Annotated in this window: 53 protein-coding genes (2 of these 53 running past the window's edge); 20 read left to right on the forward strand and 33 right to left on the reverse strand. The window is 65.2% G+C overall.

The features are described from left to right. Positions 1-110, forward strand: partial view of an IS256 family transposase gene (locus WS96_RS31165; protein WP_059837716.1) — the 3' portion only. Its footprint begins 1,150 nt before the window's first position; the window shows 110 of its 1,260 coding nt (coding positions 1,151-1,260); its start codon lies off the left edge, out of view; it ends in the stop codon at positions 108-110. 356 nt (positions 111-466) lie between these two features. Here WS96_RS31165 and WS96_RS33415 read toward each other — a convergent pair whose 3' ends face one another. From WS96_RS33415 to WS96_RS31205, 8 genes are all read right to left on the reverse strand, one after another. Further along, positions 467-2,581: an NACHT domain-containing protein gene (locus tag WS96_RS33415; protein WP_179949994.1), complete on the reverse strand. Its 2,115-nt coding sequence runs from the start codon at positions 2,579-2,581 to the stop codon at positions 467-469. Then, positions 2,542-3,687 carry a 5'-methylthioadenosine/S-adenosylhomocysteine nucleosidase family protein gene (locus tag WS96_RS33420; RefSeq protein WP_179949995.1) on the reverse strand — a complete coding sequence of 382 codons (1,146 nt, stop codon included), beginning with the start codon at positions 3,685-3,687 and terminating at the stop codon, positions 2,542-2,544. The genes WS96_RS33415 and WS96_RS33420 overlap by 40 nt, the downstream gene beginning before the upstream one ends. Before the next feature lie 707 nt (positions 3,688-4,394). Then, positions 4,395-4,736 carry a hypothetical protein gene (locus WS96_RS31180; protein ID WP_059837722.1) on the reverse strand — a complete coding sequence of 114 codons (342 nt, stop codon included), beginning with the start codon at positions 4,734-4,736 and terminating at the stop codon, positions 4,395-4,397. A 145-nt stretch (positions 4,737-4,881) separates the two neighbouring features. Next, positions 4,882-6,744 (reverse strand): methyl-accepting chemotaxis protein, encoded by a 1,863-nt coding sequence (locus WS96_RS31185; protein WP_059837724.1) that lies wholly within the window; start codon positions 6,742-6,744, stop codon positions 4,882-4,884. A 171-nt stretch (positions 6,745-6,915) separates the two neighbouring features. Further along, positions 6,916-7,584, reverse strand: coding sequence for an OmpA/MotB family protein (locus WS96_RS31190; protein ID WP_059837726.1), 669 nt, complete (start codon positions 7,582-7,584; stop codon positions 6,916-6,918). Between the two features lie 68 nt (positions 7,585-7,652). After that, entirely contained in the window at positions 7,653-8,417 is a 765-nt protein-coding gene (locus WS96_RS31195; RefSeq protein ID WP_006484340.1) for a flagellar motor protein, read from the reverse strand. 13 nt (positions 8,418-8,430) lie between these two features. Then, positions 8,431-9,678: a cyclic nucleotide-binding domain-containing protein gene (locus WS96_RS31200; RefSeq protein WP_059837728.1), complete on the reverse strand. Its 1,248-nt coding sequence runs from the start codon at positions 9,676-9,678 to the stop codon at positions 8,431-8,433. Positions 9,679-9,919: 241 nt separating this feature from the next. Next, positions 9,920-10,582 carry a glutathione S-transferase family protein gene (locus WS96_RS31205; RefSeq protein ID WP_059823983.1) on the reverse strand — a complete coding sequence of 221 codons (663 nt, stop codon included), beginning with the start codon at positions 10,580-10,582 and terminating at the stop codon, positions 9,920-9,922. A gap of 286 nt (positions 10,583-10,868) precedes the next feature. On the opposite strand from WS96_RS31205, the gene WS96_RS31210 reads away from it, so the two are divergent. Then, entirely contained in the window at positions 10,869-12,224 is a 1,356-nt protein-coding gene (locus WS96_RS31210) for a polyhydroxyalkanoate depolymerase (RefSeq protein WP_059837730.1), read from the forward strand. Between the two features lie 105 nt (positions 12,225-12,329). Here WS96_RS31210 and WS96_RS31215 read toward each other — a convergent pair whose 3' ends face one another. The 8 genes from WS96_RS31215 to WS96_RS31245 all read right to left on the reverse strand — a co-directional run bounded on the left by WS96_RS31215 (position 12,330) and on the right by WS96_RS31245 (position 19,506). Beyond that, the gene (locus tag WS96_RS31215) at positions 12,330-12,791 is read right to left on the reverse strand and encodes a DUF3761 domain-containing protein (RefSeq protein WP_059837732.1); all 462 of its coding nucleotides are present in this window, start codon (positions 12,789-12,791) and stop codon (positions 12,330-12,332) included. A gap of 62 nt (positions 12,792-12,853) precedes the next feature. Beyond that, positions 12,854-12,991: an HHHH-motif protein gene (locus WS96_RS34195; protein ID WP_175883728.1), complete on the reverse strand. Its 138-nt coding sequence runs from the start codon at positions 12,989-12,991 to the stop codon at positions 12,854-12,856. A 290-nt stretch (positions 12,992-13,281) separates the two neighbouring features. Continuing rightward, complete coding sequence (locus tag WS96_RS31220; RefSeq protein ID WP_059837734.1) at positions 13,282-13,716, reverse strand: cupin domain-containing protein; 435 nt, start codon at positions 13,714-13,716, stop codon at positions 13,282-13,284. Positions 13,717-13,795: 79 nt separating this feature from the next. Beyond that, the gene (locus tag WS96_RS31225) at positions 13,796-14,791 is read right to left on the reverse strand and encodes an ABC transporter permease (protein ID WP_059837736.1); all 996 of its coding nucleotides are present in this window, start codon (positions 14,789-14,791) and stop codon (positions 13,796-13,798) included. Position 14,792: 1 nt separating this feature from the next. Then, positions 14,793-15,770, reverse strand: a complete 978-nt coding sequence (locus WS96_RS31230) for an ABC transporter permease (RefSeq protein ID WP_082720404.1) — start codon at positions 15,768-15,770, stop codon at positions 14,793-14,795. 33 nt (positions 15,771-15,803) lie between these two features. Then, positions 15,804-17,360 (reverse strand): sugar ABC transporter ATP-binding protein, encoded by a 1,557-nt coding sequence (locus WS96_RS31235; RefSeq protein ID WP_059837738.1) that lies wholly within the window; start codon positions 17,358-17,360, stop codon positions 15,804-15,806. Between the two features lie 66 nt (positions 17,361-17,426). Beyond that, positions 17,427-18,455, reverse strand: a complete 1,029-nt coding sequence (locus WS96_RS31240; protein WP_080681277.1) for an ABC transporter substrate-binding protein — start codon at positions 18,453-18,455, stop codon at positions 17,427-17,429. A gap of 133 nt (positions 18,456-18,588) precedes the next feature. Continuing rightward, positions 18,589-19,506, reverse strand: a complete 918-nt coding sequence (locus WS96_RS31245) for an aldose 1-epimerase (RefSeq protein WP_059837740.1) — start codon at positions 19,504-19,506, stop codon at positions 18,589-18,591. A gap of 314 nt (positions 19,507-19,820) precedes the next feature. Between WS96_RS31245 and WS96_RS31250 the strand changes: the two genes are divergently transcribed. Beyond that, positions 19,821-20,861 carry a LacI family DNA-binding transcriptional regulator gene (locus tag WS96_RS31250; protein ID WP_034205356.1) on the forward strand — a complete coding sequence of 347 codons (1,041 nt, stop codon included), beginning with the start codon at positions 19,821-19,823 and terminating at the stop codon, positions 20,859-20,861. Between the two features lie 381 nt (positions 20,862-21,242). Then, entirely contained in the window at positions 21,243-23,561 is a 2,319-nt protein-coding gene (locus tag WS96_RS31255) for a PA14 domain-containing protein (protein WP_059837742.1), read from the forward strand. Positions 23,562-23,710: 149 nt separating this feature from the next. Here WS96_RS31255 and WS96_RS31260 read toward each other — a convergent pair whose 3' ends face one another. Together WS96_RS31260 and WS96_RS31265 are read right to left on the reverse strand one after the other, a co-directional pair. Then, positions 23,711-24,610, reverse strand: coding sequence for a glycine betaine ABC transporter substrate-binding protein (locus WS96_RS31260; RefSeq protein WP_257128087.1), 900 nt, complete (start codon positions 24,608-24,610; stop codon positions 23,711-23,713). Between the two features lie 250 nt (positions 24,611-24,860). Further along, a complete protein-coding gene (locus WS96_RS31265; RefSeq protein ID WP_059837747.1) occupies positions 24,861-25,778 on the reverse strand; it encodes a LysR substrate-binding domain-containing protein in 918 nt (305 codons plus the stop codon). A 218-nt stretch (positions 25,779-25,996) separates the two neighbouring features. On the opposite strand from WS96_RS31265, the gene WS96_RS31270 reads away from it, so the two are divergent. Both WS96_RS31270 and WS96_RS31275 read left to right on the forward strand, forming a co-directional pair. Continuing rightward, positions 25,997-26,785 (forward strand): HalD/BesD family halogenase, encoded by a 789-nt coding sequence (locus WS96_RS31270; protein WP_218920994.1) that lies wholly within the window; start codon positions 25,997-25,999, stop codon positions 26,783-26,785. 75 nt (positions 26,786-26,860) lie between these two features. After that, positions 26,861-28,087, forward strand: a complete 1,227-nt coding sequence (locus tag WS96_RS31275; protein WP_059837751.1) for a M24 family metallopeptidase — start codon at positions 26,861-26,863, stop codon at positions 28,085-28,087. 43 nt (positions 28,088-28,130) lie between these two features. Here WS96_RS31275 and WS96_RS31280 read toward each other — a convergent pair whose 3' ends face one another. The 5 genes from WS96_RS31280 to WS96_RS33950 form a co-directional block, all read right to left on the reverse strand. Beyond that, on the reverse strand, positions 28,131-28,898 hold the full coding sequence (locus WS96_RS31280) for an ABC transporter ATP-binding protein (RefSeq protein ID WP_059837753.1): 768 nt from the start codon (positions 28,896-28,898) through the stop codon (positions 28,131-28,133). Positions 28,899-28,931: 33 nt separating this feature from the next. After that, on the reverse strand, positions 28,932-29,645 hold the full coding sequence (locus WS96_RS31285; RefSeq protein WP_059789322.1) for an ABC transporter permease: 714 nt from the start codon (positions 29,643-29,645) through the stop codon (positions 28,932-28,934). Continuing rightward, complete coding sequence (locus WS96_RS31290) at positions 29,642-30,331, reverse strand: ABC transporter permease (RefSeq protein ID WP_059837755.1); 690 nt, start codon at positions 30,329-30,331, stop codon at positions 29,642-29,644. The genes WS96_RS31285 and WS96_RS31290 overlap by 4 nt, the downstream gene beginning before the upstream one ends. Positions 30,332-30,504: 173 nt before the next feature. Beyond that, positions 30,505-31,278 (reverse strand): ABC transporter substrate-binding protein, encoded by a 774-nt coding sequence (locus WS96_RS31295; RefSeq protein WP_059837757.1) that lies wholly within the window; start codon positions 31,276-31,278, stop codon positions 30,505-30,507. Positions 31,279-31,466: 188 nt separating this feature from the next. After that, positions 31,467-31,880 carry a hypothetical protein gene (locus WS96_RS33950; protein WP_156443716.1) on the reverse strand — a complete coding sequence of 138 codons (414 nt, stop codon included), beginning with the start codon at positions 31,878-31,880 and terminating at the stop codon, positions 31,467-31,469. Positions 31,881-32,079: 199 nt separating this feature from the next. Here WS96_RS33950 and hutC point away from each other — a divergent pair, with 199 nt between their 5' ends. Then, positions 32,080-32,775: a histidine utilization repressor gene (gene hutC / locus WS96_RS31300; protein WP_034205366.1), complete on the forward strand. Its 696-nt coding sequence runs from the start codon at positions 32,080-32,082 to the stop codon at positions 32,773-32,775. 15 nt (positions 32,776-32,790) lie between these two features. Here the strand turns inward: hutC and WS96_RS31305 are convergent, their stop codons facing one another. After that, positions 32,791-34,032, reverse strand: coding sequence for a glycosyltransferase (locus WS96_RS31305; RefSeq protein ID WP_059837759.1), 1,242 nt, complete (start codon positions 34,030-34,032; stop codon positions 32,791-32,793). A gap of 94 nt (positions 34,033-34,126) precedes the next feature. On the opposite strand from WS96_RS31305, the gene WS96_RS31310 reads away from it, so the two are divergent. Next, positions 34,127-34,747, forward strand: coding sequence for a TetR/AcrR family transcriptional regulator (locus WS96_RS31310; protein ID WP_059837762.1), 621 nt, complete (start codon positions 34,127-34,129; stop codon positions 34,745-34,747). 114 nt (positions 34,748-34,861) lie between these two features. On the opposite strand, the gene WS96_RS31315 is transcribed toward WS96_RS31310, so the two are convergent. After that, a complete protein-coding gene (locus WS96_RS31315; RefSeq protein ID WP_059823957.1) occupies positions 34,862-35,476 on the reverse strand; it encodes a TetR family transcriptional regulator in 615 nt (204 codons plus the stop codon). A gap of 388 nt (positions 35,477-35,864) precedes the next feature. Between WS96_RS31315 and WS96_RS31320 the strand changes: the two genes are divergently transcribed. The 3 genes from WS96_RS31320 (at position 35,865) to WS96_RS31330 (ending at position 38,685) form a co-directional block, all read left to right on the forward strand. Continuing rightward, positions 35,865-36,527: a DUF3313 domain-containing protein gene (locus WS96_RS31320; protein ID WP_059837764.1), complete on the forward strand. Its 663-nt coding sequence runs from the start codon at positions 35,865-35,867 to the stop codon at positions 36,525-36,527. Beyond that, positions 36,502-38,154, forward strand: a complete 1,653-nt coding sequence (locus WS96_RS31325; protein ID WP_082720405.1) for a PqiB family protein — start codon at positions 36,502-36,504, stop codon at positions 38,152-38,154. The genes WS96_RS31320 and WS96_RS31325 overlap by 26 nt, the downstream gene beginning before the upstream one ends. Positions 38,155-38,331: 177 nt before the next feature. Further along, positions 38,332-38,685, forward strand: coding sequence for a hypothetical protein (locus WS96_RS31330; protein WP_059504137.1), 354 nt, complete (start codon positions 38,332-38,334; stop codon positions 38,683-38,685). A gap of 40 nt (positions 38,686-38,725) precedes the next feature. On the opposite strand, the gene WS96_RS31335 is transcribed toward WS96_RS31330, so the two are convergent. From WS96_RS31335 to WS96_RS31350, 4 genes are all read right to left on the reverse strand, one after another. Then, positions 38,726-39,529, reverse strand: coding sequence for an alpha/beta fold hydrolase (locus WS96_RS31335; protein ID WP_059837765.1), 804 nt, complete (start codon positions 39,527-39,529; stop codon positions 38,726-38,728). Positions 39,530-39,638: 109 nt separating this feature from the next. Further along, positions 39,639-40,556, reverse strand: coding sequence for a LysR family transcriptional regulator (locus tag WS96_RS31340; protein ID WP_059837767.1), 918 nt, complete (start codon positions 40,554-40,556; stop codon positions 39,639-39,641). A gap of 167 nt (positions 40,557-40,723) precedes the next feature. After that, positions 40,724-40,969 carry a DUF3717 domain-containing protein gene (locus WS96_RS31345; protein ID WP_034205373.1) on the reverse strand — a complete coding sequence of 82 codons (246 nt, stop codon included), beginning with the start codon at positions 40,967-40,969 and terminating at the stop codon, positions 40,724-40,726. Between the two features lie 261 nt (positions 40,970-41,230). Then, positions 41,231-42,766 (reverse strand): amino acid permease, encoded by a 1,536-nt coding sequence (locus WS96_RS31350; protein WP_059837770.1) that lies wholly within the window; start codon positions 42,764-42,766, stop codon positions 41,231-41,233. 587 nt (positions 42,767-43,353) lie between these two features. Between WS96_RS31350 and WS96_RS31355 the strand changes: the two genes are divergently transcribed. The 4 genes from WS96_RS31355 to WS96_RS31370 all read left to right on the forward strand — a co-directional run bounded on the left by WS96_RS31355 (position 43,354) and on the right by WS96_RS31370 (position 48,562). Next, positions 43,354-44,886, forward strand: a complete 1,533-nt coding sequence (locus WS96_RS31355; protein ID WP_059837772.1) for a sensor domain-containing diguanylate cyclase — start codon at positions 43,354-43,356, stop codon at positions 44,884-44,886. Between the two features lie 193 nt (positions 44,887-45,079). Then, positions 45,080-46,150 (forward strand): FUSC family protein, encoded by a 1,071-nt coding sequence (locus WS96_RS31360; RefSeq protein WP_059837774.1) that lies wholly within the window; start codon positions 45,080-45,082, stop codon positions 46,148-46,150. A gap of 319 nt (positions 46,151-46,469) precedes the next feature. Continuing rightward, positions 46,470-47,807 carry an argininosuccinate synthase gene (gene argG / locus WS96_RS31365; protein WP_006496064.1) on the forward strand — a complete coding sequence of 446 codons (1,338 nt, stop codon included), beginning with the start codon at positions 46,470-46,472 and terminating at the stop codon, positions 47,805-47,807. Positions 47,808-48,025: 218 nt separating this feature from the next. Next, the gene (locus tag WS96_RS31370) at positions 48,026-48,562 is read left to right on the forward strand and encodes a hypothetical protein (protein WP_059837776.1); all 537 of its coding nucleotides are present in this window, start codon (positions 48,026-48,028) and stop codon (positions 48,560-48,562) included. 431 nt (positions 48,563-48,993) lie between these two features. Here WS96_RS31370 and WS96_RS31375 read toward each other — a convergent pair whose 3' ends face one another. The 3 genes from WS96_RS31375 to WS96_RS31385 form a co-directional block, all read right to left on the reverse strand. Next, entirely contained in the window at positions 48,994-49,986 is a 993-nt protein-coding gene (locus WS96_RS31375; protein ID WP_059837777.1) for a LysR family transcriptional regulator, read from the reverse strand. Positions 49,987-50,088: 102 nt separating this feature from the next. Then, complete coding sequence (locus WS96_RS31380; protein WP_059837780.1) at positions 50,089-50,508, reverse strand: hypothetical protein; 420 nt, start codon at positions 50,506-50,508, stop codon at positions 50,089-50,091. Positions 50,509-50,628: 120 nt separating this feature from the next. Next, positions 50,629-51,429, reverse strand: a complete 801-nt coding sequence (locus WS96_RS31385; protein WP_059837782.1) for an AraC family transcriptional regulator — start codon at positions 51,427-51,429, stop codon at positions 50,629-50,631. Between the two features lie 165 nt (positions 51,430-51,594). Here WS96_RS31385 and WS96_RS31390 point away from each other — a divergent pair, with 165 nt between their 5' ends. The 3 genes from WS96_RS31390 (at position 51,595) to WS96_RS31400 (ending at position 54,464) form a co-directional block, all read left to right on the forward strand. Further along, positions 51,595-52,221, forward strand: a complete 627-nt coding sequence (locus WS96_RS31390) for a LysE family translocator (protein ID WP_034205383.1) — start codon at positions 51,595-51,597, stop codon at positions 52,219-52,221. A gap of 13 nt (positions 52,222-52,234) precedes the next feature. Next, positions 52,235-52,987: a class I SAM-dependent methyltransferase gene (locus WS96_RS31395; RefSeq protein WP_059837784.1), complete on the forward strand. Its 753-nt coding sequence runs from the start codon at positions 52,235-52,237 to the stop codon at positions 52,985-52,987. A gap of 325 nt (positions 52,988-53,312) precedes the next feature. Continuing rightward, complete coding sequence (locus WS96_RS31400; RefSeq protein WP_179949997.1) at positions 53,313-54,464, forward strand: DUF1176 domain-containing protein; 1,152 nt, start codon at positions 53,313-53,315, stop codon at positions 54,462-54,464. A 9-nt stretch (positions 54,465-54,473) separates the two neighbouring features. On the opposite strand, the gene WS96_RS31405 is transcribed toward WS96_RS31400, so the two are convergent. After that, entirely contained in the window at positions 54,474-55,145 is a 672-nt protein-coding gene (locus tag WS96_RS31405; RefSeq protein ID WP_059837788.1) for an O-methyltransferase, read from the reverse strand. 146 nt (positions 55,146-55,291) lie between these two features. Here WS96_RS31405 and WS96_RS31410 point away from each other — a divergent pair, with 146 nt between their 5' ends. Further along, positions 55,292-56,587 carry an O-acetylhomoserine aminocarboxypropyltransferase/cysteine synthase family protein gene (locus tag WS96_RS31410; RefSeq protein ID WP_059837790.1) on the forward strand — a complete coding sequence of 432 codons (1,296 nt, stop codon included), beginning with the start codon at positions 55,292-55,294 and terminating at the stop codon, positions 56,585-56,587. Between the two features lie 163 nt (positions 56,588-56,750). Then, on the forward strand, positions 56,751-57,415 hold the 5' portion of the coding sequence (locus tag WS96_RS31415) for a hypothetical protein (protein WP_059837792.1). Its footprint extends 61 nt past the window's final position; the window shows 665 of its 726 coding nt (coding positions 1-665); it begins with the start codon at positions 56,751-56,753; its stop codon lies off the right edge, out of view.

Raw genomic sequence — 57,415 nt, forward strand, 5'->3', positions numbered from 1 at the left:
TGGCGCTGCGCAACGTTGTGGCCAAGTGGACCGGTTCCCGGCACGATTGGAAGAGCGCCATGACTCAGTTCGCGCTGCTTTACCCGGAACGATTCAACATTGGAATCTGAATCTCAACCCGCCTCACACACGAAATTCCGGATACCTCCCCGGTCGACGATTTTTATCGAGCATATCGAATTTCCTGCAACTTCAATCACAGCATCAATCTCCGTCGCTCCGTTCAAGTTGAATAACGTGCAAAAATTTAAGCTTCGACGTGTTGACCTCGGACGACCACCAGTAATTAGGAACTAGGTGCCAGCACCGAAACGCCAGTGGTGTCCGACTGCGTCGACAACGAACGTGAGGCCATCACTCCAAAGTTGGCGATCAACTAATAAAAATTCTATCAATTCAAAAAATCAAACAACCACATGAAGCTGACATCCCGCAAGAATGCGACCCGGATACGACGCCATTATAACTAAGCAGAAAACAATTTAACTACTCGATTCAATTCTATAGACGGCGCGCCCTGCTCAATATGCTTCAAGATAGGCATATATTCAGAACTCACACGATATTGCTTGAGCGTTGCCTTCAAAGGATCAACAAACTCTTCGATCACGCGGTTCTTAAGCAGCACAGGAAGATACGTTCCAGTGAAAAGTTTTCCGCGAATAAACTCCTGCTTTTGCGGATAAAAATTTCCCTTCACATAAAATAGCCTAAAGAAGCGAATTATATCGTTACGCACCTTATCGGCCTGATGAGACGATACCTCCTTTTCTCGTGCTAGCAGGTGCGAAATACCGACAGTATCGGACCCCTCACCAAACGTACCCTCATAAAATTGAGGGCGCACTCCCTTCCGAGGCTCAAGTGACTTGAAAGTCGACCCCAAAAAACGCGTCTCCGAATTTATCGCACACTCCCAGAAGAAATCATAGCGCTCGAAATAACAGTCTCGAAACACTTGACCACGAAAATCGAAAATCGGCTTAACCGCAGAATTACTCCCAACATTAACAAGAGACAACCCCTGAATTTCACCATCCTTTTCAAAAAAATCCCTCATCAAACCACTACACATCTCCGCATCAAATTTTACTTTCCCCTCTCGCCTCAAACTAAGGACAAGACTGAACACAGCGGAACAAGCGCGCAAATTCCTGTACCGAGAACGCGGATCGAGTGACGGGAGATCGTTACGCAAACGCTCAATCGTCTCAATTGAAAAAAGCATCAACTCATCATCGAATGTCAAATGCGAACAGACCGTATGCATAAAATCACCATCGAATCGCAAATAATCAGCCGCCACCTCGACAAAATCAGAACTTAACGCACCAAAATCCCGCGCCGAAAAATATTTTACGATGTAAAGAGATTTGAAATATTCGTTAAAAAAATCATACCTAAAATAAAGTTTATTGTTAGCATGAATAAGCAATGGATGTCCTTTGAGCCGCTCCACGGTATCATCAACCACCTCTTCTGTTTGATGAGGCAATCGACCGAGCAACGCCTTAACATCATATATAGAGACGTGACCATCCTTTGCAACTGAAAGCTGCACAAAAAACTCAATTTGACTCTCTACACGCAGGCTATGTAATTTGGATATTTCCCGCAAACAAACATTGGCAACCAAAAAATCATTTGGGATGTCGGGATTCAATAGAGTCCCAATATCCGCATCACCAAGTGGCGCATCGCTAAATTCGTTCTTTTGCCTTATTAAATAAACAATTAAATCCAGAACGTAGGGTATGTAAACTTCTTCCGTGAGCGACGGTGATTTAAGAGCAAACTTACCGGCAATAGAAAGCGCCCTTGAAACCTTTGCCTCAGTATCCAATGATTTTCGAAAAAACTCATCTGCCATCGAACGATTAAAGGGCTGAAGATCAATTTTTTTGACCGGCCCAACATCCAGCAGTGAATCCCAGAAGTAATCGCGACAAGTAATGATAATTTTGGCACGCTGAAGATCAGTCGAGTAAATCGTGGAGATTGATCGAATGAAACTTACCGCATCGAATTTTGCACCGAGTTTTGCAATGACCTCATCAAGTCCATCAAGAACAATTACAAGGCTCCCGTTATCAACAGAAAGTGACAACAAGTCTTTACTAAGTCTCTCCGTATCCCCCGCCTGGCTAATCGACTGCGCATGATAAAAATCATATATATCGTCAATTTTTTGACGAGATCGGATAATAGATTCCAGCTCACCAATAATCTCATGAGAGTCAATAAATAAAATACCAGTTTCCGGACTATCCGAATGTATTTCGTCTAAAAACTGCTTAACGAGAGTTGTCTTCCCTATACCGCCATGACCTTTAATGACCACTAGCGGCTCAGAGATAGATCCATACCAAGATTTAAGCTGAAGAAGCGCGGACCCGGAGTTGTCTGCCTGACTGCTTTCAGTGAGAGATTCGATGTACACTGGCAAATTATAGGGAACAAATCCCTGAATTTGCTCTTTGTATAGGAATTGACGACCAAAATCATCTATAAAAAATACATTGGGCGTACCAAAAACCGCCTTCAAATTCTCTTTGCGCCGATCGCTTTCCTTGAGGGCCACAGGCTTTTCCGTAAGAACGACGAGAGGAATACATTATTTATGAGCCCTCTACCACTTAAATGAATCAGCGTTTTATTCTGACTCGCCGCCTCATGGACGTATAGGAAATATCTCCCCCCCCCGAGCTCCTCCGTTAACTTATAGAGTTCAAATATTATCTTCTCGGACCAGTCTCTATGTTTAACAGGGAAACCCACATCGAGAGAGAAACTTGAATTCTTACTAATGTAAGCCTGAACGGTCTTTGCAATACTTCGCTCAGGCGGGGTGACTTGCACTGCGGGCTCAAAATCCACCGCCTTGATTGAATTTGATGAAATATCATTTACTCGACTTAATTGCCCCTGTCTTTTCGATGAGATCAGTCGGAAATTATGAATTGTATAAGCACACAAATCCGCAGCATTCCGAGCTGCCATTTTCTGATCTCTCTCTTTTTCTTCTGGATTTGCATTTTTTTTGAACCCCCAATCGCAAATCGCTTTGACGATCAACCAGTTAACCTTGCATTCTGTCGCTCTTCGCAGGGCCATAAGGAGACCACTCCCCTCCATTTCCCCGCCGATTGCTTGATGCTGATCAGCCGCAATGAACATATCACGCTGTTGCTCGTTGTCGAACAATGTCTCGATGGACACGAGCAAGCCTTCATGAGTGGGAACACGAAGCCCCTCAGCACCGGCGCTGAAAATTTTCAGCAAAGTACCGTCGACAGCTTCAATCGTTCCACGCAGGGCGATTCCTTCTTGGGTGATTTTGTTATGCTGCGCATCACGCAATCGCGTTGAAATAAGAATATCACCAATCTTCTGCCCGTCCGCGTTTTTAGCACCCCATGCGATGCCGACCGCAATAATGACCTGTGGCGCCAAATCTTCCACGACATTAGTCACCGTGTCGAATGAGGCGCCGGAACCAGTCGAGCCAATCAAAGACTTTGCAATCACCACACGTTGACCGTTGATATCTCCAGCATCGAGATAGACCTCGTTACTAGCGCCTTGCTTTACGATCAATTTTCGATCAAGCTGCCGCTCTAGAGCAGACTTCAGTTGTTCTTGTTCATGTTTATTGACTGTTAACAGCACAATATCTGCAGTCTGCATAGAATTTTCTAACACGCCGCCCCCCGAGCTTGACATCACAATACCTTCCTTACATAGAATTTAAAATGTTTTTATGAAACATATCACAACACTATAAATTTCGGCAACCACTACACCCCACTCCGGCCAGAATGAAAAATTTCACTCCCATATAGATCACCAAATTTTATGAGCATTTACAAGGCAATTATTTTAAATCTTAACCAATTCATTTTTACGCAACTCAACCGCAAATTAGAAAGTCCAATTGCTAAAAACTTCGAATCGCCATCCACGCAACAAAAAACATCACATAGCCGTCAATCGCAATCCATCGACTTAATAGTGGACTTACCCCAACAATATTATTCGCAGTCACCTATATATCAGACATAATTTTAAAATGAAAATACCTCAAAAAGTAATCCTGCCGCGTCTCCTCAACCCCCGCCCCACGGCGCTGGCTGTAATCACCGGCCAGAGGACATAAACCCTCTCCCCTTGCTTGATAGAGACAGCAGCGTATTCGGCCTCTCAGCCCCCCATCCTGGCGCTCCCCGAACCGCACGGCCATCATCACCACATCAGCTGGCTTCCGTTTCAACGACAGCTCATCGAACCGAAACGCCGTCGCATCATCAGCGAGCACATTCGTATAAAAAGTCTCGTTATCGAACGATAACGGCAACAACCTCTGTGGACTTAATACCTGCATCTGCCATCTTGACCTAAGTCTTCAAAAGCGGAACCGTCGTAACAAGCAGATTGGCCTCCCCATCATCCGACTTCAAGAACAGCCCACCCAGCCCGGGCGCCAACCCGTCATCAGCGAGAACGCTTTGCACGTTACTCCCCGACTTCGCAGAAACCCCCTTCACCTTGACCGTCCCGACAAGCCTAACCAGCCTCGCATTCACCTCGGCCGTATATTTCTTGTCCAGGTACTCCTGATCCGCCTTCCCGGTCGCACCAACCTCCGCCGCAACGTTCTTCCGATGAGCCAGATAAGAATCCGTCGAAGGCCCGGCGACCTTAGCCCCCACCGCAGCAATAACGGTGACAAGCGCCACCGTCCTAGCCCCAACCCTTCAATCTGCAAATGCGTTTCATTTATATAAGTGTCACCAAATCCCACGCCAACAAGCAAAAACGGCCGCCGTGAACCCACGGCAGCCGCCCTTAAAAACGTTTCAGTTCCAAAACATAAACGAGCCCTTATTCATCCACCTTAAAAGCCGAAACCAGCTTGGTCAATTCCGCCGCCTGCTGCCTCAAACTCTCCGCCGCTGCCGCACTTTCCTCAACCAACGCAGCATTCTGCTGCGTCATCTGATCGAGCGACTGCACCGCATCCCCGATCTGGTCGATCCCGGCACTCTGCTCCAGGCTAGCCTCGGCGATCTCGCTCATCATCGCGCTAACGCCTTGAACCTGCGCAACAACATCACTCATCACCTTCCCCGCCTCACTAACGAGCCGCGACCCAGCACCCACCGTCCCCGCGCTATGCTCGATCAGCGACTTAATCTCCTTCGCCGCCTGCGCACTACGCTGCGCCAAATTCCGCACCTCCGAAGCCACAACAGCAAACCCCCGCCCCTGCTCCCCCGCCCGCGCCGCCTCCACAGCAGCATTCAACGCCAGAATATTGGTCTGAAACGAGATACTGTCGATCATCACGATGATCTCGGAGATCCGCTGCGAAGCGTCACTGATCTGCTCCATCGTCGTCACGACCTCGCCCACCACCTGCCCGCCGCGCGCCGCCGTATCCGCCGCGCCGTTGATCATCTTCGCGGCCGTCGTCGCCGTTTCGGTGTTGTTGCGCACCACGGCCGTGATCTCTTCCATCGACGAAGCCGTCCGCTCCAGGTTGCTCGACTGCCCTTCGGTGCGCTCGCTCAGATCCGCATTCCCCGAAGCAATCTGCGCCGACCCGGTCGCGATCGAAGCCGAAGCCGCCCGAATCCGATGAACGAGCGTCGACAGCGACGACACGAATCGGTTGAACGCATCCGACAACTGCCCGATCTCGTCCTCGCTCTCGACCGTCATCCGGCGCGTCAAATCGCCCTGACCGCTGGCGATCTCCGACAGCAGCGTAGCCGCACGTTTAATCGGCGCGGCAATCGCGCGCCCCACCAGCCAGATCACAAGCAGCGCAACCCCGAGGCCCACCACCGCCGCGACCAGCGCCGCGCTACGAATAGCACGCGTCACCGGCCCGAGCAGTTCGGCCTGCGGCACCTGGACGACCACATACGCATTCAGCTCTGGAATGAACGACGTCGCGATGAAGCGCGCGCCGCCATCCCCTTCGTAACTGAGGTACGCATACGGCTTGCCGGCGAGCAGCGTCGATGACGCATCGCCCGGCAGCCCCGGTTCATCTTTGAGGAAATGCTTGCCGTCGATCAGCGACGTATCGCGATGCATCATGATCGCGCCGTCGGGGCGCACGAGATACGCGAACCCGGTCTCGCCGATCCGGTAAGCCGAGATGCCCTTCGCGAGCGCATCGACGGACAGGCTCATGCACGCCGCGCCGATCGGCACGCCGTCGAGTTCCACGCGGCTGTTGATGAACATCATGTAGCCGCCGACGGTCACCTCGCGATCCATGTTCACGTCGTACGCCTTGCCGGACGACAGGAAGCTGGTCAGCCACTGATCCTTGTCGGTCACCTTCCGCTGCAGGCCGGCTTCGTTGTAGTAGTTGCCGCTCTTCACCGACACCCACTGCACGGACGCGGCTTTCTGCTCGTCCTTCACGTTCTTCGCGAGCTGAATCCAGTTGCGCGTGCCGGCATCGGGTTCGCCGTCGGCCTCCCATTGCAGCAGGAACGCATCGCGCGCCAGAATGCGCGACGCGGCGATCGGGCCGGCCATCTGGCGCTGCACGTCGGCGCGGATGCCGTTGACGGCGGTCGGCAGCTCTTCGCGGACGACGCGATCGCGCACCGCGTTGCCGATCAGGCGGACGCTGAGCCCGCTCGAAATCGCGACGAACACGAGCAGACAACTCGTCATGCTGAGAATCAGCTTGTTCTGAATGGAAAGCTTGCGCCAGAAATGCATGGGGAACCCTCGATAACCGCTCGGTCTGAGCCAGATTGGGTTATCGGCAGGCGGGCGCAGAACCGCATCGCTGATTTCAGATAGCGACCATTCGAGATTCGTTATGTCGTTGACGGACGGGCATATGCGGCCACCTATATAGACGAAGGCAACGCAAATACAACGCGCTGTTCAGTACGCAACGAAGATCGTCACCCGCCGGTTTCGCCCCCTCGAAGCCGCATCGTCCCCCGCAACAAGCGGCTGCGTATCCGCCCGCCCGATCGCCGCCAGCCGATGCGGCGCGACACCGCGCTCGGTCAGGTAGCGCACCACACTCCCCGCGCGCGCCGACGATAGCTCCCAGTTCGATTCGTATTTCGCGTTCGCGATCGGCACGCTGTCCGTGTGGCCTTCGACGAGAATGTCGCCGGTTTCATGCGCACTCAGTGCCTGCGCAATCTGGTTCAGCACCGGCGACGAATCGGGCAGCAAGCGCGCATCGCCGACATTGAACAGGATCTTCGCGTCGATACCGATCTCGACGCCGTGCGGCGCCTTCACCAGCGAAATGCGTCCATTCGATTTCAACGAATCGAGCAACGCGAGCCACGGCGGCGCATGAGCGGGCGTAGCAACATCGGTAGCATGAGAAGCACCACCGGCCTGCCGCGCAAGCGTCTGATACCTTGCATCGAGCGCGTTGTATTTCGCGAGCTGCAGCACATACAGCGCGAGAAACAGCACCATCAGCGTCGTGATGAGATCCGCGTACGAGATCAGCCAGCGCCCCGACTGCGCGCCTTCGAGTTCGTCATCGTCGCGATCGGCAGCGGATGCGCCATCGGTTCTAGCAGTCATGCTGTCGTGAATCCGGGTTCGTCATACGGTACAGGTTCAGATACACGCAGGCACAAAGCGCACGAACATCACGCGAGCGATTCCGCCGCCCGCCCGCGCACATCGCCGGTCAATCGCGTCTCGATCGTATGCGGCGACTCCTTGCGCGAGATTGCGAGCAAGCCGTCGAGATAGAGCTTGCGGAATCGCATCTCGCTGTCGATCTGCGCGCGCAGCTTGCCGTACAGCGGCAGGAACACGAGGTTCGCGAACGCGAGCCCGTACAGCGTCGCGACGAACGCCACCGCGATGCCCGGCCCGAGCTGCGCCGGTTCGAGAATATGGCTGGTCACCTGCACGAGCCCGAGCACCGAGCCGAGAATGCCGAAGGTCGGCGCATAGCCGCCGGCCTGCTGCCACACGCGCACGGCCGCGAGGCGGCTGCGTTCGTACGCGTCGAGTTCGCGCTGCAACGCATCCTCGAGCACCGCGGTCGACACGCCGTTCGCCAGCAGTTCGAGCCCGCGTCGCGCGAACGGATGAATCCCGCTCACGTCCATCGATTCGAACGCGAGCAGCCCGTCGAGCTTTGCGCGGTCGCCCCATTCGAGCAGGTCGGACAGGTTCTTGCGATCGACCTCGCGTGCGCGCACGAACGCGAGCCGCAACTGCTTCACCGCGTCGAAGAAGCGCGCCCACGTGTTCTGGATCATCACCGCGCCGAGCGTGCCGCCGAGCACGATCACGAGCGCCTCGAACTGGAACAGCATCGAGAAATGCCCGCCTTCCAGCGCGAACCCGAATACGATCGCCGCGCCGCCCAGCACCACACCGACCAGAGTCAACAGATCCATACGCGCCCCCGTATCAAGCGTCCGACGATGACGTCGACGCGACGGACGTCGCACCCGCCACCGGCGCCTTCGCCGCGCGTACGGCTTCCAGCACGCGCTGTTCGATCTCGTCGATCTCGACCGGATCGAGCTTGAGTTCGCGGCGCATCACCCACGACACCTCGTTGCGTCGTGCCTCGGTCATCACGGAAAACAGCTTGTCGGCCACCGCGCGATCGTCGAGGTTCGCGATCAGCTTCGCGAGATCGTAGGTATCGAACGCGCTGATCACGTCGAACAGCGTGCGCTGATCGATCCACACGAGATCTTCGAGCGCACGCACGTCGCCGCCGCGGCGCGCGTTGCGGCGCGAGAAATACGCGACGCCCTTTTGTTCGACGTAGCTGAGCACCTTCGATTTGCGGAACGCGAACACTTCGTCGGCGATCTCGCCGTTCGACAGCTTGTTGAGCAGCAGCGTCTTGTCGACGCCGATCAGCGATTCGAGATCGGCGAGTTCGATGAGTTCGAGTTCGCTGTTGATCGACAGGTCGAGATCGTGATCGGCGACCTGCTGCGCGCGGTCGATCACGCGTGCGGCGTCGAACGTGACGACCTGGCGCGCATCCGACGACGCCGCATAGTCGGTCGCGCCGCCACCGTCGGCTTGCGCGGCTTCGATCGTGACGAGGTTGAGCTTCTCCATGCGCCGCAGCATCGCAAGCACGTGCGGCCGCGAATGGCCGGCGATCGCGCGGCATTTGCGGATCACGTCGGCGAGCGGCACGGACGTCTCGGCCGCATGCGCCTGCATCGGCCGGCGCGCCCACGTGTCGCCGGCTTCGCGCGCGTCGGCGCCGGCCATCAGCGACAGCACGTGCGCATACGACAGCACGCCCGGCATGAAATCCGCATGGGTGTAGGTCGCAAGCTGGTCGTCCTTGCGCTTCACGCGGCGAATCATCGTTCGCACGATATGGCGCAGCAGCGCGGACACGCGCTCGATCTCTTCATCGAGCATGCCGGCGGGCACGACCGTGAGCTGGCAGAACGAAAGCGCCTTCGCGGTATGCGCGCGCGGTTCGGCGGCGAGCAGCGCCGATTCGCCGAAGAACTCGCCGCGGCCGAGCGTCGCGACGATCACGCGCTTGTCGTCGCAGCGCGTGGACAGCTCGACCTTGCCGTCGGTAATCAGGAAGATGACGGGCTCGCCCGCGAAGCCCTCCGAGTAAATGATTTCTCCGGGCGCCGCGGTACGCGTCCACGATTGCTGACGATTCAAGTCGATTCCCCTGCTGCGCTGGTTGTTGCGGACTGCGCGTCGCAAGTCTGAAGCGTGCGATCGCGAGTCGTCCCCGTGACTCGTTTACGTCATCGAGCGCAACATCCTTTAGGGCATTCGTCCTCGTTCCGAACCGAAATCAAGGTAAAACGTTTGCGGATAGCGCAGGCGCATCGATCGTTCGTTTCGCCCATTGCGCGTGTAGCGAAATTGAAAGCCCGCCGCGGCCGCCCGCGTCGGGTCAGAACTCCATGTCGAGTTCGTCGATGTCTTCGTGCTCGGCCTTCGCCGCGTCGATCCACTCGGCGACGAACGGATGCGCGAGCACGCGCATGCAGTACTCGGCGACGTCCGGTTCGAGCTTCACGTCGTAGGTCAGGAAGCGCGTGACGACCGGCGCGTACATCGCATCGGCGATGCCGATCTCCGCACCGAACAGCCAGGGGCCGCCGTATTCGGCGAGGCACTCGCGCCAGATCGTCACGATCCGCTCGATGTCGTGCTGCGCGCGCGACCAGATCCGGAAGCCGGGGAAATGCCCGCGCAGGTTCATCGGCAGCGCGGATCGCAATGCGCTGAAGCCGGAATGCATCTCGCCGCAGATCGACCGGCAATGCGCGCGTGCATGCCGGTCGCCGGGCAGCAGCCGCGCCTGCGGCCGGATCTCGTTCAGGTATTCGGCGATCGCGAGCGTGTCCCACACCGCATTGCCGTCGTGCGTCAGGCACGGCACGAGGATCGACGGCGACAGCAGCAGCAGCTCCGCGCGCGACGTGGCGTCGATCGGCACGCTGATCGTCTCGAACGCGAGCCCGCTCAGTTTCGCGAGCAGCCAGCCGCGCATCGACCACGACGAGTAATTGCGGCTGCTGATGGTCAGCGTCGTCCGTGCGTTGGATTCCATGTCGCTCCCCTGCTGAATGTCGTTCGTACCCCTGCACCGTAAACGGACACGCCGCATGATCGGCCGCACCACGTCTGTGCGGTCCGTTCGCCGAACCGGCGCAACGTCGCACGGCATCGCGGCACGTGTCGCACGCCCGGCCGGCAAGGCAGCGCGTCACCTTCCCCTCCGCCATCACGTCCCGCGCGTGCCGCCGCGCTCCCGAACCGCTGCAACGGGCGTGCCAGCGTCACGCTGGCATACGGCTTGCCTCGTTCCCTGTAATGCGGCGTCACGAGCGACGGTCATGAACCTGCTTGCCTATCCGTTTTATCAATGGTCTGCGGAATGCCTGCGCCCGGCGCGTGCATGGGCAGCCGCCACGCGCGCGACGATGTCGCTGTGGCCGCCGGCGACGTCGACACCGACGGGCCGCATGGTCGACGCGCTGTGCGAACTGCTCGAATGCTGCGCGTTCTCGCACCGGCGTCCGCCGTTCGGGATCGCGTCGGTCGTCGTCGACGGCGAAACGGTGCCGATCGTCGAAGAAGCGGCGACAACGACGCCGTTCGCGACGCTGCTGCATTTCCGCAAGGCTCGGCCGGTCGCGCGCCAGCCGCGCGTGCTGATCGTCGCGCCGATGTCCGGGCACTTCGCGACGCTGCTGCGCGGCACGGTGCGCACGATGCTGGCCGACCACGACGTATACATCACCGACTGGCACAACCCGCGCGACATCCCGCTGGCGGCCGGGCGCTTCGGTTTCGACGAGTACGTGATGCACGTCATCGACTTCATCCGCCACATCGGCCCGGACGCGCACGTGCTGGCGATCTGCCAGCCGACCGTCGCGTCGCTGGCGGCCGTTGCGCTGATGGCGGCCGGCGGCGATCCCGCGCAACCGGCGAGCCTGACGCTGATGGCCGGCCCGATCGACTGCCGCGTGAATCCGACGAAGGTCAACGCGCTCGCGACGAGCCAGCCGATCGAATGGTTCGCGCGCAACCTGATCAGCGTGGTGCCGACGGGTTTCGTCGGCGCGCAGCGGTGCGTGTATCCGGGTTTCGTGCAGGTCGGCGCGTTCATGTCGATGAACCCGGACCGGCATGCGGCGTCGTTCGCCGATCTGTACTACGAACGCGCGAAAGGCGACCCCGCGAAAGCCGATACGTTGCGGCACTTCTACGACGAATATTTCGCGACGGCGGACCTCACCGCGGAGTTCTATCTGGAAACGGTCGAGAAGGTGTTCCAGCAGTACGCGCTCGCGCGCGGCGAATTGACGGTCGACGACCGGCTCGTCGAACCGGCGGCGATTCATCGCACCGCGCTGTTGACGATCGAAGGCGAGAAGGACGACATCTGCGCCGTGGGCCAGACGGTGGCCGCGCAGGAACTGTGTTCGGGATTGCCGTCGTACCTGAAGACGCACCATGTACAGACGGGCGTGGGGCACTACGGCGTGTTCAACGGCAGCCGATGGGAAACGCAGATCTATCCGATCGTGCGGGCGACGATCCACGACAACGAGCCGTACGATCGCACCGCGGATGACGAAGGCGACACGAGCGACGCGCACTACGTCACGCTGCGCGCGCTGCTCGATGCACGGGCATCCGCGGTCGACGCGGCGGCCGAAACGCAATCGGATCACGCGCACTGAACGCGGCTGGCGCCACAGTGAATCGCCCCGCCGGAGCGGCGGGGCGATGTTTGCTTCAGCACGGACGGTGCACGAGCGAAACCGCTCGCGCGCTGGGCCTGCTCGTTACGAGCAAGCCTTGCCGTGCGACGCGTGGTAGCCCTTCGCCTTTGCGTCGGCTTCCGACATGTAGCTACCGTGCTTCGTCTTGCCGTAGTACTTGTCGGTCGAGCAGTGATAGACCTTCGTGCTGTCGTTCGCCCACACCTTGCCCGCGCCGCCGCCCGGCGCCGCGGCCGTCGTGGCCGCGCTCTTCGTCGGCGCTGCGCCCGATGCCGGCGCAGCGGAAGCCGCCGTTGCCGGCGCCGCGGCCGGTGCGCTCGCCGCGGCAGCGGCCGATGCGCCGTACCACGTCTTCACGCCCTTGTGGCCCGCGCATGCGCCCTTCTTCGATGCGCCCGAGTAGAACGAGCCGTCCTTGCACAGCCCGGTCGTGCCGGCCGGCGCGCTGGCCGGAACCTGCGCGAACGCACCGATCGACACACCCATGCCGGCGACCAGCGCGGCGATCAACATCGTTTTTTTCATGGTCCTCTCCTGATTTGCCTGAATGATGAAAACGTCCGGGGCATCCCCGGGAACAGCGACGGTTACCGCACCCAGCGGCACACGCGGTGGTGGTGATGATCGAAATGGCACACGCGGTGCGAATGCGCTTCGGCCAGTGCCGGCGCGAGCACGGCGCAAGCCAGTGCGGTGGCCGTCAGGATCTTCGCGATGCGGTTCATGGTGACACTCTCCCGGATAGGTCAGCCGGAAATCCGGCCGTACCTCCTTAACGCGGGGCGTCGACACGCCGTGCACCGCAGCTGCGTGCAATTGACTATCTTTGACATCGCATCGCCTGTCGACACGCGAAGCTGACGAACGTCTTTCTTTTCTTTCTGGTTCTTCAGCTTCTCGATCGTTTGGAATTCGAAGGAATGTGTCGAAGCGGAAAGCAGTTTTCGAAGGTCAGCGGAAGAATAAAAACCGCCCGAATGCAGGCGGTTCGTCGAAAACGCACCTCACCGGCAAGCTACGCACCGGTTTCGCCCCACGGCGTCGGCTCGGGCACCGCGCACGGGCCGTCGACGTCGATCGATTTGAAGTCGGCAGGCCCGACGATCTCCAGGTATTCCATGTCCGGCGAGTAGTCGAACAGGTAGTGGACGATCCCCGGCGCCTGATGCACGCAGTCGCCGGCCGCCACCAGCGTTTCCCGTTCGCCGTACATGAAGCGCGCCCAGCCCTTCAGCATGATCACGATATGGAATTCGGCCTCGTGACGGTGCCAGCCGGTGCCCGCCGCCGGTGCATGATTGGCCCTGACGAGTTGCGCGACGACCTTGCCGTTCGTCGCGGCGGCGATGCCGAGATCGCGGTACAGGAAGAAGTCGCGCAGGCCTTCGCCTCGATAGGCGGTGTCCTGCGGCTTCACGTGGGAAAAAGCGGTGGGGGTCGGCGTGCTCATCGCGGTGCTCCTTCATCGAAAGGATGACGCGACACAAGCATTTAGCGTTCCAGTTTGCGGCGGCACGACATCGTGCGCGTCACCGCTTGCGCCGCTTGCCGGTCAGCAGCGTCTGCGCGATCACCGCGAGCAGCAGGAACGCACCGCTCGCGAGGTTCTGGTAGTACGGGCTCAGCGTGCCGACCTGGTTGATCACGTTCTCGATCACGCCGAGCAGCAGCACGCCCGCGAGCGGACCGAACAGCGTGCCGACGCCGCCCGTCAGCAGCACGCCGCCGATCACCGCGGCCGCGATCGATTGCAGCTCGTAGCTGTTGCCCGCGCCCGGCAGCCCCGAATCGAGCCGCGACGCGAGCAGCGCACCGGCCAGCCCCGCCAGCGCGCCGCTCAACCCGTACGTGACGACCTTGAGCCCTTCGACGTTCACGCCGAGCATGCGCGCGGCCTCCTCGTTGCCGCCGATCGCGAACACGCCCGCGCCGTAGCGCGTGTGATTCAGCACGAACGCGGCGACGAGATACGCGACGAGCACGATCCACACGAGATTGCCGATGCCGAACAGCGAGCCGTTCGCGATCGTCGCGAAAAAGCCGGGGTTCGCGATCAGCATGTCCTGGCTCGCGAGCACGAGCGACAGCCCTTTCAACCCGAGCAGCGCGGCGAGCGTGACGATGAACGGCGCCATCCGCGCGCGTGCGATCAGCCAGCCGTTCACGAGCCCGACGATCAGACCGACGCCAACGGGCGCGGCCAGCGCGGCGCCCCAGCCATACGGCGCCGCATACGCGGCGATCACGGTGCCGAGCCCGACGAGCGAACCGACCGACAGGTCGAACCCGCCGAGGATGATCACGAAGCTCTGCCCGATCGTGATCAGCGCGACGAACGCGGCGGCCGCGACGATGTCGAGCAGGTTCGGCGCGCTCAGGAAATGCGGAAACACGCGGCCGGCGATCAGGCACACGAGCACGAGGATCGCGATCGCGCCGCGCGCCTGCACGAGCCGGACGAACTGCGCGCGGCGCGCGCGGCCGGCATCGTGCGCGGTGGGCGGGGAAATCGGCGCGGTCGACATGTCAGGCTCCCGAACGTTGCAGGTACAACGCGCCGAGGATGAACGCGGCCTTCAGGATCTGCGCATACGTGTAGCTGATGTTGTTCATGATGAAGCTCGCATCGAGCAATTGCAGCAGCAGCACGCCGAACACGGTGCCGACGATCGACACGCGCCCGCCGGACAGCGGCGTGCCGCCGATCACCGACGCGGCGATCGCATCGAGTTCGAAGTTCACGCCGACATAGTTCGGATCGCCCGCGCCGAGCCGCGCGGTGGCGAACAGGCCGGCCAGCCCGGCCAATGCACCGCTTGCCGCGTAGACCGCCAGCAGCGTGCGCCGCACGGGCACGCCGGCGAGATGCGCGGCATCGCGGCTCGTGCCGACGAGTATCGTGTAGCGCCCGAAGGTCGTGTTGCGCACGACGAAGAACACGATGGCCGCGCACGCGAGCGCGATCAGCATCACGACCGGCAGCCCGAAGCACGTGCCGATACCGACGAAATCGAACGCATCGGACGGCGGCAGGCTCACGCGCGAGCCGCCGAGCAGCGCCTGCGCCAGCCCGCGCGCGGCGACCAGCAATGCCAGCCCGGAAATCAGCGGATCGATGCCGAGCCGCGCGACGAGCCCGCCGTTGAACAGGCCGGCCGCGAGGCCGATCGCAATCGCCGCCGCGAACGCCGCGCCGGTGCCGTACGGCAAACATAGGGCGATGATCGCGCTGGAGAGCGCCATCACCGAGCCGACCGACAGGTCGATCCCGCGCGTGGCGATCGCGAGGTTCTGCCCGAGTGCGATCAGCACGATCGGCGCGGCCTGGAACAGCAGACTGCGCGCGGCCAGCGGATTCGAGAACCCGGGCGTGACGATCAGGTTGAAGACGGCGAGCGCGACGAACGCGAGATACACGCTGTGCTCGCGTGCCTGCGCGAACAGCGAGCGGCGCGACGTGCGGCGGGTCTGGTCCGGTTCGCTCATCAGGTTGGCAAGATTCACGCTGTCCTCATCCTCGGGTCGATGTGCGGTGCGTTACGTCTGGTTCGCGAGCAACGCGGTCACGTCGTCGGGGCTCGCGCCGCGCGTCGGCAGTTCGCCGCTCGTCGCGCCTTCGTGCAGGATCACGAGCCGATCGGCCAGTTCGAGCAGCTCTTCCATCTCCGACGACGTCGCGACGACCGCGAGCCCGTCGTCGGCGAGCCGTTTGACGAGATCGTGCACTTCCGCCTTCGCGCCCACGTCGATGCCGCGCGTCGGATCGTCGAGCAGCAGCACCGACGGCTCGGTCGACAGGCAACGCGCGATCAGCGCCTTCTGCTGGTTGCCGCCGGACAGCGTCGAGATCGGCGCGCCCGCATGCGACGTCTTGATGCCCAGCTCGCGGATGTAGCGCTCGACGAGCGCCTCCTGCTTGCGCACGGAAATGAAGCCGAAGCGGGCGATGCGCGGCAGCACGCACACGACGATGTTCTCGCGCACCGACAGCTTCGAGAAAATCCCTTCCGAGCGGCGATCCTCGGACAGGAACGCGAGCCCCGCGCGAATCGCCCGCGCCGGGTCGGCACCGTCGAGCGCGTGGCCGCCGACGCGCACCGCGCCGCCGTCCGGCTGCTGCGCGCCGAACACGGCCTTGAACGTCTCGGTGCGGCCCGCGCCGAGCAAGCCCGCGAGCCCGACGATCTCCTTCGGCGCGACGCTGAACGACACGTCGCGCAGACGCGTGCCCCAGCGCAGCCCGTCGACGGCGAGCGCCGGCTCGTGCGTCGTGTCGGCGGCGGCCGCCTCCGCCTGTTCGCGCGGGCCGTGCGCGCCGACTTCGCGGCCGAGCATCGCCGAAATCAGCGCCATGCGCGGCAGCCGGTCGGGCGTATCGCTGCGCACCACCGCGCCGTCGCGCAGCACGGTCAGCCGGTCGCACATCCGGTAGCACTCGGACAGGCGATGGCTGACCAGCACGATCGCGATGCCGGTTGCGCGCAACTGCTCGACGACGCCGAACAGCACCTCCACTTCCGCGCCGCTCAATGCGGAAGTCGGCTCGTCGAGAATCAGCACGCGCGCGCCGAGCGACACGCCGCGCGCGATCGATACCATCTGCTGCTGGCCGAGCCCGAGCGCGCCGACCTTGTCGGCCGGGTCGACGTCGAGCCCGTAACGCTCGACGATCTCGCGGGTGCGCACGCGCATCTCGCGGCGATCGATCCACGGGCCGAAGCGGCGCGGCTCGTGGCCGAGGAAGATGTTCTCGGCCACGCTGCGTTCCGGAATCAGATTGATTTCCTGATAGACCGCGCAGATGCCCGCGCGCTGCGCGGCACGCGGGCTGTCGAACGACACGGGCACGCCGTCGACGCGGATCTCGCCCGCATCGGGCTGGTGAAAGCCGGTGAGGATCTTGATCAGCGTCGACTTGCCGGCGCCGTTCTCGCCCATCAGCCCGTGCACCTCGCCCGCGCGCAGCGACAGCGACACGTCGGTCAGCGCACGCACGACGCCGAACGTCTTGCCGATGCCGCGCGTCTCGAGCACGACGGGTTTGCCGTCGGCGCCGGTGCCGGCGTCGGGTTCGGCGGGAAGCGTTGCGTCCATCGCGCGCCTCGCGTTCGCGGTTGAGCGGTTGAGCGGGTGAGCCGTTGCCGATCGTTTGCCGGCCGATCAGTAGACGAGGTTCGCTTCGAGCGAATGCTTCGCGTTCGCCTTGTCGTACAGCGCGTCTTCCATGATCTGCTTCTGCGCGACCGGCTTGCCGGCGAACCACGCTTCGAGCGACTTGAACGCGAGCGGCCCGAAGCGCGGATTCGTCTCGACGCTCGCGGCGGCCGAGCCGTTCGCGATCGCGGTGACGAAATCCTTGGTGCCGTCGATCGACACGACCGTCACGCCGCGCTGCTTGCCGGCCTGCCGCAACGCGGTCATCGCGCCGAGCGCCATCGTGTCGGCCTGCGCGTAGACGGCGTTCACGTCCGGATGCGCGAGCAGCACCTGCTCCATCACCTTCTGCGCTTCGGTGGCCGACCAGTTCGCGGTCTGCGACGCGACGATCTTCATGTTCGGGAATTTCTTCAGGCCGTCGGCGAAGCCGTCGGTGCGCTGGCTCTCGACGGTATTGCCGTAGCCGCCCTGGATCTCGGCGATCGTGGCCTTGCCGCCCGTCGCATCGGCGAGCGCCTGCGCGGCGCGCTGCCCTTGCCGGAAGAAGTCGGAACCGAGGAACGTGATGAAATCCTGGCACGGCGTGCCGGCCGTCTGGCGGTCGATCGTCACGACCGGAATGCCCTTCGCGCGCGCCTGCGCGAGCGCGGGCTGCAGGCCGGTCGAATCGTTCGGCGCGACGATCAGCGCCTGCGCGCCCTGGTTGATCATGCTTTCGATATCGGCGACCTGCTTCGCCTGGTTCGCGTTCGCATTCGTATACAGCAGCCGCTTGACGCCCGCCGCCTTCGCAGCGGCGCGCACCGACGCGGTTTCGGTCGCGCGGAACGGGTTCTGTTCGTTCTCCGATTGCGAGAAGCCGACCACGAGATCGGTCAGCTTCACGCTGCCCGGCTTCGGATTCGTGCAGGTCTGCGCGGAGCTGGCGCCGACCTTCTGCGCATTGTCCTGCGCATGCGCGATCGCGACGCATCCGAGCGTCACACCCATCGTCACCACGATACGTTGCAGCTTTGCACGGCTCGGCATCATCGTCTCCAAGTGTTGTGATGTCGTGATCGGCCCGCGCCCCGTCGCACACCGGCGGCAGCGGCATCACGAATTAATATTATTACTCGATATTATCGCCTGCCCGACTCGGGATAATCCCGTACCGCCGAACCCGTCAGGCGGAGCCCGGCGTCCACCGCAACGTCGCCTGCAGCGACTCGCCCGGCGCCAGCACGCAGCCGCCGACGAGCGACGCGGGTTCCGTCGCATTGAAGCTGTCCGTCGTGTTCGTGACGGGCTCGACGCACAGCGCGTCGGCGCCCGCCGGGGCGTACACGACGAGCTGATCGAACGGCCGCTCGGCCTGCAGCACGACCTGCCGGCCGCGCTCCGGCCAGATCACCGCGGCTTCGCGCGACCAGCCGACGAAATTGTTGTCGAGCTCGAACGCATCGACCGGCATCCCGTTGCGCAGCGCGGCGACGGCCGGATGATCGCCGACGTGGGTGGGCAGCACGTCGGCGTCGGCGTGCCACATCGCGTCGACGTGCGCCTTCACGACGGTGTGCGGCGTGCGCAGGTAATACGGGTGATGGCCCATGCCGAACGGCATCGGCTGCGCGCCGAGGTTGCGCGCGGACAGCGTGATCGACAGCACGGGGCCGTCCAGCCGGATCGACTGGCGCGCCTCGTAATGGAACGGCCAGTCGCCCGCGCGGCCCGCGTCGGGGCGATGCTCGAAGCGCAGGTCGACCTGCGTGTCGTCGCGCCGCTCGACCTGCCATGGACGCAGCCAGCCGTGCCCGTGCAGCGCATGACGATACGCGTCGTCCGGGCCGGACAGGTCGATCGTGCGGCCGCCGAATTCGAACTTCGCGTCGCGGATCCGGTTGCAGTAAGGAAACAGCGGAAAGCTCGCGAAGCGCAGCGGGTCGCCGCTCGCGAGCGCCGCGTCGGAGGTCGGGCGGAACCAGTGCTGCGGGCCGTCCGGCGCGTCGTCGTAGTACGCGGCGATCGATCCGCCTGCCTGCGGCGCGACGCGTACGCGGGTCGACCCGCTGGCGAGTTCGATCAGGTCGGTGTGGCGGGGCATTCCCATCGGCATCGATCATCCCGGGATGAAGCTGACGACCCCGCCGGCCGGCGTGCAGCATTCGGCCGCGGGCATGTGCGGCCAAGGATGGCACGGCGCCGCGTGCGTGGTCAATAATATTTGTTGATATTATTATCCGGACATCCACGCATCCGGCGCAGCCCGCGTAAAGCTTGATTGCCGGCCCGAATGGCCGATGTTACCGTCGTGTCGAATTGATCCGACCCGCTGTTCATCAACGATCTTATTTGCCCATCCTGCCGAGGCCGGACCGCGCTCCTACCGTGAAACGCTCTACTCAACGTCGCCCCACGATGACCGACATCGCCAAGCTTGCCGGCGTGTCGCAATCCACCGTCTCCCTCGTGCTGAACAACGCGGCGGGCACGAAATTCTCGGACGCCACGCGCGAAAAAGTGCTGAAGATCGCGCACGAGCTCGGCTACCGCTTCCTGCCGCGCGAAGTGACGATGACGCACAGCGGCGAGCGCGACCTGATCGTCTATCTCGCCGACGAAATCTCGACGAGCCCGCACCCGGTCGTCAACATCGACGGCGCGCGCGACGCGGCCTACGCGAACGGCAAGCTGCTCGCCGTGTACTCGACCCACGGCAACGTCGACATCGAACGTCAGGTGCTCGAGTCGGTGCTCGCGATGCCGAACCTGCTGGGCGTCGTCTACGCGACCGTCTACACGCGCAAGGTCGCGCTGCCGGCCGAGCTGCTGCGCGTGCCGGCCGTGCTGCTCAACTGCTATACGACGGACAGCGGGCTGTCGTCGATCGTGCCGGCCGAAGTCGCGGGCGGCCACGCGGCGACCGAATACCTGCTGCGCGCGGGCCACCGGCGCATCGGCTACGTCAACGGCGAACCGTGGCAGGACGCCGCGAAGGATCGCCTGAAAGGCTATCGCACCGCGCTCGCCACGGCCGACATCCCGTTCGCGCCGGAACTCGTGCGCGACGGCGACTGGGGCTCCGACACCGGCTTCGAGCAGACGCTGTCGCTGCTGCGCGAACCGCACCCGCCCACCGCGATCTTCTGCGCGAACGACCTGATGGCGATCGGCGCGATCGAGGCCGTCAAGCATCTCGGGATGCGCGTGCCCGACGACATTTCGGTGCTCGGCTACGACGACCAGGAAATCGCGCGGCACACGCACCCGCCGCTGTCGACGATCGTCTTGCCGAACTACGAACTGGGCCGCTGGGCGGTCGAGATCCTGCTGCAGGAAGAACAGAACCGTGCGGTCGGGATGCCCGTGCGCCGCCGCGCGATCAAGCTCGACGGGCCGCTGGTCGAGCGCGGGTCGGTGCGGACCGTCGAGACGGCCGCGCAATCGGCGAGCGCGTAAGCGCGTCCCAGCCTCCTTCCTTCCCGGACACCACACGACGCGGTGCGGCGCATTCGCCGCCCGCGCGTGTTCGCGCGACCGTCGCCGCCCTGTTCGCCCCCGTTGCCGTACATTCGAGGGTAAACACCATCACTAAATTATTAGTAATATTTTCCAGGCATTTCTATACTTGCACCGGCATCGGGCAGAACCCCGCGCCACGACACGGCAACACGACGAGACGGTAACCGGAAGCGACTGCGCGCGAACCCGCCGCGCAGCCCGCTCCGTGCCGTCCGCACATCACACGCACACCGTGCCGCGACGCTCGTCGTCCGGGCACCGCTTCATCCGCATCGAGTCACCAGTCGTCCGCTTCTCCTCATTGATCCGGAGTCCAGAATGACTATCACGTCTCGTCTCAAGCCCGCCGCGCTCGCGGTCGTCGTATTGCTCGCCTCGTGCGGCGGCGATGATTCGTCCGCCCCGTCGGCGTCGGCGCTCGCCGCGCGTGCGTCCGTCGATGCCGCAGCCAGCGACGGTGCCGCCACGGCCAACGCCGCCGCATCCGGCGATTTCATGAACATGGGCCACGGCGGCCCGTCGCGTTTCCCGAACCAGCTCGTCACGCTCGGCCTGCCGGGGCCGACGCCCGCGCTGCGCGTGTCGTCGCGCGGCGTGCCGCCGTATGCGCCGCCGGCGCCGCCCGTCGCGACCGACACGCAAACGCTGACGCTCGCCGATTTCGATACGTACGGCCCGGCCTGGACGAGCGGCGGCACGAACACGATCCGGATCGACGGCACGAGCACGGACGGCGCGAAGCTCGTCACCAACGCGCAACATCCGGCGTACGGCCACGCGTCGTACGAAGCGGACGTGACGATCGGCGCGCCGGCGCCGGGTGCGAATACCGCCAATGCGGGCTTCATCGTGCACGTGACGAACCCGTCGGTCGGCACCGATGCACTGACGGGCTACTACATCGGGCTCGACGCGGTGCGCCACGTGGTGCAGGTCGGCCGCGAACAGAACAACTGGACCGACTTCATCGATTACCCCGCACCCGCGGTCGTGCCGGGCAGCACGCACCACCTGAAGGTCGTCACGCGCAACAACGCGATCGACGTGTTCGTCGACGGCACGCAGGTGATCAGCATCAACGACGCGACGAGCGGCCTGACCACCGCGCTGCGCGCGGGCGCGTTCGGGCTGCGCCGCTTCGGCGCGAGCGTCGCGTTCAGCAACGTGACCGTGAGCCGCTATCCGGACGTCGCGCCGAAAACGTACGATTTCTCGCGCGTGGTGGGCGCCGTGTACAACCCGTGGAATGCCGTCAACGCGATCGATTTCTGGCAGAACTACGATCCGGCGATCGTCGATCGCGAGCTCGACTACGCGCAGACCTACGGGATGAACACGATCACCGTGTACCTGCACTACCTGAACTGGGTCAACGATCGCGACGCGTTCCTCGCGAAATTCGACAGCCTGCTCGAGATCGCCGCGCGCCACGGGCTGAAGGTCGCGCCGATCTTCTACGACGATTGCTGGCACGTCGATCCCGCGTACGGCCCGCAGCCGGCGCCGATCTTCGGCGTGCACAACAGCCGCTGGGTGCAATCGCCCGGGCAGTCGGTCGAGCAGCAGTACCTGCAGCCGATCGCGGCGGGCGCGTCGACCACGTACAAGCAGGACCTGCAGCGCTACATCGCCGATTTCGTGTCCGCGCACCGCAACGACCCGCGCATCCTGTACTGGGAACCGATGAACGAGCCCGGCTGCAGCGGCAACGGCGCGCTGCAGCCGACGCGCGCGTGGATGATGAACGACGCGCGCATCGCGATCCTGAATGCGGGCGCGACGCAGCCGATCAATTCGCCGAACGTGCAGGAGCCGGAAGGCGATTACTTCTCCGACTTCCATGCGTTCCACCCGTACGCGATCAATGCGACGACGCCCGACTACTCGCTGCCGCCGAGCCTGCTCGACAGCCTGAACTCGGAAACGCTGCAGCGCGGCTGGCCGGGCGGCCAGGCAGGCCAGACGATGGCCGGCATCGCGTCCACCTACGGCGGCAAGACGGGCTTCCTGGTATGGGAGCTGATGATCGGTCGCACGAACACCCGTTTCCACTGGGGGCAGACGGCGTCCGCCCCTGCCACCGTCGAGCCGGCGACGCCGTTCCAGGGCACGCTCTACCCCGACGGCCACCCGTGGAGCACGGCCGAGGTGCAGGCGCTCGCCAGCGCGTTCAGCTCGCGGCTGCGCGTGCTGAACGCGACGTACTACAACGACACGACGTTCACCACGCCGGTGTTCTCGTCGATCACGCCGCTGGTCGATTTCGACCTGAACACCGAGCGCGGCACCGATTCGCCCGATGCGTCGAAGGGGATGAATGCGACGAACTATGCGATCCGCTGGACCGGTGCGCTCGACATTCCGAAGGCTGACAACTACACGTTCAGCGTGACGAGCGACAACGTCGCGCGCGTGTGGATCGACGGCCGCCAGGTGATCGACAAGGAACAGCCGGGGCTCGCGACCGCGAAGGGCCGCATCCACCTGTCGCCAAAGCGGAACGTGCCGATCCGCGTCGAGTACGTGCATGCAAGCGGGCCGGCCAGCATGCATCTGCAATGGTCGAGCCCGAGTGCGGGCCGCGACAATCTCGTGCGTGTCGCGCAGCGGCCGTTGACGGACGCGCTCGCGCAATAGCAGGCGCCGGTTGCATCAGCTCGTGCGTCGCCCGTGACGCCTGTACGGCTTCACGGGCGAGGTGCCGCAACCCGCACGCGCGCTCGGAGAGGGTTTCAAAAGGCCCGAATACCTTTGGGCATACGGAGCAATCTTCATGAAACCGTCTGTCAGCGTAGCCATTCGCTCACCCGGGTGCGATTCGACGCGATCCATCGCGCGACACCCTTCTGCGGATCCGATTCACCGGCGGCACGGATATCGTTCATCAGCGACCCGAGTGTCTGGTCGTCCATCTTCCATGCGCCGAGCCAGCGCGCGACATCCGGACGCGTATGACCGAAACCGGCCTTCGTGATCGCATAGATCGCATCGGGTTGACCGAATACCTGCTTCGGGTCTTTCAGGTAGTGCATCGGATACTTCGCCCACACCCAGTGCGGATTCCACAGCGTGACGACGATCGGCTGGCGACGCTTTTGCGCGCGCTCCAGCGCGAGTAACATTGCAGCCTCCGACGACGGCAGCACGGTTGCGTCGAGCGCATACGCGCTGCGCGCCTCGCCCGTCAGTTTCATCAAGCCACTGCCAGGCTCGATACCGAAAATCGTCGGCTTGCCGTCGTGGCTGAACGCTGCTGCATGTGCGTTCAACTGATCGATGCTGTCGATCTCGACGTAATCGGGCACCGCGAGGCCGAGCTGGGCGCGGGGAAACCACGGACCGATCTTCTCGACGCGCGATTTGATCGCGTCGTACGGCGGGCCATCCGCAGACGGCAGCCAGACTTCGAACGTCAGATCGAGCTTGCCCTGCGCGACGCCGTTATAGATGATCGCCTTGTCGCCGGACTGCAGCGTGACGTCGTAGCCTTTTTCCGCAAGGAGCGCCTTCCACAGATTCGCGACCGCGATATTCTCGGCCCAGTTGTTCACTCCGATCGCAATCGTTCCATTGCCAGCGGCGTGCGCCGACGCTGAAATCGATAGCGCGACGACAAGCATGAGCCGCCCCAGTACCGGGCGTCGCATGGCGACAATGAGCAAGCGGGCAAGCAACGACAGGATCATGATAAGGGCTCCTATGGGATGGAGAAGGAACTTGGGCGGGGCATCGGGCGGCCGCTGGAACCGGCGGGCACGATCGCGCGGGCATCGGCATTCGCGGCAACGGTCATCCGTTCGCTTGCCGATATAGTTATTGCGCCAATTTCCTTTTGACAGCGAGGAATTCCGATAGGGACCATCGGAGAGGCCGAATGATCGCGTCGTTGCGTCTGGCCCGGCTCACCGAAGGCTGCCGGATGCGATGCGTAATCGTTCAGGCGGGCGACGATGCGCTCGCCGCGCGGCGGCGTTCCTCGACCATCGTCTCGATCAGCAGGGCCAGATCGTCGGCGGCCGGATTGCAAGTGCCGGGGGAACGGAGCAGCTCGAGATCCGCGGGCGGCAGCGCCGGCAAGCCGTCTTCCATGCCCAGCACGCGCCAGTTCGCGGGCAGCGTGCAGCGGTCGATGATCGTCACCGCCGCACCGTGATTGACGGCGACCTTGATACCGGTCGGGCTCTGGCTCGTGTAGATCACGTGATACGGCCGCCCGAGTGCCGCCAGTGCCGCGAGTCCGCGCTGACGGTAGCAGCAGGTTTCCGGAAACAGCGCGAGCGGCACGGACGCGCCATCCGGTAACACGAAATCGCGATGCGCGGCCCACACCACGTCCTCGCGGCCGAGATGACGACCGCCGCTTTGGGCGTTGTGCCTGATGACCAGTGCCAGGTCGAGTTCGCCCGCCTGCAGGCGCTCGATCAGCTCCAGCGACATTCGGCAATCGATATGCGGACGCGCATCGGGCCGTAGCCGATAGAACTTTCCGAGCAGATCGGGCAACCAGAGCTCCGCGTAATCCTCGGGCAAGCCGAAGCGAATCACGCCATGACCGCCCGTGCGTTTCAGTGCGGCGATCGCTTCGTTCTGCACCTGAATGATGCGACGCGCATGAATCAGGAAATTTTCCCCGTCTCTCGACAATGCCAGACGGCGACTGTCGCGCAAAAACAGGTGCGTTTCCAGCCGCTCTTCGAGCGTTCGGATGCGCAGGCTGATCGTCGATTGCGTGCGGTGCATCTGCCGGGCAGCCGCGGTCACGCCGCCGCTGTCGACCACCGTGATGAACGCACGCACGAGTTCTCCGTCGAGCGAGCTGAGTTGAGACCAATCGGGTTCGCTGATATCAGTCATCGAAATTACTCGTTTTGCAAGGGAATTTGTCGATCGAATCATGGGCGCATCGATAGGCCGATTGTTGTCGAAAACAATTCAGGCCACAAACGCCTCATCCCTCGAAACTGGAGCCAACCGTGCAAGCAAGCCCGCCTCTCGCCGACGCAGAATGTACCGATCTGAGCGATATCGTCGATACCGACCGCTATCCGTTGCATGAACCCGGGCACGCCCGCATGCGCGACCTGGTCGCAACTTGCCGGGCCCAGCTGACCCGCAGCGGCAGCGCGGTACTGAGCGGCTTCCTGCGCCCCGCCGCACTGGAACAGGCGCGCGTCGAAGGGCTCGGCTTCGCGAAAAAAACCTATTTCTCGCGCCGCAAGGTCAATGCGTATTTCACCGCCGACGATCCGTCGCTGCCCGCCGCGGACCCGCGTCGTATCTTCATGGATCGCACGAGCGGCTTCGTCACGCGCGACGTGATTCCGGCCGATGCAATCGTTCACCGGATCTACGTGGCGCGTGCGATGAAGCAATTCGTCGCCGCGTGCCTCGGCGAAACGCAGATCTGGGAATACGCGGACCCGTACGCCGGGCTGGTTCAGAACGTCATGCCGCCCGGCACCGAGCAGCCGTGGCACTACGACACCAACGAATTCATCGTGTCGATGATGACGCAGCAGCCCACGGCAGGCGGCGATTTCGAGTACTGCCCGAACATCCGGTCGCCCGAAGGCGAAAACTACGATGCGGTCGGCGCCGTGGTGCGCGGAGAGACGCGCACGCCGATCAGCGTGATTACGCTGCAGCCGGGGGATCTGCAACTGTTCAAGGGGCGTTTCTCGCTGCACCGCGTGACCCAGGTACGCGGCGACATCGATCGCCACACGACGATCTTCGCCTATTCGAAAAAGCCCGGCGTGATCGGCCGACTCGAGCGCACCCGCCAGCTGTACGGCCGCGTATCGGAAATGCACCTGGAAGCCGAACAGACGCTGGTCCGCGCGGACAACCTGGTCGACTGACAATGTGTGTTCGCGGTGGGTCAACCCATCCCACTATTTCGTTGTACTGATACCCATAACGTTCCCCTTACCATCATGACGATGCTTCGACCGACTCACCGCCCGGAAGATTGCGAGCCAACCGCCGACGAAATCGCCCAGATCCAGCGCGACCGGCTTGCCTCTGTTCGGCGGGAACTGAAGAAACGCGACCTGACTGCCGCGATCCTGTTCGACCCCACTCACATGCGATATGCAACCGGTTCGCGCAACATGCAGGTGTATTCGATGCGTAATCCCGCACGCTATCTATTCGTGCCGGCCGAGGGAAAGGTGGTGCTGTTCGAATACGCAGGGTGCGAATTCCTGGCCGACGGACTCGATATCGTGGACGAAGTCCGGCCGGCCACCGCGATTTCATACTATTTTTGTGACGACATGCTGCGTCAGACCACCGAGCGCTGGGCGGACGAGATCGATGATCTGGTTCGCGCATGCGGCGGCGGCAAGCGGATCGCGATCGAAAGCGCGACATCGGCGGCCGCATTTGCGTTGCAAGCGCGCGGCTACGCGCTTTCGGACGCCCAGGAACCGCTCGAACGCGCCCGTGCAATCAAGGTGAAGAATGAGATCAAGATGATCCGTGCGTCGCTGCGCGCGGCGGAAGCGGGTGTGCACAAGCTCGAAGCCGCCCTCGTGCCCGGCATCAGCGAGAACGAGCTGTGGTCGCACCTGCATCAGCATGTGATCGAGACCGACGGCGACTACGTCGAAACCCGCCTGATAAGCTCGGGCCCGCGCACGAATCCATGGTTCCAGGAAAGCAGCCCCCGCAAGATCCAGGCGGGAGAGCTGGTCGGGCTCGACACCGACGTGGTGGGACGCTTCGGCTACTACGCGGATTTCTCCCGCACTTTTCTATGTGGCGACGGCCCCGCGTCCACCGCGCAAAAGACGCTATACCGCCTCGCCTATGAGCAGATTCACACGAACATGGAAAACGTAAAGGCCGGCACCACGTTCCAGGAATTCATCGCGAAGGCGTGGCAGATTCCGCAACCGTACCGCGCACGCCGCTATTTCGCGCTGGCCCACGGCGTCGGGATGACGGGCGAATACCCGTACATCTGCCATCGCGAGGACAACGATGCAAAGGGCTATGACGGCGTGATCGAACCCGGCATGACGCTATGCATCGAGAGCTACATCGGCCATGAGGACGGCGGCGAGGGCGTGAAGCTCGAGGAACAGGTGTACGTGCGCGACGACGGTCAGCTCGAACTGCTGTCCGACTACCCGTTCGAGCGCCGTCTGCTCGCCTGAACGCCGCGCAAGACCGGTCTCACGGGGCGTTTGAAACCGTCTCTTACTTCAACCGCCCCGACAGAAACTGCCCGAGCCGCTCGCTCTGCGGGTTCACGAGAATCTGTTGCGGATCGCCTTCTTCCTCGATCCGCCCCTGATGCAGGAAGATCACGTGATTCGACACGTTGCGCGCGAAACCCATCTCGTGCGTGACGACGACCATCGTGCGGCCTTCCTCGGCGAGCTTCTGCATCACCTTCAACACTTCGCCGACCAATTCCGGGTCGAGCGCCGAGGTCGGCTCGTCGAACAGCATCACTTCCGGCTCCATCGCCAGTGCCCGCGCAATCGCGACACGCTGCTGCTGGCCGCCCGACAGGTGCGACGGATACATGCCCTCGACGCGCGGCGCGAGGCCGACCTTCTCCAGATACTTGCGCGCCCGCGCGATCGCCTCGTCCTTGCCGACGCCGAGCACGGCCATCGGCGCTTCGATCACGTTCTCGAGCACCGTCATGTGCGCCCACAGGTTGAAGTGCTGGAACACCATCGCGAGCTTCGTGCGCATCCGCTGCAGCTGCTTCTGGTCGGCCACGCGCAGCGAACCGTTGCGGTCGCGCGTGGTCTGGATCGGCTCGCTGCCGATCGTGATCTGCCCCGAGCACGGCTGTTCGAGAAAGTTGATGCAGCGCAGGAACGTGCTCTTGCCGGAGCCGCTCGAGCCGATGATGCTGATCACGTCGCCGGCCTTCGCCTTCATCGACACGCCCTTCAACACCTCGTTGTCGCCGAACTTCTTGTGCAGGTTGTCAACGGTAAGCTTGTACATGCTGGGTCCTTCGTTGCGGATCTTGTGAATGCGTCAATGGCTGCGCGGCGCGAGGTACGCGAGCCAGCGCGTCTCGAGCTTGCGGAACGCCCAGATGAGCGCGAACACGACGACGGCGTACAGCACGGCCGCGATGCCGTAGGCCTGGAACGACATGTAGGTGGCCGAATTGACGTCGCGCGTGACCTTCAGGATGTCGGGCACGGTCGCGGTGAACGCGAGCGTCGTCGCGTGCAGCATCAGGATCACTTCGTTGCTGTAGCTCGGCAGCGAGCGGCGCAGCGCGGACGGCAGGATGATCCGCGTATACAGCTTGAAGCGCGACATCCCGTAGGCCATCCCGGCCTCGATCTCGCCGGCCGACGTCGCCTTGATCGCGCCCGCGAAGATCTCCGTCGCATACGCGCATTCGTTCAGCACGAACGCGAGCAGCGTGCAGTTCATCGCATTGCGGAAGAACGTGTCGAGCAGCACGTGGTTGTGCACGACCTGCAGGCTGTAGATGCCCGTGTAGCACATCAGCAGTTGCACGTAGAGCGGCGTGCCGCGGAACACGTACGTATAGAGCCATACGGGCCCCGAGATCCAGCGGTTCGACGACGCCCGCGCGATCGCGAGCGGCACGGCGAGCGCGAAACCGAACGCGATCGACACGACCAGCAGCCACAGCGTGATCGCGAGGCCGCTGAAGCGGTAGCCGTCGGAATAGAGATAGCTTTGCCAGTACTGGCCAACGAGTTCGATCACAGTGCGAGCCTCCGGACGCCGACGGAATAACGCTTCTCGAGGTGATGCAGCACGACGTTGGACACCGTCGTGATCGCGAGGTAGATCGCGCCCGCGGCCAGCGTGAAGAAGAAGAAATCGAGCGTGCTCTTGCCCGCGTCCTGCGACGCCTTCACGACGTCGGCGAGGCCGATGATCGACACGAGCGCGGTGGCCTTCACGAGCACCTGCCAGTTGTTGCCGATGCCGGGCAGCGCGAAGCGCATCATCTGCGGGAACAGGATCCGGTAAAACACGCGCCAGCCGCTCATCCCGTATGCGAAGCCGGCTTCGATCTGGCCGCGCGGCACCGCGAGGAACGCCCCGCGGAACGTCTCGGTGAAGTACGCGCCGTAGATGAAGCCGAGCGTCACGACGCCGGCCACGAACGGGTCGATGTCGATCTGGTTCCAGCCGAGCAGGTCGGTCACGTCGTTCAGCAGGATCTGGATCCCGTAGAACAGCAGCAGCATCAGCACGAGGTCGGGCACCGCGCGGATCAGCGTCGTATAGAACGTGCCGACCGCCTTGAGCCCGCGGTTGGCCGACAGTTTCGCGGCCGCGCCCGCGAGGCCCAGTATCAGCGACGCGGCAAGCGACAGCACCGCGAGCTTCACGGTCTCGACCGTGCCGGCCCACAGCAGCGGGCCAAATCCTTGGAAGATCATGTGAGGGATCCAGAACGATGTGGCTGGATTGTCGATAGCCATTAACCGCGCATCAAACGAGTTCTGCGCACGACGTGATGCGGTCTGCTCATCAAGGCGGACGCCTGCCGCGAAGGGCGGGGCATCCGGCCACGCAGGCGGCGCGCCGCACGCGAGGCGCGCCGCATGGGCAGTCAGCCGCCGTAGACGTCGAACGCGAAATACTTCTTCTCGAGCTTCTTGTACGTGCCGTCCTTGATGATGTCGGCGATCGCGCGATCGATCTTCGCCTTCAAGTCGGCGTCGTCCTTGCGCAGGCCGATGCCCGCACCGTTGCCGAGCGTCTTCGGATCGTCGATGTCGCCGCCTGCGAACTGGAAGTTCGCGCCGCGCGGCGTCTTCAGGAAACCGATGTCGGCCTGCACCGCGTCCTGCAGCGCCGCGTCGAGGCGTCCCGACATCAGGTCCTGGTACACGCCGTCCTGGTTCTGGTAAGGCACGACCTGCACGCCCTTCGGCGCCCAGTACGCCTTCGCGTAGGTTTCCTGGATCGTGCCCTGCTCGACGCCGACCGACTTGCCCTTCAGCGATTCGGCCGTCGGCATCAAGCCAGCGCCCTTCTTCGCGACGAGGCGCGTCGGCGTGTTGAACAGCTTGTCGGAGAACGCGATCTGTTCGGCACGCGCCGGCGTCATCGACATCGACGACAGCACGCCGTCGAACTTCTTCGCCTTCAGCGCCGGGATCATCCCGTCGAAGTCGTTCTCGATCCACACGCATTTCGCCTTCAGCCGCGCGCAGATCTCGTTGCCGAGATCGACGTCGAAGCCGACGACCTTGCCGCTTGCGTCCTTCGATTCGAACGGCGGATAGCTGGCGTCGACGCCGAAGCGGATCGTCGACCAATCCTTGGCGTGAGCACCGACCGCGAGGCAGACGAGGGCAATACTGAGCGCGAGTTTCTTCATGGCGTTCCTGTCAGAGGCGAACTGGGGCGGATTCGGTCGGCTGCCCGCCGCGAACCCTCGCAACCGGGAATCGCCTGTTCCGGCGACGCCCCAAGTTGTACATACAACTTTGCCTTTTCAGGGATGGGGTCAGCAATCCGTGTTTATCTCTAATTGTCGGCGGAATAGGATCGCCGGCAGAATTTTCCTTAATTTTCAATTAATTGTTGATTACGCAAGGCTGAACGACGGCTTTCTCGCCGCGTACGGAGGCCGGCGGACGCGTGTGGAAGTTGTCTAGACCTCGCCGTCAGCATCGACTTCCCCCACCGGCCTGTTGCAGCGCCGGCTGGCGTTTCGCCGCCGCCGCGCGCGACACGCATCACGCACTCCCCTGTCGTCGATTCGAATACACGCGTCCGCACGGACACGCGCGGCGGATCGCGTGGCTGCAACGCAGCGGCCTGTCGAATACGGTCTTCGGGCTGAGCAGCGGCAACGAGGATCTCGGCGGCGGCCAGCATGCGCAGTTTCGCGTCGAAACCGGCTTCGACCTGAACGATGGCACGCAGTCCTATCGAAACGCGATGTTCGGCCGCCGCGCGCATGCCGGCGATCGGCATCCGGCATCGATTCCGACCGCAAGCGGCCCGCCGCAGGCCGGCCGCCCTGTGCAATCCCGCATGGACGCGCGCCGGCCGAACGGGGATCATTCGGGGGCATCCGGGCCAGCGCGCCCGCGAAACCGGTACACTCGGCGCCGGGCGCGCGCCGGATCGGCATCCGGCGGCGGCCCGCTGCCGACTCTGAAATCGCGATCCCATGACCACACCGATCTATCAGGAAATCAAGGACTTCATCCTCGCGCGCATTCATGCCGGCGAATGGGCGGAAGGCGACCAGGTGCCGTCGGAGAACGAGCTCGCGCGCGAATTCAACGTCGCGCGCATGACCGTCAACCGCGCGCTGCGCGAGCTGACGGCCGAACAGGTGCTCACGCGCACGCGCGGCTCCGGCACCTATGTCGCGTCGCCGAAATACGAATCGACGCTCGTCGCGATCCGCAGCATCTCCGACGAAGTCGCCGCGCGCGGCCACGGCTATCGCGCGCAGGTGCTGCAGGTCGGCGCGGCCGTCGCCGATGCGAAACTCGCCGACGAACTGCAGCTCGACACCGGCAGCCCGATCTTCCATTCGCGCGTGCTGCATTTCGAGAACGACACGCCCGTGCAGCTCGAGGAACGCTGGGTCAATCCGGCCTGCGCGCCCGAATACGCGCTGCAGGACTTCACGACCACGACGCCGAACCAGTACCTGACGCGCGTCGCGCCGCTGCAGCGCGTCGAATACCGGATCGAGGCCGCGATGCCCGACGCCGAAACGCGCCGCCACCTGACGATGGACGATCGCGAGCCATGCCTGCTGCTGCATCGGCGCACGTGGTCGCAAGGGATGGTCGCGTCGGTCGCGAATCTGTGGCATCCGGGCAGCCGCTACCGGTTCACCGGGCATTTCTGATGCCCGTGCGCGCGCTCACGTCGCGCGCGGTTGCACCCAGCGTTCGATCGCACTGACGGCTCGCTTCAACCCCTCCTCTTGCGCGAGGCGCGCACCGAGTTGCGCCGCACGCGCCTTCGTCTCGCCCCGTTCGGCAAACGCGATCGCGCGCGCCAGCGCGGCGGCGTCCACGCGCCGCCCCGCGACCGGCGCAGCCGCGACACCGAGCCGTTGCAGCCGGTCCGCCCAGAAAAACTGATCGCCGGCGAACGGCACGACCACCGACGGAATGCCGGCCCGCGCGGCCGAATGCGTGGTGCCCGACCCGCCGTGATGGATCGCCATCGCGACGCGCGGGAACAGCCAGTCGTGCGGCGTGTCGCCGATCACGCGAACGTGCGCCGGCAGCAGCGCTGCATCGACGCCGCTCCAGCCCGGATAGAACAGCGCGCGTCGGCCGGCCAGCGCCTGCGTCAGCGCCGCGGCCATCGCCGCAGGATCGAAGCCGGCCATGCTGCCGAACCCGATGTACACGGGCGGTTCGCCCGCGTCGAGAAACGCCGACAGTTCCGGCGGCGGCGCCCACGCCCGCGCATCGATCCGCCACTGGCCGCATGCTTGCACGTTCGCCGGCCAGTCCGCCGGGCCGGACAGCAGCGCCGGCGATACGCCATACAGCATCGGATGATCGGTCCACACGCGCTTGCGCGGCGGCAATCCGCACACGCTCGCACGCGCCGCATTGGTCGACTTCCTGAACGCGTGCCACAGCAGCGCATTCACGAGCCGATGGCTTGCGCGATTCAGCCAGCGCGGCAGCTTCCCCGGCGGCAGGAACGGCGACGCGAATGCGGCGCTCGGCGTGATCGGGATCATGCCCGCGCCGATCGCCGGTATGCGGCGATACTCGGCAACCGACAACCCGACGAACGACGCGAGCCCCGACACGAGGAGCGCGTCGCACCCGGCCGACGCGTCCGCGACTTCGCGCATCCATGCGGCCGTGTTCGCATTCGCGATCGCGGCGAGCGCCTTCGACGTATCGTTGAAGCCGCCGCGCCCGCGCACCGCATCGGCCAACGCGCCTTGCGGCGCAATCGCGCGACGGATATCGCCTGACAGCGGCGCGGACGGCACGCCGAGCGCGGCGGCCGAGCCGAGCGTCGCGGCATCGGCCAGCAGCCGGACGTCGTGACCGGCATCCAGCAGCGCGCGGCCCAGCGCCGCGAGCGGACGCGTGTCGCCTTCGGTGCCGTAGGTGGCGATGACGAGTTTCATGCGGAAGCTCCTCGTGCACGACGGAAAAGGTTGGTTCAAAAAAGTGCACGTCGTATACTAATGCAATCCGCACACTTTCAGTCAATCCCCTGCCATGACGATTCCGACCGACGATCCGGGCCGCCGCGCACGCAAGCGCATCCAGATGCTCGCGCATCTCGCCGCGACCGGCGCGCGCCTGTTCGATACGCACGGCTACGATGCCGTCACGATGGAGCAGATCGCCGCGCAGGCCGATGTCGCGAAGCGCACGCTGTACAACCACTTTCCGACGAAGGAAGCCGTGCTCGCGCACTGGCTCGAAGGCGAACTCGCGCGCGATCTCGCGCGTCTGCAGCACGACGTCGCGCGGCGCAAGACCTTCGCGTCGCGCATCGGCTGCGTGCTCGACGCGTCGGCCGCGTGGTGCGAGCAACATCCGGCGTACCTGCTCGCGTACCTGCGGCACCGCTTCGTGAGCATCGGCGCCGCCGAACCGGAGCGTGCGGGAGAGCACGGCAGCGATATCGCATCGGTGTGGCAGCAACTGATCGCCGCCGGGCAGCAGGCCGGCGAACTGAACCGCACGCTGCGGGCCGATCAGCTCGCAACCTGGTTCCATCACCTGTATCTCGCGGCGATGCTGCGCTGGTTGACCGTGCCGGGGCTGTCGCTGAAACGGGAGTTTCAGTCGGTCGCGAAGCTGTTCATCGAAGGCGCGGAAGCGAAAAGCTGACGCACGCTCGCATGCGTGCGTACGCGCCACGCACTCACAAGCGCCCGAGCACGACCGCGAGCAGCGAGCGCCCGAAACGGGCGACCGCCACGCCGCATGCGACGAACGCGCGCTTCATTTTTTCCGCGGCGTTTTCGCCGCCCGCGCACCGCGTGGCGCGGCATCGCCGCCGCCCGCCGGCCATTGCGTCTCGTCGAGCAGCCGGTCGAACAGCCGGGCGCGCTCGTCGGCCGACAGCGGACACAGCCCGAACATCGCCGATAGCGCGAGCCCCCACGCCGCTTTCCATCGCAGCAGCGCGAGCTCGGGATCGCCGGATTCGGCCGTCATCCGCTTCACGATCTCGGCATCGGTCTCGCGCACCTTCTGCAGCGGCGCGGGATCCTCGACCAGCGCCGCCATGATCGCGAGCGCCGCGGACGGCTGCTGGTCGATCACTTCGCGCATCGTCGCGATCTGCGCGGCCAGCGTCGGCTGCGCTTCGCCCGGATCGCGCGCGGCCAGATAGTCGCGCTGGAAACGTTGGTAGGTGTCCTGCTGATGTTCCATCAGCGCGTTCAGCACATCGCCTTTCGTGCGGAACTGATGCATCAGCCCGCCCTTGCTGATCCCGCTTTCGCGCGAAATCGCATCGAACGTGAGCTTGCCCGGGCCGTCGCGCTCGAGGATCGCGAGCGCCGCCTGGATCGCGGCAGTGCGCGTTCGCTCGGAACGCGTCGGGTTATCCATGAAATTTCCCCGGTATGGAATGAGGCGATGCGGCCGGGCCACGCCGGCACGGCCGCATGAAGCGAGTGCGCGGAGTCTATCACAAACAAACCGCCTGGTCGGTTTACATCCTGAAATGGCGGTGCTACGATCGGCTCCCGCCTCGGCCCCCGGCCGGATGACGGACCGCGTCGTGCATTGCATGACGCGGCGCGAGGCCCGTGTGGCGCGACTTCCCGGCCGTTCACCGCCGTCGAACGATCTGTCGCTTCCCCGTTTCATCGCCCGTATTGCGCCCCAAAAACAAACCGTCTGGTTGGTTTTTTTCATAAACCCGAGCGGCAATGCCGCCTTGTTACACCCCGTTCGCACCGGCCCGACCGGCGCGAAACCCGACCCGGAGAGTCAGATGAACCGAACGATCAAGCCCAGCCACCTGCTCAACGCCGCGCTGTGCGTCGCGCTCGCCGGATGCGCCGGCGTTCAGCCCACCCGCTACAGCGGCATCGAATCGTCGCCGTACCTGCGCAGCGATCCGCAGGACAAATCCGGCCGCGTGCCCTACCGCTACGCGCTGCCGGCGGACTGGCACAAGTACCGGAAGCTGATCCTCGACCCGGTGGTCGTCTATCGCGGCGCCGATCATCAGTTCGGTGACCTGACCGAACAGGACAAGTCGACGCTCGCCGCATACATGGGCGACACGTTCGCGAAGAAGCTCGGCAAGCGCTTCGAGCTGACGGGCACGCCAGGCGCCGACACGCTGCGCGTAAAGCTGACGCTGACGGGCGCCGTGACGACGACGACGTTCGCCGGTGCGTTCGCGCATTTCGATCTCGCGGGGAACGTCTACAACGGCGTGCAGGCGATCCGCGGTCGCGAAGGCGCGTTCACGGGCTCGGTGATCTACGCGGTGGAGATCCGCGATGCGTCGACGAACCGGCTGATCAACGCGTACGTGACGAAGCAGTATCCGAACGCGATGAACATCGGCGCGAGTTTCGGCGCGCTCGGCGCCGCAAAAACCGGCATCGACAAGGGTGCCGATGCGCTCGTCGCGCAATTCGACTGAACGCCGCGGGCGCACGTCGGCGCGGATCGCGCGGTGGCGTGCGCGCTGGTCGCGTGCGGCGATCGTCTGGATCGTGCCGTTCGCGGCCGCCGCGTGCTGTCTCGCGTGGGGCGTGTCGTTGCTCGACAGCCGCGGGCCGACGCTCACGATCGCGTTCCCGACCGCCGACGGACTGGAGGCCGGCCGCTCGACGCTGCGGCTGCGCAATGTCGAAGTCGGCCGCGTCACGCGCGTTCGCGCACGACGCGGGCAACCGGGCGTGACGATCGACGTGCGGCTGGACACCGACGCGCGCGCATTGGCCGTGGCGGACACACGTTTCTGGATCGTGCGGCCGCGCGTCGGGCCCGACGGCGTATCCGGCCTCGATTCGCTGCGCTCGGGCGCATACGTCGCGGCGGCCGTCGGCCGTTCGCATGCACCGCGCACCGCCTTCGCCGGGCTCGACGCACCGCCGGTCGCCGAAGGCGGCGGCCGTCACTTCACGTTGCGCGCCCCATCGCTCGGCTCGGTCGCGATCGGCTCGCCGGTCTATCACCGGCGCGCACGTGTCGGCCAGGTCGCCGGGTATGCGCTGGACGCCGACGGGCACGGTGTATCGATCGACGTGTTCGTCGCCGCGCCGTTCGATCGCTACGTCGATGCCGATGCGCGCTGGTGGCAGGCCGGCGGCCTCGGCCTGCAGCTCGATGCGGGCGGCATGAAGCTCGGCACGCCGTCGATCGCCGCGCTGCTCGCCGGCGCACTCGCGTTCGCGTCGCCGCCGGGACGCACGTCGGTCGTCGCGGCGCCCGACGGCGCGCGCTTTCGCGTGGCCGACGACGAAATCGACGCGATGCGCACGCCGAATGCACCGGCCGCGCCGGTGGTGATGCGTTTCGACCGCTCGCTGCGCGGCCTCGAGGTCGGCGCGCCGGTGGATTTTCGCGGGATCGAACTGGGCAACGTGACGGCCGTCGGCACCGAATACGACGCGACACGCGGCGACGTCACGATGCGCGTGACGATGGCGCTCTACCCCGATCGCCTCGGTCAGCGCTACCGCGCCGTCCTCGGCAACGGCGATTCCGATGCCGGCAAGGCGCTGTTGCACACGCTCGTCGCGCGCGGCTTGCGCGGCCAGTTGCGCATCGGCAACCCGATCGCCAACCGCTCGTATGTCGCGCTCGACATGTTCCCGCACGCGCCGCCCGCGTCGGTCGACACGAGCCGCGAGCCGATTGCGTTGCCGACCGTACCCGGTACGCTCGACGTGCTGCGCGATCAGATTGCCGACATCGCCGGCACTTTTTCCCGATTGCCGCTCGACCGGATGGGCACGAACCTGAACGTCGCGCTCGCGAACACCGATGCGCTGTTCGCCCGACTCGATACCGAGCTCGCGCCGCAGGCCCATGCCGCGCTGCGCACCGCGCGACAGGCATTCATGGCCGCGCAGGCCATGCTCCGGGAAAAGGGTGCGGATACATCGAACGTCCGCCATACGCTGACGCAATTCGCGCGCACGTCGCGCGCGCTGCGCGCATTGGCCGACGAAATGGAGCAGCATCCGGAATGGTTACGGCCGAGCGCATCGGCCACCACAGGGCCCGATCGCGCACCGCACCCGGCGAGTACGGCGCAGTGAACGCGTCGCGCGATGGACACACCTTTCGACGACGCTCGCACGCATCGCATGCGGAATTTTCCGCGCAGCAGTATGCTGATGCCGTACGGCTGCGCACTGTGCATCGGGCAAACCCGACGTATGCATGCGATCGCGCCGCCGTCGCGACCGCAATCATGCGTTGCAAGGAGGGTTGTGATGGCTACCACGCATCAGCACTTCCACCTCGAACTACGGCACGCCACCGCGCCGACCTACATCGTCAGTTACCTGTTCCCTGCGTTGCTGTTCGTCTACGAACTGCTGCGCGTCGGCCAGTGGATCCGCGATCACGGGATGCAATTCGTCGCGTTCAAGCAGATGGGCTACGAGTATCTGCTGATGCTGCTGTTCGTCGGGCTGCAGATCGTCGTCGAGGCGATCTTCCTGCTCGGCGCCGCGATGCGCAAGGATCATCGCGATTTCGAGCACCGCCTGCCGAACGTGATCCTCGGCATCGGCTGCTCGATCGCGCTGCTGGCGATCGATCTCGCGATCCAGCTTTCGTTCTGACGGCCGGCGGGCGCCCGCCCGCTGGCGATGGCGAGCGCGCTCAGGCGGGCGCGTCGCGCAGGAACGTCGCGACGGCGGCCAGCACGTCGTCGGTTCGCTCGCGGTGCGGCATGTGTCCGCAGCGGGCGAGCAACAGGAATGACGACGGCCCCGCGACGCGCGCGGCGATCCGCTTCGGATGCACGTCGGATCCGTATTCGTCGTCTTCGCCGTGAATCGCGAGCGTCGCGCACTGCACGCGCGGCAAGTCGTCGTCGAGCGTCCAGTCGCGAAACGCCGGCGACAGCCACGTGTCGACCCACGCGCGCAGCACCCATTCGGCCTTGTCGCCGTGATAGCGCGCGAGCCGGTCGAGTTGCCCCGGCTCGTCGAACTGCCGCCCCGCGTCGCGAATGCCGGCCAGCGTGCGATCCTCGACGAATGCCTGCGCGGCGACCGTCACGAGCGCGCGGCAACGCGCCGGATGCGCGGCCGCACACCCGACCGCCATCCCGCCGCCGACGCTGTGCCCGAAGGCGACGAACGCATCGACGCCGAGCCGTTCCAGTACCGCGGCGAACGCACGGTCGGCCTCGTCGCGGACGAACGCCGTGTCGAGCTTGCCCGGATGGCGATCCGAACGGCCGAAACCGAGGCGGTCGTAGGCGATCACGTCGCGCTGCGTCACGCGCGCGAGCTGGGCGGGAAAGTCGCGCCACAGGTCGACGCAGCCGAGCGAATCGTGCAGCAGCACGATCGGCGCAGCCGCGTGCCGCGCCGTAGCCGGACCCGCGCGCCAGCGTTTCGCAAAGAGCCGCCCTTGCGGCGTCTCGACGGTTGTCTCCTCGGTCACGATATCGGTCATGTGTCGGTCGTCTGCATGAAAGCGGCCGCGCGTCGGCGGCCGCATCGAATCCAGCCATGGTGGCCTGCCGGCGCGCGCAGCGTCAAGCAAGCCCCTGCCACCCACGCGCTCATTCGGGCTGCGGCGGCAGATACTCCATCTGCGCTTCGTCGTACAACCGGTAGATCAGCGCCTGCATCGCGCGGATGTCCTCGGATTCGTCGAGCGCCCGCGTGCTCATGATGATCGGCGACACGAGGTTCGGATCGTCGAGCGGCTTGTAGCTGATGTCGTCGCGCTTCAGCCCGTACACGCTCTGCGGCACGACCGACACGCCCTCGCCCATCGCGACGAGGCCGAGCGCGATCTGCAATTCGCGCGTCTCGTAGATTCTGCGCGGTTGCAGCGCGCGATCGTGGAAGGCCGCGAGCACCTGGTCCGCGTAGCTCGGGCGCGGCGCCTTCGGAAAGATGATCAGCGTGTCGTTCACGAGATCGTGCAGCGACAGCACGGGCTTCGCGCTGTCGAGCACGTGGCCGACCGGCAGCGCGACGATCATCCGCTCCTCGCGCAGCACGACGCGCCGCACGCTCGGATCCTCGTGGCGGATGCGCCCGAACCCGACGTCGATGCGCCCTTCCTTCAGCGCCTTGATCTGGTCCATCGTCGACATCTCGTGCAGGCTCAGCTCGACGGCCGGATATTCGCTGCGAAACCGCCGGATGATCTTCGGCAGCATCCCGTACAGCGTCGAGCCGACGAACCCGACCGACATGCTGCGCTCGATCTTGCCGACCCGCTTCGTCATCGATTCGAGTTCGGTGGTCTGCGCGAGCAGTTGCACCGCGTGCGAATAGAAGAAGCGCCCCGCGTCGGTCAGCTTCAGCGGCCGCGCGTTGCGCTCGAACAGCGACACGCCGAGCGCTTCCTCGAGCTGCTGGATCTGCCGGCTCAGCGGCGGTTGCGCGATATGCAGCCGTTCCGCCGCCCGCGTGAAATTCCGCTCTTCGGCCACCGCGACGAAGTAGCGGAGGTGTCTCAACTCCATGTTCGATGCCTCCCGGCGAGCGATCCGGCGCCCAACCCCGGCCGGATGATGTCGCCACGATACCGCAGGCAGGGCCGATCGCCACGCGCGCCGCCCAAAGCAAAACGGGAAGCCTGCGCGCTTCCCGTCGTTTCATCGCCGCCTTGCGGCGGCGGCGCGACCGCGCATCACACCTCGGTCGCGTACAGCGCGTCGCGCTGCTCGTGGCTCAGCGAGTCGAGCGGCACGTCGGGCAATCGATAGCAGATCATCGTGCCGTACAGCTCGGCCAGGCAGTTGCTGCCGGCGTCGAGCGCGTAGCCGTCCTCGCCGTCCGGCGCCGGCGGGTACACTTCGCGCCACGCGTTGATCGCGGCTTCGATTCGCACGATGGAAACGGGTCCGGCCTTCCGCTCGGCGGGTGATGCACTCATGAGTTCCTCTGGGTTGCGCGCTCCGCGGGCCGTGCCGGCCCGGACGGAGCGATGAAAACGCCGGGCCGCCCGCCGGCCGCCGCGCCGCGCGCGCCGGATGCCGATCCGCGCCGCGCCTGTCGCGCCGGCCGGGCCGTGGCCCGGTAGGGTCGGGCAATATAACCGGCTTTGACCCCGTGCAGGCAAAAGCCGGGCAAAAAAAACGGGAAGCGCGCGACTTCCCGTTTCGTCGTCCGTCGCGCGGCCGCTGCCGCGCCGGCGTCAGCTGGCGGTTTCGCGGTTCGCCACCGGTTGCCGTTGCGCGCCGCGATTCGCGGCGATCCACGGCGCGATCTCCATGTCCTCGTAGCGCACGAACCGGCTCTTCTTCAGGAACCGGTAGCCGAGCCACACGACGACGAACAGCGGAATGCCGACGTAGGTGGCGGCCACGCCGGCCCAGTCGATCCGGTTCGCGAGGAACGCCTGATAGTCCTGGCCGAGCGCGATCACGAGGCACAGCACGAACGCGAACAGCGGGCCGAACGGAAACCACTTCGACTGGTACGGCAACTGGTCGAGCGCATAACCCTGCTTCACGTAGCCCTTGCGGAACCGGTAGTGGCTGACCGCGATGCCGAGCCACGCGATGAAGCCCGTCATCCCCGACGTGTTCAACAGCCACAGGTACACGGTCTTGTCGCCGTACAGCGACGTGAAGAAGCACAGCGCGCCGACGGCGGTGGTCGCATACAGCGCATTGCGCGGCACGCCGCCCGGCGACAGCTTCGCGAACACCTTCGGCGCGCGGCCTTCGGTGGCGAGGTTGTAGAGCATCCGCGTCGACGCGTACATGCCCGAGTTGCCGGCCGACAGCACGGCCGTCAGGATCACCGCGTTCATCACGCCGGCCGCGAACGCGAGGCCCGCGTGGCGGAACACCAGCGTAAACGGGCTCACGCCGATGTCGGTCACGTCCGTCTTCAGCAGGTTCGGGTCGGTATACGGAATCAGCACGCCGATCACGAAGATCGCGAACACGTAGAACAGCAGGATCCGCCAGAACACCTGGCGCACCGCGCGCGGAATCGTCGTGCGCGGGTTTTCCGATTCGCCGGCCGCGACGCCGATCAGTTCGGTGCCCTGGAACGAGAAGCCCGCGATCATCGCGACGCCCATCAGCGCCGGCAGGCCGCCCGCGAACGGCGCGTCGCCGATCGTCAGGTTGCCCCAGCCGTTGGCCGGCGCGCCCTTCAGAATGCCGAAGATCATCAGCAGGCCGACGCCGATGAACGCGACCACGGTGACGACCTTGATCAGCGCGAACCAGTACTCGGCTTCGCCGAAACCGCGCACGGTGAGCGCATTGAGCAGGAACATCACGGCGAGGAACGCCGCGCTCCACCACACGCCCGGCACGTCCGGAAACCAGTAGTGCATCACGAGCTGCGCGGCGACGAGTTCCACCGCGATCGTCACCGCCCAGTTGTACCAGTAGTTCCAGCCGAGCGCGAAGCCGAAGCCTTCGTCCACGTATTTCGCGCCGTAGGTCGCGAACGAGCCCGACACCGGCATGAACGCAGCCATCTCGCCGAGGCTCGTCATCAGGAAGTAGACCATCAGGCCGATCAGCATGTACGCGACCATCGCGCCGCCGGGGCCGGCCTGCGAGATCGACGCGCCGGACGCGACGAACAGGCCCGTGCCGATCGAGCCGCCGATGGCGATCATCGTCAGGTGGCGCGCCTTCAGCGCGCGATGAAGCTTGGGTGGGTTCGCGGACGAACCGGATGGGTCGGAATTCGGAATGGCGGACATAAACGAGACGAACGTTGAGCGGGCCGGCATCCGTGGCCGGCGCATGCGGAATCGGAGCGCGGTGCGCGTCCTGCGATGCATTCGATGCGGCCCCGATACGCGTTGCGCGGCGGGCGCCTGCGGCGAAGCGCGGATTCTACCTGATTCGACAAGGGGACAGCCAAGGTCGCCCCAAGCGCCGCCACGCCGGAGATTTCGCGGAATCGACGGGTTGGCCGCTCCGGCCGCCGCGACTGCCGCACGCCGCCGCCAAAACCCCCATCAGGTCCGGGTCATTCGATTTTCATTTCTCGTCGTCGGCACCCGATCCTGTCCCGATCCGCCAAATACCGCGTCAATACGCAAAATCGACCGCTCGACGCCCCATTAATCAGACAAGAAAGCCGATACTGGTCATTGATTCAAATCAAATCGCCCGCGCGCAATGCGGTAATGATGCGTAACCGTTTCGAATCGCCGTTTCCGCATGCATGTTTTGCATGTGCCCACGAAATTCGGGAATTCGCGGGATAATGACGATTAATTCGAAATAATCCGCGTACGGAACCGCCAACCACGCGAGTACCCGCCGCCCGCCACCCCCGAGGATGAAGTCATTCCCGCTGCCCGCCACGCTGCGCCGCCATACCGCGTCGATCGTGGCACGCATTCTGTCGCCCCGCGGCGTACTCGTGGCGGGCATCGTCCTGCTGATGTTCAGTTGGGGACTTTCCACGTCGCTCTTGATCGAGGCACGGCGCGACGCGTATGACCATGCGGTCGAAAATGCGCGCAACCTGATGCTGCTGATCGAACGCGATATCGCGCGCAATATCGAACTCTACGATTTGTCGCTGCAAAACGTCGTCGACGGCGTGGCCGATCCGGAATTGATGACATTGCCGCCGCGCCAGCGCCATCGGCTGCTGTTCGACCGCGCGGCGACCGGTGCCTATCTCGGCTCGATTTTCGTGATGGATGCGCACGGCAATATCGCGATCGATTCCAGCGCATCGCCCGCACGGCAAGGCAATTTCGCCGACCGCGACTATTTCACCGTGCATCGCGACCGGCTCGTCACCGGCCTCTACATCAGCCGGCCGTACGCGTCGCGACTGCGCGGCGGCGCGCTGACGATCGCGCTGAGCCGTCGGATCACCCGGCCCGACGGCATGTTCGGCGGCATCGTCGTCGGCACGCTCAGCATCGACTACTTCCGCGCGCTGCTCGACGGCCTCGCGGTCGGCCGGCACGGCAGCGCGGCGATCGTCGAGGACAACGGCACGCTCGTGTCGCGCCTGCCGTACGACACGCGGGTGGTCGGCCTCGATCTGCACGACTCGCCGCTGTTCATCGACGCGCAGCGCAGCCGCAACGGCGAGCTGGCCGGTGTCGGCGCCATCGACGGCGTGCGGCGCATCTATGTTTACAAGCATCTCGCCGGGCTGCCGCTGATCGTCGACGTCGCGCCCGCCGAGATCGACATCTACGCGTCGTGGCACCACCGCGCGGTCTGGACCGTCGTGCTGATGGGCCTGTTCACGGCGTTCATCGCGTGGGGCTCGCTCGCGCTGTCGCGCGAGCTCAAGCGCCGGCAGGAGGCCGAATCGAAGCTGTACCGGCTCGCGCACACCGATTCGCTGACGGGCCTCGACAACCGTGGCACCTTCGACACGGTGCTCGCGAAGGAGGCGCAGCGCGCGTCGCGCAGCGGCCGCCCGTTGTCCGTGCTGTTCGTCGACGTCGATCACTTCAAGGCGTTCAACGACTACTACGGCCACCCGGCCGGCGACGACGTGCTGCGCCAGGTCGCGCAGTCGCTGTCGCGCTGCCTGCGCCGCGACGGCGATCACGTCGCGCGCTACGGCGGCGAGGAATTCGTCGTCACGCTGCCCGACACCGACGCGCCGGGCGCGGCGACCGTCGCCGAAGGCATCCGGCGCGCGATCGCGGGGCTCGACATCGAACACGTGAAAAGTCCGTACGGGCGCGTCACGGCCAGCATCGGCACGGCCACCGCCGCCGACGGCCGGATGAACGCCGCGACGCTGCTGCGGCGCGCCGACGAAGCGCTGTACCGCGCGAAGTCCGGCGGCCGCAACCGCGTGCTGGACGCGCAGTCGAGCGCGGCCGACGCGTGACGCGCCGCGATGCGCCTCGATGCGCCTCGATACGACCAACCGCGTGATCCGATGCGGCCGCCAGCCGCCCCGCCCGGCGGCCGCGCCGTGGACAGCCCGCGCCTGTTCGGCTAGCGTTACGTCAGCTGCGCATGCGGCGCGGCGCCGGCCCGCGCGGGCCGCCGTGCGCGTTCCTGCCACCCTCAGCTCCGCCATGACCGCCCCGCTCCCCACCCGCCTGCCACCGCTCGTGCGCCACGCGCTTCGCCCGCTGCTCGACCCGTATCGCCGCTACCGGCATGCGAAGCTGATCCATGCGGCGCGCGTCGCGCTCGCGATTCTCGTGTCGATCGCGCTGTCCACGGGGTTGAACGTGCCGCATGGCGAATGGTCGACGATCACCGTGCTGATCGTCGTCGGCGGGCTGCAGCACCACGGCAACATCCGCAAGAAGGCGGCCGAGCGCGCGCTCGGCACATCGATCGGCGCGCTGGCGGGGCTCGGGCTGATCCTCCTCTACTCGTTCCTGCACGCGCCGTTCGCGATCTACCTGCTGATGGCAGTCGGGTGCGGCGTCTGCGCGTATCACGCGATCGGCAAGGCCGGCTACATCGCGCTGCTGTCGGCGATCACGATGGTGATCGTCGCCGGGCACGGCGACAACGAGATCGTCGACGGCCTGTGGCGCGCGGTGAACGTGCTGGCCGGCATCGCGATCGCGCTGGCGTTCTCGTTCGCGCTGCCGCTCTACGCGACCTATTCGTGGCGCTACAAGCTCGCCGACGCGCTGCGCGCGTGCGCGGCCGTGCATGCGCGGCTCGCGGGCGACCGCCAGGTGGGCGACGACGCGCACCTGAAGGAAATGGCCGCGCTGAGCGCACTGCTCGTGCAGTTGCGCTCGCTGATGCCGTCGGTGGCGAAGGAATGCGAGACGTCGATGGCGCAACTCGAGGCGATCCAGCGCAGCCTGCGCCTGTGCATCGGTTATCTGGAGATCCTGTCGAGCGCGCTGCCGGCCCGCGACGACGTGGCGGCCCGCGAATACATGCGCGTCGAGATGAAAACGGTGAACCGGCGCATCCGCGACACGCTGGTCGGCGCGAGCCGCGCGCTCAAGTTTGGCACGCCGAGCCGGCTCGCGCCGCGCCGCCGGGCGGCCGACGCGCCGCACGACGCGCCGCCGCCGCAATTGTCCGGCTACGTGTCGATCACGGCCAAGCTGGCCGGCGAAGTCGACCAGTTGCGCGAGCGGCTGCTCGATACCGCGCGGTCGTGGAATATCTGAGTCCCGGTTTCACGCGCCAGCCTTTCATATACCTTTCTGCGCAGCAAGGCGACCGGCTGGCGACGGCGCCCACGGATCGATCGTCGATCCGGCCCCGGAAATCCGGCCGCTGCCCGGCTCGCTCCGCGCGTCGTTCGGCGGCGACGCGACGCCGTTGCGCCCAGCGTTCTCCAGCCGGTTAATCGCCCGTCAGGCCCGCCGCGACGGGCGCGACGACGGTTCCGCACCAAAATCAACCCTTGCCCCATCTTCCCGGACAGCCGATACTCGCATATTCCGCGAAATACGATCCCACCGGCTTCAATCCACGGTAATTCCTATGAGCACGATTCTCGAAAGCCTCCCGACCGGCCAGAAGGTCGGTATCGCCTTCTCCGGCGGCCTGGACACCAGCGCCGCGCTGCACTGGATGAAACTGAAGGGCGCCGTCCCGTACGCATACACGGCGAACCTCGGCCAGCCCGACGAAGACGATTACGACGCGATCCCGAAACGCGCGATCGAATACGGCGCAGCCGGCGCCCGCCTGATCGACTGCCGTGCGCAGCTCGTCGCCGAAGGCATCGCGGCGCTGCAAAGCGGCGCGTTCCACATCACGACCGCCGGCGTCACGTACTTCAACACGACGCCGATCGGCCGCGCCGTGACGGGCACGATGCTCGTCGCCGCGATGAAGGAAGACGGCGTCAACATCTGGGGCGACGGCAGCACGTACAAGGGCAACGACATCGAGCGCTTCTACCGCTACGGCCTGCTCGTGAACCCGGATCTGAAGATCTACAAGCCGTGGCTCGACCAGACGTTCATCGACGAGCTCGGCGGCCGCGCCGAAATGTCGGAGTTCATGAACCAGGCCGGCTTCGCGTACAAGATGTCGGCCGAGAAGGCGTATTCGACCGATTCGAACCTGCTCGGCGCGACGCACGAGGCGAAGGATCTGGAAAGCCTCGAAAGCGGCATCAAGATCGTGAACCCGATCATGGGCGTCGCGTTCTGGCGCGACGACGTGAAGATCGCCGCCGAGGAAGTGACGGTGCGCTTCGAAGCGGGCCAGCCGGTCGCGCTGAACGGCGTCGAGTTCAAGGATCAGGTCGAGCTGCTGCTGGAAGCGAACCGTATCGGCGGCCGCCACGGCCTCGGCATGAGCGACCAGATCGAGAACCGCATCATCGAGGCGAAGAGCCGCGGCATCTACGAAGCCCCGGGCCTCGCGCTGCTGTACATCGCGTACGAGCGTCTCGTCACCGGCATCCACAACGAAGACACGATCGAGCAGTACCGCGAAAACGGCCGCCGCCTCGGCCGCCTGCTGTACCAGGGCCGCTGGTTCGACCCGCAGGCGATCATGCTGCGCGAAACCGCGCAACGCTGGGTCGCACGCGCGATCACCGGCGAAGTGAAGATCGAACTGCGCCGCGGCAACGACTACTCGATCCTGAGCACGAAGTCGCCGAACCTCACGTATCAGCCGGAACGCCTGTCGATGGAGAAGGTCGCGTCGACGTTCTCGCCGCGCGACCGGATCGGCCAGTTGACGATGCGCAACCTCGACATCACCGATACGCGCGACAAGCTGCGCGTGTACTCGCAAGTCGGGCTGCTGACGCCGGGCGAAGCGTCGGCGCTGCCGCAGATCAAGGGCGACGGCGACAAGTAAGTCGCGTCGTTCGACGCCGTGCCGCATCGCTTGCATGCGGCACGGTCGGGCAGGCTGCACGTGTGGCGCCTCATGACGCACGCAGCCTGCCGCTTCCCCCTGTCCCCCGCCTTTCCGCTTCCTTCCGCATTCGCATCCCGCCGCGTGACGCGTCGACGGCACTGCATCGCCGCGCCGGTCATGGCAAGCTGCGAGTCGTCCGATTCCTGCGTCGACTCATGACCACCCTTACCGTCATCCACCTGAACGGCCCGATCAACAGCGGCAAGACGACGATCGGCCTCGCGCTCGCACGCGTGTTGCCCGACGCGCGCTTCATCGACGGCGACGATCACGATGCGCCCGAAGATGCGCCGTTCGACGTGCAATGGGCGGTCGCGCTCGAACGCCTCGTCACGCAGATCGCGAACGCACGAGAACGCCATCTGGTCATCGCCTATCCGATCGGCGACGCGGAATTCGAACGGCTGCGCGCGGCCTGCGATGCGCGCGATGCGCGATTGTTCGTCGTCACGCTCGCGCCGCCGGAAGCGGTCGCGGCGTCGAATCGCGGCGCGCGCGCGTTGACGGAATGGGAGCGCAGCCGGATCGCGGAAATGTATCGGGAAGGGTATGCGGCGCGCGCGTTCAGCGACTGCATCCTGGATACGTCGCTGTTACCGCCCGATGCATGCGCGGCAGAAATTGCCCGATGCGTCCCCGGGTCGGACAGTTCGCATCCGTCCGGCCGCGTCGCGCCGTCGGCTTCAACGTAAGAACCTTTTCCGCCGGTACGTGACAGCTGGCATCCGGCGCGGATCGCTGATCCGCTTGCATCGCGGCCATGTCCCACGCAGTGTTGCCGCGGCTGCGGCGAATGGCGACCGACTTCAGCGTTCGGCAGCGCGAAGCTGCGGCAGAAAAGCCTGCTGTGCGGACAGCTTTCCGGCTCGCGATGGGTGGCCTAACGGACGGCGCGGCGAGCATGAAAGGATAATATTTTGGCAAAGAGCGCAATAAATAGCCAAAATATTTACACAAACCAACGTCAAACGATGCCGACGAGATCATCGACGACTTCCGCAGTGTCGTCAGTCAATGGAGAACACTCGCGACGCGACTTGCGCTGTCGGCTCGGGAGCAGGATCGGATGGCCAGCGCGTTCCGCCTCGCAACCGCTTGACGGCTTGCCGGCCCCATACCGCCGTCAGGCCGCCGCGACCAGCCCGCCATAACGGTCGCACGCAGCGACGACTGCCTGCGCCGGCCGCCACCCCACCGCCCCCGCCGCCGCCAGCCCCGTGTGTTCCTTCACGGCCTGCACGAAACGCTCGGCGATCCAGTCGACGAACGCGCGCACGCCGGGCGAGACATGCGGGCGCTTCACGTAGACGGCCGACACGGCGAGCGCATCGGGTTGCCAGCGCGGCAGCACCTCCCGCAATCGCCCTGCCTCGATCAGCGGCTGCGCGGCGACGCGCGTCGGCTGGATCAGCCCGAGGCCGTGCACGCCGCAGGCGAGATACGCCTGCTCGTCGTCCACGCCGACGATGCCGTCGAGCCGCACCTTGCGCACCGCGTCGTCCACCACGAACTCGAGCTCGGCCGGACGCTGGCCGGACGCGCCTACCGCGCGATGCGCGCCCAGCTCGTCGGGCGTGCGCGGCACGCCGAAGCGGTCGAGATACGCGGGGCTCGCGCACGTCACGCGCTCGAGCGCGCCGAGCCGGCGCGCGACGAGCGACGAATCGGGCAGCGCACCGAGCCGGATGCTGCAGTCGATCGCGTCGCCGATGCGATCGACCGCGCGCCCGGCCATGGCGAGCATCAGCTCGAGATCGGGATGCCGCGCATTGAATTCGCCGAGCGCCGGCAACACGATCGCGCCCGCCACCGACGCCGGCAACTCGACGCGCAGCGGCCCGCTCGGATGCAGCGCGGCGCCGCGGATGCTGGCTTCGAGTTCGTCGACGTCCGCCGTGATGCTGACGCAGCGCCGGTAGTACGTGTCGCCTTCGGGCGTCGCCCGCAACGCGCGCGTCGTGCGCACCAGCAACGGCATGCCGAGCGCCGCCTCGAGCTCCTGGACGGTGCGCGTCGCGGTGGCGCGCGAAATGCCGAGCGCCTGCGCCGCGCGCGTAAAGCTGTTCATTTCGACGATGCGCGTGAAGATGCGCATCGCGCGGATCGGATTGTCCACCCCAACACCTCTGCGTGGTTGCGATATGCCGCAGCGCGCGTTCGCGCACTGCGCCTGCGTGCCAATGTCGACGCAAGCCGCGCGGCCCGCGCGGCCGTCGGATCAGGCGTTCGCCGCCGCGACGCTGCGCGCCGGTTCGGCGAGCAGCCGTTGCGCGAGCGCCAGCGCGTCGTCGCGGCTCGCGGCCGCATTCAGCGGATACCCCCAGACCTTCTCGAAGGCACCCGAAAAAGCGTCGAGCGCCACGCGCCGCGCCGCGTTGGGCTCGATCGCGATCATCCCGGGGATCCATTCGCGCGACCGCGCGCGGTTGGCCTTGCTCCATTTCGCGAGCTGCTTGCGTATCTCGTGATCGTTGTCGGCGCGATCGGCGCCGGACGGCGCATCGTCGGTCAGCAGAACGAAGCGTTCGCGGCGCGCGAGCAGCGCGTCGAGTTCGGCGATCAGGCGGGCGGGATCGGTGGGGGGCGAGCCGCTGTAACGCAGCCAGACAAACGGGAATTCAGTCGTGACGATTTGCATGTCGACCTCCAGATGAGAACGATTCTCATTCTATGGGGCAGGCCCACATGCGTCATTTCTCATCCCGGCCAACTGCTTTCTCAATCCGGCCAAACATGCGCGGGTGCGCAGTCCGGCCGTTCAGCGTTGCCGGTCGGTCAGGAATTGCGTCGGCGACTTGCCGGTCGCCTTGCGGAACATCGTGACGAAGCTGCTCGCGCTCTCGTAGCCGAGATCGATCGCGATCTGATGCACGCGGCGGCCGGTCGTCAGCATCCGCAGCGACAGCGCGACGTGCAGCCGCCGACGCCAGTCGCCGAGGCTCATCCCGAGCTCCTTCGTCGCGAGCCGCGTGAGGCTGCGCTCGCTGATGCCCGCGCGCCGTGCGAGTTCGGGCAGCGGCGACTTGTCGGCCGGATCGTCGAGCAGATGGTCGATCAGCTTGCGCAGCCGGCGGTCGGCCGGCATCGGCAGGTACAAGTCCTCGACCGGCGCCGCGACGAGTTCGTCGAGCAGCGTCGCCACCAGCCGCCCTTGCGGCCCGTCGACGTCGTACAGGTTCGGGAAGCTGGCCGCCTTCAGCAGCAGCTCGCGCAACAGCGGCGACATGGCCAGCGTGCAGCAGCGCGTGGGCAGGTCGAGCGCCGCGTCGGGTTCGACCAGGACCGCGTAGAAGGTCGCACCGGCCGAGCCGCGCGCCGCATGCGGGACGTCGCCCGGAATCCAGACCGTGCATTGCGGCGGCGCGCTCCACACGCCGCCGTCGATCTCGCAATAGACGACGCCGCTCAGCGTGTAGAGCAGTTGCGCCTGACGATGGCTGTGCCGCTCCAGCCGCCATTCGGGCTCGACGACCGAGCCGCCGAACACCACGAGCGGACGCGGCACGTGATAGACGTCGGCGTCCGCGGCGGGATCGGTCATCGGTGGAAGGTCGCGCATGGAACGACAGGCTGTGGAAAAGACCGGACGCAGACGCGTCCTTTCGTGCTTATACCAGAAAGGCGCCGGCGCAGCCGTGCGGTTCGACGCGGCGTCTGCGGGCGCGCGACGAACCGAATACAATGCGGCGATCCCCTGTCGCTGCGCCAACCTGCCGGAGCCGCCATGTTCGACCTGACCACGCTGACCACCTTCACGGCCGTCGTCCTGGGCCTGTTCCTGATCCCCGGCCCCGCCGTGCTGCTCGTGCTGAGCCGCACCGTGCAGGGCGGCCGCAAGACCGGCATCCTGACCGGCCTCGGCGTCGCGAGCGGCGACTTCGTGCACACGCTGTTCGCGGCCGTCGGATTGTCCGCACTGCTGATGACGTCGGCGCTCGCGTTCAACGTCGTGAAGCTGGCCGGCGCCGCGTACCTGATCTATCTCGGCGTGCGCGCGCTGCTGGAGAAGGCCGCCGATCCGTCGCTGCCGCAGGTGTCGCCCGTCACGCCGTTCAAGGCGTACCTGCAGGCGATTCCCGCCGAAGTGCTGAATCCGAAAACCGCGCTGTTCTTTCTCGCGTTCATGCCGCAGTTCGTGCATCCGGAGCGCGGCTCGACGTTCGTGCAGTTCGCGGTGCTCGGGCTGATCTTCGTCGTGCTCAGCTCGCTCTATACGACGCTGATCGCGTGCTCGATCCGCCCGCTCGGCCGCATCGTGAAGCGGCTCACGTGGCTCACGCGCTGGCAGGGCAAGATCATCGGTTCGATCTTCATCGCGCTCGGGCTGCGCGTGGCCGTGCAGCAGCGTTGACGCGCGCGAGCGTATGACGCCCGCCGGCGCGGACCTGCTCTACACCGACCCGCGCCTCGTCGCGGTATACGACCTGTTCAACGCCGGCGATCGGGACTTCGCGTTCTACGCCGCCGAGATCGGCGCCGCCCCGCAACGCATCCTCGATCTCGGTTGCGGCACCGGCACGTTCGCCCGACGGCTCGCGGCAGCCGGGCATGACGTCGTCGCAATCGATCCCGCTTCGGCGATGATCGATTACGCGCGACGCCAGCCGGGCGCCGACGCCGTGCGCTGGTTCGCGTGTGCGCTCGACGGCCTGCCGCCCGGTGCGCCGTTCGACGCGGTCGTGATGACCGGGCACGCGCTCCAGTGCCTGCTGACCGACGACGCCATCGACGCAACGCTGCGCGGCGTGCGGCGCGTGCTCGTCGACGGCGGCCGCTTCCTGTTCGACACCCGCAACCCGCGCACCGAACCGTGGCGGGCATGGGCGCCCGCGCAGTCGGCACGCAGCGTCGAATCGCGCGCATTCGGCATCGTCGATCTCCATCACGCGGTGCGGGCGATCGACGGCGCGATCGTGACGTTCGACACGCACTACCGCTTCCGCCGCGACGACACGGTGCTGACGAATACGAGCCGGCTGCGTTTCATCGCGCACGCCGAATTGCAAGCGCGCGTGACGGCCGCCGGTTTCGCGTCGGCCGACTGGCGCGGCGACTGGGACCACGCTCCGTTCGACGAAGCGACCAGCGCGGAGATCATCGCGATCTGCCGCGCGTGAGCGCGGGTGCGCGGGTACGTCGATTGCGCCGGCGGCGGGCAGCGTGCTCACCGCATACGCATCCCGGATCGTGCGGCGCGACCGTCCGACGCAGCACGGCCGGCAGTCGATGAAACGAACGGCGCGGTGCCTGCCGGCATCGCGCCGCTAGCGCGTCGATCGGCCACGTGCGTGCCCGCGCCCCGTTTCGTCACATCGTTCCTCCGCGTTGCAGCGGTATACTGGATGCCGTTCGCGCCACTGCACTCGACCTGCACCGCTTGCTGACGATGCGCTTGCAGTCCGGCATCCTCCGCCCGCCTCCTCCCAGTCGATTCGAACCGCCATGTCGCACCGTTTTTCGCTCGCCGTCGCCGCCCTCCTCGCCGCTTCCCCGATCGTCACGCACGCCCGTCCGCTGTCGCGGCCGCCAGTCGAACGCGAGTTCAAGAGCTGGTCGGTCGTCTGCGACAACGGCAATCGCTGTATCGCGGAAAGTCACGCCGACGATATCGACGATGCACGCGCCGGCCTGATCCTGCGCGTGACGCGCGACGCCGGCCCGGACGCGCAACCGTCGCTCGACCTTTATGCATCGGCGCCGATCGACTTGCGCACGGCCCGCGTCGACGGCCGACCGTTCGATGCGATGCCGGCGCAATGGCATACGTTCGGCGACAAGACCGACGAAGAAGCCCGCCCGTTCCGGCTCCGGACCAACGATCCGGCCACGGTGGCCGCATGGCTGGCTGCGGCGCGCAATGCCCAATTGCTGAGCTTCGGCGATCCGGCATCGGCGCCCGCCGCGCGTACGCCGTTGTCGGGATTGAATGCCGCGTTGCTGCTGATCGACGATACGCAGGGCCGCGTCGGCACGGTCACGGCGCTGTCGCGCCCCGGCGCCCGGCCAGCGTCGTCGGTGCCGGCCGCGCCCGCGTTGCCGCCCGCGGTCACGCCCGCGCCGCCGGCCGACTCGACCCTGTCGAGCGCCGAACAGCGTCCGCTCGTCGATGCGGTGCTCGCGAAATTCGGCGCCGACGTGAAGCAATGCGCGGCCGACGTCGAAGACGAAATGTCGGCGAGCGACCGCAGGAAAGCGTCGCGCGCCGTCGCGATCTCGTCCGACGAGGCGCTCGTCGCGATCCCGTGCCAGACCAGCAGCCTGTATAACCACACCGACCTGTGGTATCGCGTGCGCCGCACCGCGCCGTACATGCCGGCCGCGATGAATTTCGGCGAGAACGCGAGCGCGGGCCTCGATTCGGCGTCGTTCGCGAACGAGCTGACCGACGCCAGCTACGATGCCGCCCGCGCGACGCTGTCGAGCACGGTCCGACTGCGCAGCGCCGGCGATTGCGGCTCGACCGCATCGTGGGTGTTCGATGGCCGGCGCTTCGTGCTCGACGGCCTCGCCACGCACAGCACCTGCAACGGCCTGTTCCAGGCTCGATGGCCGCGCCTGTATCGCCGGGCCGACGCGGCCGGCAGCCCGCACTGACGCGTCCCGTCACGCGGCGCCGACGATCGAGATCGAGAATCCGTCCCAGCCCTTCTGCCCGACCGTCTGCACGGCGGTCGTCATGAGTGCGGCCTCGGCCGCAAGGCGTGCGAACCCGTCGCGCACGCCGACCACGTCCGGCTCGCGATTGCCCGGATCGGCGACGCGCCCGTTTCGCACGACGTTGTCGACGACGATCACCGTGCCGGGCCGCGACAGCTTCAGCGCCGCGTCGAGATAAACGGCGTTGTTGTCCTTGTCCGCATCGATGAAGACGAAATCGAACGGCGCCTCCCCGGCTTCGACGAGCCGCGCCAGGCTGTCCTTCGCACTGCCGACCACCACCGACACGACCGCCGCGAAGCCGGCGCGCGCGATGTTCTGCGTCGCGACCTGCGCGTGTGCCGGGTTCAGCTCGAGCGTCACGAGCGAGCCGCCCGGCGGCAATGCGCGCGCCAGCCAGATCGTGCTGTAGCCGCCGAGGGTGCCGACTTCGAGGATGCGCCGCGCGCCGCGAATCGTCGCGAGCAGTTGCAACAGCTTGCCCTGGTTCGGCGCGACGTTGATCGCGGGCAGCCCGGCCGCGTCGCTCGCCGCCAGCGCGGCGTCGAGCACGGCGTCGGACGGCACGAGCGTCGCCGAAAAATACGCATCCACCTGGTTCCATCGATCCTGATCCATCGCGCACCTCTCGTCTGCGGAAAAAGGCATTCTATGCGCCGCGCCCGATAAGCAACACACCATTCGTTCTAAGGGCAGCCGGCACGTGCTCCTATAATCGCCGGACGGCAGGACCCTCGACCTTCACAACAACAAACGGAGCACCCATGACCGATCAGGCCAATTCGAACTGGCGCCTCGAAACCATCGCCGTGCACGGCGGTTATCGCCCCGACCCGACCACGCGCGCGGTCGCCGTCCCGATCTACCAGACCGTTGCGTACGCATTCGACGACACGCAGCACGGCGCCGACCTGTTCGACCTGAAGGTCCAGGGCAACATCTACACGCGGATCATGAACCCGACGACGGACGTGCTCGAGCAGCGGATCGCCGCGCTCGAGGGCGGCATCGGCGCGCTCGCGCTCGCATCGGGGCAAGCCGCCGTCACGTATGCGGTCCAGACGATCGCCGAAGCCGGCGACAACATCGTGTCCGCGAGTTCGCTGTACGGCGGCACCTACAACCTGTTCGCGCATACGCTGCCGCAATACGGGATCGCCACGCGCTTCGCCGACCCGCGCGATCCTGCATCGTTCGCACCGCTGATCGATGCGCGCACGAAGGCGATCTTCGCGGAATCGGTCGGCAACCCGCTCGGCAACGTCACCGACATCGCCGCGCTCGCGGAGGTCGCGCATCGCCACGGCATCCCGTTGATCGTCGACAACACGGTGCCGTCGCCGTACCTGCTGCGCCCGTTCGAACACGGCGCGGACATCGTCGTGCATTCGTTGACGAAATATCTCGGCGGGCACGGCACGAGCCTCGGCGGCGCGATCGTCGATTCGGGCAAGTTCCCGTGGGCCGAGCACGCGGACCGCTTCAAGCGGCTCAACGAGCCGGACGTCAGCTATCACGGCGTCGTCTATACCGATGCGTTCGGGCCGGCAGCCTATATCGGCCGCGCCCGCGTGGTGCCGCTGCGCAACCTGGGCGCGGCGATCTCGCCGTTCAATGCGTTCCAGATCCTGCAAGGGATCGAGACGCTCGCGCTGCGCGTCGAGCGGATCAGCGACAACGCGCTGAAGATCGCGCAGCACCTCGCGCGCCACGAGCACGTCGAATGGGTGAACTACGCGGGCCTGCCCGATCACCCCGACCATCCGCTCGTCGCACGCTACCTGTCGGGCCGTGCGCCGGGCATCCTGACGTTCGGCGTAAAAGGCGGCCGCGACGGCGGCGCGAAGTTCCAGGATGCGCTGAAGCTGTTCACGCGGCTCGTCAACATCGGCGATACGAAGTCGCTCGCGACGCACCCGGCATCGACCACGCACCGTCAACTGTCGCCGGCCGAACTCGCGAAGGCCGGCGTGAAGGAAGAAACGGTGCGGCTGTCGATCGGCATCGAGCATATCGACGACCTGCTCGCCGATCTCGACCAGGCGCTCGCGCAGCTTTGACCGGAACGGGGGCGGCCGGATTGCCGGTGCGCCCCGCATCAAACCGCTTGACCCTGGAGCGGCTTCAAGGTGTTCAATCCCCGGTGGATGCCGGGGCGACGCCCGGCGCGTACGATCGTGCCACGCAGCCTCCGCTGCGACACGCCCACCGCCGAGAGGCCTCATGACTCCGACCGCGAAGCTTGCGCTGCTCACGTTACCGCCCGTGCTGGCGGCCTGTCTCGGCGCGCTCGCGGCCGCGTGGCGCGCGCCCGGCCCGAAAACGTCGAGCGTGATCCAGCATTTCACCGGCGGCATCGTGTTCGCGGCCGCCGCGCTCGAACTGCTGCCGCAGGACCGCGCACATGCGCTGTTTCCGGTCGTCGTCGGTTTCGTGCTCGGGATCGCGCTGATGCTGGCGATTCGCGCGTTGTCTGGTGCGGTCGAGACGCGCTTCGAGGACGCGCGTTTGCCCGTGAGCCTGATCGTCGTCACCGCGATCGATCTCGTCGTCGACGGCCTGGTGCTCGGCATCGCCTTTTCCGCGAGCGACGCAAGCGGCATCATCCTGACCGTCGCGCTGACGCTCGAGGTGCTGTTCCTCGCGCTGTCGGTCAGCGCGGCGCTGGCCGCGGCCGGCATCGGCCGCACGCCGTCGATCGTCGTGCCGGTCGCGCTCGCGGCGCTGCTGAGCCTCGCGGCCGTCGCGGGCAACGCGGCGTTCGCGGGACTGCCGGCGAATGGCTATGCGGCGCTTCTGGGGCTGGGCACCGTCGCGCTGTTGTACCTCGTCGTCGAAGAACTGCTGGTCGAAGCGCACGAGGTGCCCGAAACGCCGTTCGCGACGGC

Source organism: Burkholderia sp. MSMB1835, assembly GCF_001526365.1.
Classification (GTDB): Bacteria; Pseudomonadota; Gammaproteobacteria; order Burkholderiales; family Burkholderiaceae; genus Burkholderia.

Bases quoted from the DNA above. Each gene is read 5' to 3' on its own strand.
- WS96_RS33420 (WP_179949995.1), bottom strand. From the start codon at position 3,687: ATGCAGACTGCAGATATTGTGCTGTTAACAGTCAATAAACATGAACAA.
- WS96_RS31185 (WP_059837724.1), bottom strand. From the start codon at position 6,744: ATGCATTTCTGGCGCAAGCTTTCCATTCAGAACAAGCTGATTCTCAGC.
- WS96_RS31190 (WP_059837726.1), bottom strand. From the start codon at position 7,584: ATGACTGCTAGAACCGATGGCGCATCCGCTGCCGATCGCGACGATGAC.
- WS96_RS31195 (WP_006484340.1), bottom strand. From the start codon at position 8,417: ATGGATCTGTTGACTCTGGTCGGTGTGGTGCTGGGCGGCGCGGCGATC.
- WS96_RS31205 (WP_059823983.1), bottom strand. From the start codon at position 10,582: ATGGAATCCAACGCACGGACGACGCTGACCATCAGCAGCCGCAATTAC.
- WS96_RS31210 (WP_059837730.1), top strand. From the start codon at position 10,869: ATGAACCTGCTTGCCTATCCGTTTTATCAATGGTCTGCGGAATGCCTG.
- WS96_RS31215 (WP_059837732.1), bottom strand. From the start codon at position 12,791: ATGAAAAAAACGATGTTGATCGCCGCGCTGGTCGCCGGCATGGGTGTG.
- WS96_RS34195 (WP_175883728.1), bottom strand. From the start codon at position 12,991: ATGAACCGCATCGCGAAGATCCTGACGGCCACCGCACTGGCTTGCGCC.
- WS96_RS31220 (WP_059837734.1), bottom strand. From the start codon at position 13,716: ATGAGCACGCCGACCCCCACCGCTTTTTCCCACGTGAAGCCGCAGGAC.
- WS96_RS31225 (WP_059837736.1), bottom strand. From the start codon at position 14,791: ATGTCGACCGCGCCGATTTCCCCGCCCACCGCGCACGATGCCGGCCGC.
- WS96_RS31235 (WP_059837738.1), bottom strand. From the start codon at position 17,360: ATGGACGCAACGCTTCCCGCCGAACCCGACGCCGGCACCGGCGCCGAC.
- WS96_RS31240 (WP_080681277.1), bottom strand. From the start codon at position 18,455: ATGATGCCGAGCCGTGCAAAGCTGCAACGTATCGTGGTGACGATGGGT.
- WS96_RS31245 (WP_059837740.1), bottom strand. From the start codon at position 19,506: ATGCCCCGCCACACCGACCTGATCGAACTCGCCAGCGGGTCGACCCGC.
- WS96_RS31250 (WP_034205356.1), top strand. From the start codon at position 19,821: ATGACCGACATCGCCAAGCTTGCCGGCGTGTCGCAATCCACCGTCTCC.
- WS96_RS31255 (WP_059837742.1), top strand. From the start codon at position 21,243: ATGACTATCACGTCTCGTCTCAAGCCCGCCGCGCTCGCGGTCGTCGTA.
- WS96_RS31260 (WP_257128087.1), bottom strand. From the start codon at position 24,610: ATGATCCTGTCGTTGCTTGCCCGCTTGCTCATTGTCGCCATGCGACGC.
- WS96_RS31265 (WP_059837747.1), bottom strand. From the start codon at position 25,778: ATGACTGATATCAGCGAACCCGATTGGTCTCAACTCAGCTCGCTCGAC.
- WS96_RS31270 (WP_218920994.1), top strand. From the start codon at position 25,997: ATGCGCGACCTGGTCGCAACTTGCCGGGCCCAGCTGACCCGCAGCGGC.
- WS96_RS31275 (WP_059837751.1), top strand. From the start codon at position 26,861: ATGACGATGCTTCGACCGACTCACCGCCCGGAAGATTGCGAGCCAACC.
- WS96_RS31280 (WP_059837753.1), bottom strand. From the start codon at position 28,898: ATGTACAAGCTTACCGTTGACAACCTGCACAAGAAGTTCGGCGACAAC.
- WS96_RS31290 (WP_059837755.1), bottom strand. From the start codon at position 30,331: ATGATCTTCCAAGGATTTGGCCCGCTGCTGTGGGCCGGCACGGTCGAG.
- WS96_RS31295 (WP_059837757.1), bottom strand. From the start codon at position 31,278: ATGAAGAAACTCGCGCTCAGTATTGCCCTCGTCTGCCTCGCGGTCGGT.
- WS96_RS33950 (WP_156443716.1), bottom strand. From the start codon at position 31,880: ATGCCGATCGCCGGCATGCGCGCGGCGGCCGAACATCGCGTTTCGATA.
- hutC (WP_034205366.1), top strand. From the start codon at position 32,080: ATGACCACACCGATCTATCAGGAAATCAAGGACTTCATCCTCGCGCGC.
- WS96_RS31305 (WP_059837759.1), bottom strand. From the start codon at position 34,032: ATGAAACTCGTCATCGCCACCTACGGCACCGAAGGCGACACGCGTCCG.
- WS96_RS31310 (WP_059837762.1), top strand. From the start codon at position 34,127: ATGACGATTCCGACCGACGATCCGGGCCGCCGCGCACGCAAGCGCATC.
- WS96_RS31315 (WP_059823957.1), bottom strand. From the start codon at position 35,476: ATGGATAACCCGACGCGTTCCGAGCGAACGCGCACTGCCGCGATCCAG.
- WS96_RS31320 (WP_059837764.1), top strand. From the start codon at position 35,865: ATGAACCGAACGATCAAGCCCAGCCACCTGCTCAACGCCGCGCTGTGC.
- WS96_RS31325 (WP_082720405.1), top strand. From the start codon at position 36,502: ATGCGCTCGTCGCGCAATTCGACTGAACGCCGCGGGCGCACGTCGGCG.
- WS96_RS31330 (WP_059504137.1), top strand. From the start codon at position 38,332: ATGGCTACCACGCATCAGCACTTCCACCTCGAACTACGGCACGCCACC.
- WS96_RS31335 (WP_059837765.1), bottom strand. From the start codon at position 39,529: ATGACCGATATCGTGACCGAGGAGACAACCGTCGAGACGCCGCAAGGG.
- WS96_RS31340 (WP_059837767.1), bottom strand. From the start codon at position 40,556: ATGGAGTTGAGACACCTCCGCTACTTCGTCGCGGTGGCCGAAGAGCGG.
- WS96_RS31345 (WP_034205373.1), bottom strand. From the start codon at position 40,969: ATGAGTGCATCACCCGCCGAGCGGAAGGCCGGACCCGTTTCCATCGTG.
- WS96_RS31350 (WP_059837770.1), bottom strand. From the start codon at position 42,766: ATGTCCGCCATTCCGAATTCCGACCCATCCGGTTCGTCCGCGAACCCA.
- WS96_RS31355 (WP_059837772.1), top strand. From the start codon at position 43,354: ATGAAGTCATTCCCGCTGCCCGCCACGCTGCGCCGCCATACCGCGTCG.
- WS96_RS31360 (WP_059837774.1), top strand. From the start codon at position 45,080: ATGACCGCCCCGCTCCCCACCCGCCTGCCACCGCTCGTGCGCCACGCG.
- argG (WP_006496064.1), top strand. From the start codon at position 46,470: ATGAGCACGATTCTCGAAAGCCTCCCGACCGGCCAGAAGGTCGGTATC.
- WS96_RS31370 (WP_059837776.1), top strand. From the start codon at position 48,026: ATGACCACCCTTACCGTCATCCACCTGAACGGCCCGATCAACAGCGGC.
- WS96_RS31380 (WP_059837780.1), bottom strand. From the start codon at position 50,508: ATGCAAATCGTCACGACTGAATTCCCGTTTGTCTGGCTGCGTTACAGC.
- WS96_RS31385 (WP_059837782.1), bottom strand. From the start codon at position 51,429: ATGCGCGACCTTCCACCGATGACCGATCCCGCCGCGGACGCCGACGTC.
- WS96_RS31390 (WP_034205383.1), top strand. From the start codon at position 51,595: ATGTTCGACCTGACCACGCTGACCACCTTCACGGCCGTCGTCCTGGGC.
- WS96_RS31395 (WP_059837784.1), top strand. From the start codon at position 52,235: ATGACGCCCGCCGGCGCGGACCTGCTCTACACCGACCCGCGCCTCGTC.
- WS96_RS31400 (WP_179949997.1), top strand. From the start codon at position 53,313: ATGTCGCACCGTTTTTCGCTCGCCGTCGCCGCCCTCCTCGCCGCTTCC.
- WS96_RS31405 (WP_059837788.1), bottom strand. From the start codon at position 55,145: ATGGATCAGGATCGATGGAACCAGGTGGATGCGTATTTTTCGGCGACG.
- WS96_RS31410 (WP_059837790.1), top strand. From the start codon at position 55,292: ATGACCGATCAGGCCAATTCGAACTGGCGCCTCGAAACCATCGCCGTG.